Below are 44048 nucleotides of genomic sequence, written 5' to 3'. Positions count from 1 at the left end.
TGGACGGTCGGCATCCCGCAGCCGCGCCGTATCGAGGACGCCGAGGTGGCGGAACTGTCGCGGGAGATCACCGAAGAACTGCGTGGGGAGATCCGCCGTCATGGCCAGCACTGAGACGACCGCCGCCAAGGACGGCAAGGACGGCAACGATCTCGCCGGGCTCGAAGCGGGTCTGGACGCCCTGGACACGGTCCAGACGGGCCATACGCCGTTCCGGAAGACCCTGACCCAGAAGGTGCTGCCGCCGGTCGTCGCCGTCGCGCTGGTGCTGGCGGTCTGGCAGGTCCTGGTGTGGGCCGAGGTCGCGCCCGAGTACAAGCTGCCCTCACCGTCCGACGTGTGGGGCGAGGTACGCGAGTCCTGGCTCCAGGGCACGCTCTTCGACTACATCTGGACGTCCGTCTCGCGCGGTCTGATGGGCTTCCTGCTGGCACTGGCGATCGGTACGCCGCTGGGTCTGCTGGTGGCGCGCGTCAGGTTCGTACGGGCGGCGATCGGGCCGATCCTGTCCGGTCTTCAGTCGCTGCCGTCGGTGGCGTGGGTGCCGCCGGCCGTGATCTGGCTGGGTCTGAACGACTCGATGATGTACGCCGTGATCCTGCTCGGCGCGGTGCCCTCCATCGCCAACGGTCTGGTGTCGGGCGTCGACCAGGTGCCGCCGCTGTTCCTGCGGGCGGGCCGCACGCTGGGCGCGACAGGTCTGAAGGGCACCTGGCACATCGTGATGCCGGCCGCGCTGCCCGGCTATCTGGCGGGTCTGAAGCAGGGCTGGGCCTTCTCCTGGCGCTCGCTGATGGCCGCCGAGATCATCGCCACGTCGCCCGATCTCGGCGTCGGGCTTGGCCAGCTGCTGGAGCACGGCCGCACCAACAGCAGCATGTCCCAGGTGTTCCTCGCCATCTTCCTGATCCTCGTCGTCGGTATCGCGATCGACCTGTTGATCTTCAGCCCGCTGGAGCGGTCGGTGCTGCGCAGTCGCGGCCTGCTGGCAAGGAGCTGAGTCCTGTGTTCAAGAAGCCGGTCCTTCTCGTCATCGCCCACGGCAGCCGCGACCCGCGGCATGCCGCGACCGTGCATGCCCTGGTGCGCCGGGTGCGCTCGCTGCGTCCGGACGTACGGGTGGAGACCGGCTTCCTCGACTTCAACATCCCGTCCGTGCAGGGTGTGCTGGAGTCGCTGGCCGCCGAGGGCGTGCGTGATGTCGTGGCCCTTCCGCTGCTGCTGACGCGCGCCTTCCATGCGAAGGCGGACATCCCGGCGGTCCTGCGGGACGCGCCGCCGCAGCTCCGCATCCGCCAGGCGGAGGTGTTGGGCCCGTCCCCGCTGCTCCTCACCGCGCTGGAACGGCGTCTGTACGAGGCGGGGCTGCCCCCCGCCGACAAGTCCTCGACCGGGGTCGTGCTGGCCTCGGCGGGGTCCTCCGACCCGGAGGCGAACGCAGTGATCGCAGCAATCGCGCGGGAGTGGCGGCACACCGGTTGGTGCGCCGTGCGACCTGCGTTCGCCTCCGCATCCCTTCCCCGCACCGAGGACGCGGTGCGGGAGCTGCGGGAGCTCGGCTGCGAGCGCGTGGCCGTGGCGCCGTATGTGCTGGCCCCGGGTTTCCTTCCGGACCGCATCGCGCGGGGTGCGGCCGAGGCGGATGTCCTGGGGGGCGTACTGGGGGCGACGCCTGAGGTGGCGCGGGTGTTGGTGGAGCGGTACGAGGCGGCTCGGGTGCCGGTGCTGGCGGCGGTCGGGGCGTGAGCCTCCGGCGGTCGGGCGGGGGTGCCTGCGGCGGCCCGTCGCTGTGCGGTGGGGGTTCGCGTAGCGCCTGCGGGTGTGGTGTGGGTCGGGGCCGTGCCGGGGGGTGTTCTTCCTAGGACGTCCGGCGCCTGTGCTTGGAGCGCCACGCTTCCCCGGCGCTGAACGGCGTGCCTTGGTGGAAGTAGATCTGCCACCCGTCGGGCGTCCGGCGCCACAGTGAGCTGCGGTGGGCGTGCCGGCCGCCGTACTCCGTGTCGAAGGTGAGGTGGACGAGGTCGGGGGCGAGCCGGACGCCGCGGATCCCGGAGGTGACGACGTAACGGTCGGATGGCCCGGTCTCGGCGGGCAGGCGGGCCAGGGCCGACGCCCGGTCCCAGCGTCGGCCCGATGAACCGAACTCGTGGAACTCGGGGTGCAGCAGCGACCCGAGCAGTTCGGCCGAGCGGCGGACTTCGGGGTCCAGCAGCCTCAGCTCGCCTTCGATGGCCGCCTGTACGGCGGGATCGCGTTCAGTCACCTGTCATCTCCACGAGCTTCACGACGGTGTTCCAGTTGCGGCTGGTGGCGATCAAACCCTTGGTGAGCCGGGGCCGCGACAGGATTTCGGAGAGCCTGGAGCGGCCCAGGCCGTTCGGGGCGTAGAGGTACAGCGCGCGGTCGCCGAGGCGGAACTCCTCCGGGAGACAGGCGGGCTGGTCGATCTCCGCGAAACGGTCGGCGTCGACCGGGGCGGAGAAGTAGGTGACATGGAGCTGCTTGGGCTCCAACTCGGCTGCGGGAAAGGGGCAGTTGTCGGCGATGGCCCGAAGGTAGGCGTGGTCGCGCACGATCACGTCCACGGCGAAGCCGAACTGCTTCTCGATCGCCGACGTGAGCTCGGCGGCCAGGGAATCCTCGTCGCCGTGGTCGGCGGTGAACACCGCCTGGCCGCTCTGGAGGTAGGTGCGTACGCCGCCGTGGCCGAGGCCGGTCAGCAGGGTGCGCAGCTCGGCCATCGGGACTCTCCTGCTGCCGCCCACGTTGATCCCGCGCAGCAGCGCCGCATACGTCGTCGTCATGCGGTCACCTTAAGGCGGTCCACTGACAGGGGCGGGGCTGTCGTGGCCGTCGTGCCCCGTGGGGGGTGGGCACGACGACCCGGAGCCGTAAGTTACTCATCGGTCAGTACAGAGCACAACCTCATCGCCCCGATAGGTGTAAGGGGCTCTCGTCCTCCCCAGTGGGGAGACGGCGGTGGCCGAGCGGATGAGTTCCGGCCGCCGTACTTCACCGGGAAGCACGACGAGATGGCCTTATCCGGCCCATACCTTCGAAACGAAAGGAGGCGGCAGGGGGCCGCCACCGCAATCAAGGGGGCAAGCCCGTCATGGGGAACGGAGACACACGCGTGCGGGGACTCGCCGCCCGCGCCGGCGGCTGGAGCGCTCGCCATCGATGGGCTGCCGTCGGCATCTGGGTGCTGTTCGTGGTCCTGGCGATGGGGCTCGGTTCGGCGGCGGGCCGGGTCGACGTCAAGGACAGCGACCAGCTGAAGGGCGAGACACACACCGCGGCCAAGATCGTCGAGGACGCGGGGATCGAGGAGCCGGCCGGTGAGACCGTCCTGATCCAGTCCAAGGACGGTTCGCTCAAGGCCACCGACAGCGAGTTCCGGGCGGCCGTCACCGCGGTCGTGAAGGCGGTCGAGGGCACCGGCGAGGTCGCGGACGTGACGTCGCCGTACGACACACAGACGATCTCGAAGGACGGCCGCAGCGCGTTGGTGCAGTTCGACATGCGCGGCGAGTCGGACACCGCGGGTGAGCGTGTGGAGCCCGTGCTGAAGGCCGTCGAGGACGTCCGGAAGGACCATGAGTCGCTGCGGATCGAGGAGATCGGCGGCGCGAGCATGATGAAGACGTTCGACGACGCGTTCGGGGACGACTTCCAGAAGGCCGAATACTCCGCGGTGCCGGTGGCCCTCGGCATTCTGCTCATCGCCTTCGGCGCGGTGGTGGCGGCGCTGTTGCCGGTGCTGCTGTCGATCACCGCGATCATGGCGACGATGGGCCTGATGGGCATCGTCAGTCACGCCATGCCGATGACCGACGCCGCCAGCTCCGTGATGCTGCTGGTCGGCCTGGCCGTCGGTGTCGACTACTGCCTGTTCTATCTGCGCCGTGAGCGTGAGGAGCGCGAGGCCGGCCGGGACGCGCAGACGGCCCTGAGGGTCGCCGCCGCCACCAGTGGCCGCGCCATCATCGTCTCCGGGGTCACGGTGTGCGTGGCGATGGCGGGCATGCTGTTCACCGGGCTCGCCGAGTTCGAGGCGATGGGCCTGGCCTCGCTGATGGTCGTGGCGGTCGCCATGGTCGGGTCGGTGACCGTGCTGCCTGCGCTGCTGTCGCTGCTCGGCGAGCGGGTCGAGAAGGGCAAGATCCCCTTCCTGCACCCGCAGAGCAAGCTCCGTCGCAACCGGGGGCGCGGCAACCGCGAGAGCCGGTTCTGGACAGCCGTACTGAAGGGCGTCCTCGCCCGGCCGGTGATCTCGGTCGTCGTCGCGGCGGGTGCGCTGCTCGCCATCGCGGCTCCCGCGGTCGGCATGAAGACCCAGAACCTCACGCTGGACCAGGAGTTCGGCGACTCGCTGCCGATCGTGCAGACGTACAACCGGCTCAACGAGGCCTTCCCGGGCGGCTCCGAGCCGGCCGAGGTGGTCGTCAAGGCGGGCGACATCAACGCTCCCGAGGTGAAGTCCGCGCTTGCGCAGTTCAGGGAGCGGGCGATCAGTTCGGGTGCCTCGCGCGGGCCGGTGGAGATCAAGCTGCATGACGAGCAGAACATCGCCTTCGTGTACGTCCCGCTGGTCGGCGGCTCCGACCTCGACAAGGCGGGAGTGAGCCTGGACAAGCTGCGAGACGAGGTGCGGCCGGCCACGCTCGGCAAGGTGGAGGGTGTCGAAGCGCCGATCACGGGGCAGGTCGCCGGTTCGAAGGACTTCAACGACCAGCTGGCCGGAGCCGTCATCCCGGTGTTCGCGTTCGTCGTGGTCTTCGCCTTCGGGCTGATGCTGCTGTCGTTCCGCTCACTGACGGTCGCCGTCACGTCGATCGCGCTGAACCTGCTGTCGGTGGGCGCCGCGTACGGCATCCTCGTCGCCGTCTTCCAGCACGGCTGGGGGGCGTCCCTGGTGGGCGCGGAAGGTGTCGGCGCCATCATCACCTGGCTGCCGCTGTTCCTGTTCGTGATCCTGTTCGGCCTGTCGATGGACTACCACGTGTTCGTGGTCTCGCGGATCCGCGAGGCGCGGCTGCGGGGCCGTACGACGAAGGACGCGATCCAGCACGGCGTGGTCACCACGGCCGGGGTCGTCACCAGCGCCGCGGTCATCATGGTCGCCGTGTTCGCGATCTTCGGCACGCTGTCCATGCAGTCGATGAAGCAGATGGGCGTCGGCCTCGCGGCGGCCGTGCTGATCGACGCCACGATCATCCGGGGTGTGCTGCTCCCGGCGGTGATGGCGCTGCTGGGCGAGCGCAACTGGTATCTGCCGAAGTGGCTGCACCGGCTGCCGGACCTGACGCACGACGAGGCGCCTGAGGCCGTCACGCGGAAGGCGGCTCGGGATGACGAGGGCGAGCGGGTGCCCGTCTGAGCCCTTCTGCCCGACGAGCGGGGCCCGTCGACTCCCCCGGAGCCGACGGGCCCCGCCGTGCGTGTCACGGTGGCCGCACACGACGTGCCAACCTGCGGCCCCAGCTCTGGCCCGGCACTTCGATGTATCGGTGGGTCAGCACGCACAGCGGCAACAGCGCGATGAGGAACGCCACTTCGAGGACGAGATCGTCCTGCCGCCGGCGGCCGAGCGTGCTGTCGATCACCGCCAGCAGCAGCGGATGCGTCAGATAGACCGAGTAGCTGATGGCGCCCAGTCCGGTCAGCGGCCGCGGTATGCGGCGGTGGCGCGACGCCAGTCCCGCGCCGAAGGTCAGTACGGCCAGCAGGAAGGCGACGATCCAGCCGCGCCGGGTGAAGTGGCCGCCGTCGCCGTACCGGTAGGCGCACCCCACGGCACAGGCGACCACCACGACGGCCGTGCCCGCCGCACACCGCCAGGTGCTCTGACCGTTCCCGGCACGGTGGACAGCGGTGCCGAGGAACATCACGGCGAGGATCACCAGGCTCTCCCAGAGCGGGACCGTGCCGTTGAACGCGACCAGGACGAGCGCCGGCACACCGCCCAACACGCCCCCGAACAGCCGGAGTACGGGTGAGGTGGCGCTCGCACAGCACAGGGCGACCGCCATGGCGATCGAGGCGAACGCGATCAGCGGGCCGGTGCCGACCAGTCCGGACAGGGCAGAGGCGGGCAGCACGACACCCGCCGCCACGCTCGCGGCGGCGAGCACGGCCAGGAGGAGGGCGGTCGCCGCGGACCGGCGGTGCAGGCGGACCGTGAACAGCGCGACGACCAGCAGGTAGAAGCACATCTCGTACGAGAGCGTCCACAGGACGAGCAGCAGACTGGGTGTGCCCAACAGCTCCTGGAGCATGGTGGCGTGGGCGACCGCCACCATGACGGCGTTCTGCCGACCGAAGTCGCGCACCTCCGCGATGCCCAGGAGATTGGCGGCAAGGAGTGCGGTGACGACGGCCGCCCACAGCGGGTACACCCGGAAGAGCCGTCCGATCCAGAACGTCCGGACGCAGCCCCGGCGCTCCAGAGAGGCGGGCACGATGTAGCCGCTCACCAGGAAGAACACCATGATGCCGTAGCGGCTGGTGCTGAACTGCGGCATCAGCTCCCGTCGGAAGTCCGCCATGAAGGTGTACGACGAGTGGTCGAACACCACGACGAGTGCGGCGATGCCGCGCAGCGCGTCCAGCCAGCCCAGGCGGGCGGCGGGAACGGGGGGTGGGGATTGCAGGCGCAGGCGGAGTCCTCTTCGGTGCGGGGGCGTCGGGTCGGGTTTGTCGTGGGACATCGCCGAGTTCAGCGGCCGGCGCATTGTTCGGCAGTACCGTTCTGGCGGCCGAACAATGGCGGGTGGGTGCAGGGACGGCTGGAGGGGGTGCGGGGGTGGCGGGTCGTCGTGAGGCGCCGGTGGATCCGGCGGCGGGGCCGGTGCAGCGGTTCGCGTTCGAGCTGCGTGAGCTGCGGGCTCAGGCGGGCGGGATCACCTACCGGGCGCTGGCCCGGCGGGCGGGCTACTCGGTGACGACGCTGTCGCAGGCCGCGGCGGGCGAGCGGTTGCCGACGCTGCCGGTGGCCCTGGCCTACGCGCAGGCGTGCGGGGCGGACCCGGCGCGGTGGGAGGCGCGGTGGCAGGAGGCGGTGGCGGAGTCCGCCGACGACGGCTCCGGGGACTCCGGGGACGGCGGACCAGTCGCGCCGTACCGTGGGCTGGCCCGGTTCGAGACCGGTGACAGCGCCTTGTTCTTCGGCCGGGAAGAGCTCACCGCGGACCTGGTCGGCCTGCTGCGCCGACGGCGGTTCGCGGCGGTGTTCGGCCCCTCCGGAAGCGGCAAGTCCTCCCTGCTGCGGGCCGGACTGATCCCCCTCCTGCGGCAGGCCCGGGAGCCGGACCTGCGTCCGGCCGCGATCCGGATCCTGACGCCGGGCGAGCATCCCGCCCGCACCCATGCGTCCCTCTTCACCTCCGCGGTTCCCGGCGAGGGCGGCGCCGGGGCGGACACGTTCGTGATCGTCGACCAGTTCGAGGAGGTCTTCACCCTCTGCCACGATCCCGCCGAACGGGCCCGCTTCATCGATCTGCTGCTGTCCGCCCGACGGCCGGAGAGCCGCTTACGGGTGCTGGTGGCGGTGCGCGGCGACTTCTACGGCCGCTGCGCCGAGCACCGCGAGCTGGCCGACGCACTGCGCGATGCCAACCTCCTGACCGTTGCGATGACCCCCGCCGAACTGCGCGACGCCGTCGTCAAGCCGGCCACGGCCGCCGGGCTCATCGTGGAACGCGCCCTCACCGCCCGGCTGGTCAAGGAGGTCACCGACGCCCCGGGCGGGCTGCCGCTGCTGTCCCACGCGCTGCTGGAGACCTGGCGCCGCCGCCGTGGCAAGACCCTGACCCTGGCGGGCTACGAGGCGGCCGGCTGCCTGGACGACGCGATCTCGAAGACCGCCGAGGAGGTCTACGGCCGCTTCACCGAAGGCCAGGCGGCTGCCGCCCGCCGGGTGTTGCTGCGCCTGGTCGTCCCCGGTGACGGCACCCCCGACACCCGCCGCCCCGTCGAGCGCGCGGAACTGTCCGGCATCGGCCGGGAGGACACCGCCGAGGTGCTGGAGGCGTTCGCCGCGGCGCGGCTGCTCATCCTGGACGGCGACACCGTCGAGATGGGACACGAGGCCCTGATCACGGCCTGGCCCCGGCTGCGCGGGTGGATCGAGGACGACCGCGAACGCCTGCGTACGCACCGGAGCCTGACGGAAGCGGCCCACGCCTGGCAGGAACTGGGCCGTGAGAAGGGCGCGTTGTACCGGGGCAGCCGGCTGGTCGTCGCCCGCGAACACTTCGGCGGGGCATCCCGCGACGATCTGACCGACTTGGAGCGCGCCTTCCTCGACGCCGGCCGCGACCACGAGCTGCGGGGCCGTCGCCGGTACCGGCTGATGCTCACCGCGGTCACGACGGCCCTGTGTCTCGCCCTCGTCGCCGCGGGCCTCGCCGTGCGGCAGTGGCAGAGCGCGGTCACCGCCCAGGAGCTGGCCCGGTCCCGGCAACTGGCCGCCCAGTCCGGCGCACTGCTGGAGGCAGATCCCGACCGCGCCGCACTGCTCGCTGTCCAGGCCTACCGCACCAGCCCGACCCGCGAGGCCACCACCGCCCTGTACGCCGCCGCGGCCCTCCCGCTGCGGGGGCGCCTGGTCAGCGGCACCGAACCCGTGCACTCCATCGCCCTCAGCCCGGACGGACGCACGCTCGCCGCGCACAGCGGAGACGGCACAGTGCGGATCTGGGACCTGCCCGCAGGCCGGCTCCGGCAGACGTTCACCGGCCACGACGTCATCGAGGTCATGGGGTTCAGCCCCGACGGACGGGCCCTCGCTGTCACCCGCGCCGTCGGCGCCGCCGCGACGCTGGACCTGTGGGATCCGGTCGCCGGCAGGAAGACCGGCACCTTCACCGTCCCCGACGGTTCGGTACGGGGGGTGGACTTCAGCCCTGACGGTCGTACGGTGGCCGTCTCTTCCCTTGCGGCCGTGCGGGTGTGGGACGTGGCCACCGGTCGCCTGCGGCACAGCTTCACCGGGCTCTGGGACCTTGAGGCCGTGGCCTTCGGCCCCGACGGACGTACCGTCGCGGCGGTGGGCTTCGACGGACGGGTACGGGTGTGGGACCTGGTCACCGGCCGCATCCGGAGCACCCACGACGGCCGAGCCGAGGGTGAGGGGGTGGTCTTCAGCCCGGACGGCCGGACGTACGCGGCTGTCCGCGGCGACGGCTCGGTGCAACTGCGGGACGTGGCCGACGGCATGGTCCGGCGCACCATCAGGGACGCCGCCGGTGGGCGCGGCCAAGTGGTCTTCGCCCCGGACGGCCGGACCCTCGCCGTCGCGAGCCGTCAGGACACGGTGCGCGTGTGGGACACCGCCTCGGGTGCCGCCGCGCGGGCCGCGGTGACCGCCGGTCACCGGGGACGCGGGGTCATGACGGTGGCCCTCGGCCCGGACGGCCGCACCCTGGTCACCAGCAGCAACCTGGACCCCGACGTCCGCGTGCACCGCATGCCCGCCGATCGGCCGCAGACGACTCTGCGCGGCGCTGCCGGAACCTCCGTCACCGAAGTCGCCTTCAGCCCGGACGGACACTCGGTGGCCACGGTGGGCCATGGTCTGCCCGGCCGTGCGTCGGTGGAGCTCTGGGCGGCCGGAACCGGCGGTCGCGAAGCCGCACTGGCGCTCGACACCGACGTGATGCTCCAGGGAAAGGGGCTGCCCGTTTCTGTTTCCCGCCCCGGGGATGTGGGGTTCGGCCCGGACGGGCGTGCCCTGGCCGCCAGGTCCCGCGGGAAGGGAGTGATCGAGGTCCGGGACGTCGCCACGGGCCGTCTTCGCCTGAGCCGTGCGTGGGGCGCCGTCGACGAGGTGGCCTTCAGTCCCGACGGCACGCGGCTCGCCGTCGTCGGCAGCGAGGGGTGGGTGCGGATCTGGCACCTGGCAACCGGCGCGGTCCACACCGTCCGTACCGGCGACGGAGAGCCCGTGAGGGCAGTGGCGTTCGCCCCTGACGGCCGCACACTCGCCGTCGTGAGCATCGAGGGCGGCGACGAACCGGTCGCTCTCCTCGACGCCGCGACCGGCCGCACACGGCACACCATCCGGCCGGGCGCCCGAGGCCCGCTGTCCCTTGCGTTCAGCCCGGACGGAACCACCCTGGCCACCACGAGCGGCAGATCCGTCAGAACATGGGATGCGCAAACCGGAGAGCTCCTGGGCAGCTTCAGCGCCGGAACCGAGGTGGCGTCAGCGGCTCTCAGCTCCGACGGGCGCACCTTGGCCACGGCCGGCGCGGGAGGTGTCCGCCTCTGGGACCTCTCCACCGGTCGGACCAGGATCACCCTGCCGACCCGCTCACCCGAGGCCGTGGCGTTCAGCCCGGACGGACGGACCCTGGCCGTCGGCACGGGCGACTCGGTCGAATTGTGGAAGGTCGAGCTGCCCGATCAGGCCGGCGCGATCCACGACATCGAGGAGGCCATCGGCACGGCTCACTCAGCTCCCTCCGGCACCGGAGGGTGAAACGGGGGCCCATGCCGCGCCAGCCGTTCCTCACTGCGCCGGCCGTCCCCGCTGCGGCTACCGCTCCTCGTCCCGTACGGCGGCCAGTTCGGCCTCGATCAGGTCGGCGGCTCGCCCGGTACCTCCCTCGTGGACCATCTCCGCCTGGATGTCCTTCAGGCGTGCGGCGACCTCGGGGTCGGCCACCAGGGCGAGGGCCGTCTCGCGCAGGGTCTCGGCGGTGGCCTCGTCCGTCGGGATGTGCCGGGCGACGCCGAGCGCCTGGAGCACATCGGCGTTGCCGAACTGGTCCGCGGCCTGCGGTACGGCGATCATCGGGGTGGCCGTGGCCAGGCCCTCCTGGCTGCCGCCGGCGCCGGCGTGGGTGACGAACAGGTCGGCCTGCTTCAGGATCGCCAACTGCGGTACCCAGGAGCGCACTTCGACGCCCGGGGGTACGTCGCCCAGGTCCGCGGGGTCGACGTGCCTGCCGATCTGGAGCACCAGGTGCCAGCCGGGCAGATCACCGAAGGCGCGCAGGCACTCGCGGTAGAAGGCGGGCTGCTTGGTGAACGCCGACCCGAGGGAGACGAGCACGACCTTCTCGGCGTCCGCCGGACGCCGCCAGTCGCCCTCGGCCGTGCGATCGGCCTGGCAGGCGCCCACGAACGAGTGGACGGACTGGTCCACCCGGTTGGCGTTCCACTGGAGCGCCTTCGGGATCAGGACGAGGGAACGGTCGGGGCGTCCGGTGAACGGGTCGGGGTGCTGGGTGATGCCGTTCTCCTCCAGCCACGCCTGGAAGCGCTCGTAGTAGGCCCGGCCGCGATCCGTCTTCTTCGGCTCCTCCCACATCGGTTCGGCGACCTCCTGCTCGTACCCCTCCCAGGCGACCATGCAGGGCGAGAGCGAGATCGCGGGGACGCCCCAGCGGTGGGCGAGGACGCGTGCCGGGTACGAGGCGATGTCGTGCAGGACGAGGTCCGGTTCGTCTCCCTCGTACGCCTCGGTCAGCTGTGGCAGAGCCTGGATGGCGTCGGTGAGGAACGGCTCGACGTTGTCCAGCAGGGTGCTCCCCCACGCTTCCGGGTCCGCGTCGGGACCGGGCAGCGTGGAGTTCCAGAGTTTCGGCTCGGCGCCGGATTCGGCGACCTTGTCGGCGAGGGCCGGCGGAATCGCGTACGTGACGCGGTGCCCACGCGCCACGAGCTCGCGGATCACTTCGAGGCTGGGGTTCACGTGGCCGTGAGCGGCGATGGAGAACATGGCGATGTGAGCGGTGGTGGTCATGGGACCGACCTTAAACGAGACGAGACGTCTCGTGCAAGCTGAATTCTGCAAATTGAATTCTGCAAGCTGAACTCACGGCGCCAGCACCTCGTGGAGCCTCAGCCACGCCCCCGGCGGCACCTCACCGACCAGGACCCGCGCGTCGAGGCGCGCGGCGCGGAACGCCGCGTCGACCCGTCGCCTCGGGTGGGCCCGGCGCAGCGACGCGTGCAGGGAGCCGCCCACGCCCGAGAACCCCAGCTCCACCAGCTCCCGCCAGCTCGTGCAGGCGGCGGTGTCGAGCAGTGGGGTGCTGCGCCGCTCGATCCGTACGATCCCCGCGTCCACGCGCGGCACGGGCCGGAAACTGTGCCGCCCGACGCGGCCGAGCATCCGCCACTCGTAGCGGGGCCAGGTCAGGACGGTCAGCTGGGTCCAACTGCCGTAGTCACCCGTGCGTTTACGGGCGTACTCAAGTTGAGTGAGGAGGGTGGCGTCGGTGAGGGCGGGCGCCCGCAGACACCAGTCGACGATGGCGGCGGTGCGGGAGAAGGGGACGTTCCCGGCGACGGAGAACGGGGTGCGCGGCGGGCGTGCGGTGAGGAAGTCCTCGCCGATTACCCGGACTTGAGGGGTGCGCGAGAAGCGTGAGCGCAGGGCGGGGAGGAGCCGGGGGTCGATCTCGTAGGCGAGGAGGCGTTGACAGCGCGGGGCGAGGAGCTCGGTCAACGCGCCTTTCCCGGCGCCGACTTCGAGCAGCAAGGGTGCCTGGCGTCCCTGCGGTACGGCGAGCCGGGCGAGCTGTCCGGCGGCGACGCGGTCGGCGAGGAAGTTCTGCGAGAGCGCGCGGGATACGCGGGTGGGGCGGGCCATGGCCTGCGGTCCTTGTCTTCCGTGGAGAGGGAAAAGGGCAGACGAAGGCCCTGACCGGAAGACAGGAGAAAGAGCGGGGAGCAGTGGCTCCGCGTGGCATCAGCGGGCGTGGTTCCCCGGGCCGGTCAGGGCTCCGGGGCCACGGCGCATCCTTACGGAGTGCGCGTAGCCCCGGCCGTGACCGGTGACGTAGATCGAGTTGTTCGCTGCCACGGAGGGAACGTTAGGCGGGAGGCGGGGGCGTGGACAACCGAATTGCGTCGGTCCTGGTGGCGGGCTGTGGCGGGGTGAACGGCCGGCGACACGGCACCCGGCCCACCTCACCGCTGATATCGCGCCAGCACCAGGTTCCCGTCCTCCTCCAGCCGCTCCCGCAGCTCGCCGAGCCCGATCGCTCCGCTGTAGTACTCCTGGAACGCGGGTGTGGCGACCTTGTCCTTCCATTCCGGATAGCCGCGTACCGACTGGGCGGGTGCCGAGCGCAGGTGGGCGGCGAGGGCGGTGCCGGTGGCCCAGTCGTCCTTGGAGGTGTGCAGGGCCGGGTCCTTCAGGGCCTGGGTGCCGGTGGGCAGCATCCAGTCGCCCAGCGCCAGCCGGACCATGTTCTCGGGCCGGAGCAGGAAGTCGATGAACTCGGCAGCCTCCCGCCGGTGCGGACTGTCCTCGGCGATGGACAGGGTCTGCGGGCTGACGCCCTGGGTGATGCCGTCGGCGCCTGCCGGGGCGGGCAGCACCTGCCAGTCGAAGCCCTTCGGCGCCTGTTGCACGATCTGCTGTCGGTAGGAGAAGCCGAGCGGGACCATCGCGTAGCGGCCGCCGAAGAAGCCGGGCAGGGTGTCCGAGCCGCCGCTGCCCAGGGTCGTGGGCGACGCGCTGTGGTCGGCGTTGACCTGGTCGTGGACGGTGCGCGGCATCACCTCGTCGGCCGCCTCGAAGCGGACGGTGACCTTGCCGTCGGCGCCGCGGTGGAAGAGCTGTCCGCCGGCCGACAGGGACAGGTTGAGGGAGGCGGAGACGGGTTCCTTGAGCGGCCAGGCGACGCCGTATTTCCCGTCTCCGCTCAGCCGGTCGGTGATCTCCCGGAACTCCGCCCAGCTCCACGGCCGTTCGGGGGTCGGGATGCGTACGCCCGCCTCCTTCAGCCACTTCGCGTTGGCGATGAGCACCCGCGGCTCCTGGAGGAACGGCACGCCGTAGATCCGGCCGTCAAAGGTCGCCGTGTCCCAACTGTGCTGTGGAATACCGGACTTGAGCCGATGCGGCAGCAGGTCGGTCAGGTCGGCGAGGTAGCCGCCGTAGGCGAAGTCCGCGAGGTCGTCCGAGGCGTCGTGGATGATGTCCGGGGCCTCACCGCCCTCGAAGGAGGTGAGCAACTGGTCATGGACACTGTCCCAACTACCCTGGACGTACTCGACCTTGACGTCGGGATGGGTCGCGTTCCACTCCTCCACCAGCTCCTTGTTGACCTCGACGGACTCCTCCTGCCAGGCCAGGGACTGGAAGCGCAGGGTGACGGGTCCGCCGGAACGGCTGTCGTCGTCGCCGCCGCATCCGGCGAGCAGCAGAGCGAAGACGGCGACCAGGGTCGACAGCACCCGCGTACCCATCAGTCCCGTAGGCATGAGTCCCGTAGACATCGGTCCCGTACGCATCAGCTCTTCACCGCCCCGGCGAGCATGCCGCCCGTGATCCGCCGCTGGATGACCGCGAACACCACCAGCGAGGGCAGCGTCGCGAGGAACGCGGCGGCGGCCAGCGGGCCGAGATCCGCCACGCCCTCCGCGCCGATGAAGTGGGTGAGGACGACCGGCAGGGTCTGTTTCTCGGGGGTCTTCAGCAGAACGAGCGCGAAGAAGAACTCGTTCCAGGCCGTGACGAACGCGAACAGCGCCGTCGCCACGATCCCCGGCGCGAGCAGCGGCGCCGTCACCGACACCAGCGTCCGCACCCGCCCGGCCCCGTCGACCGCCGCCGCCTCCTCCAGCTCGGGCGGCACCGCGCGGACGTACCCGACGAGCATCCACAGCGCGAACGGCAGCGCCCACACGACGTACACCATGACCAGCCCGGGCACCGAGTTGATCAGCCGCAGGTTCTTCAGGACCAGGAACAGCGGGATGATCACCAGGACGAGCGGGAACGCCTGGCTGACGACCACCCAGCCGGTCGCCGCGCGCGCGAGCCGGGTGCGGTGGCGGGCCATGACGTACGCCAGCGGGGTCGCTAGGAGCACGGCGATCAGGGCGGCGCCGAGTGCGGCGATCAGGGAGTTGACGGCGGCGTGCAGCAGGGGCTGTTCGTCGAAGGCCTGGCGGAAGTTGGCGAGGGTGGGGTCCTTCGGAATCCAGGTGGGGTGCAGGCTGCCCAGCTCGCGGGGCGGTTTGAAGGCGGTGGAGATCAGCCAGAGAAAGGGGAAGGCGAGGAAGAGGAGGTAGGCGAGCAGGGCGGCGTACTGACCGATCCGGCCCGTGGTGCTGGTCCTCACGACTCGTCACCTCCCCTGAGGCGGCCCGCCAGGAAGACGGCGAGCAGGATCGAGATCACCGCGACCATCACGCATCCCATCGCCGCCGCGTAGCCGAACTGCCCGTAACGGAAGGCCTCTTCGTAGGCGAAGAGCATGGGCAGCCGGGTGCGGCCGCCGGGGCCGCCGCTGGTGAGCACGTAGACCAGGGCGAAGGAGTTGAAGTTCCAGATGAGGTTGAGTGCCGTGATGGACAGGGCGACGGGCCTCAGGGCGGGCCAGGTGACCGTGCGGAAGCGGCGCCAGGCGCCGGCGCCGTCCACGGCCGCGGCCTCGTGCAGTTCGCGCGGGGTGTTCTGGAGGCCGGCGAGCAGGGCGACCGTGGTCGTCGGCATACCGGCCCAGATGCCCACGACGATGACGGCGGGCAGGGCGGTGCCGAGCCCGCTGAGCCAGTCGCGGCCGTCGCCGAGGCCGAGGTCGCGGAGTGTCTCGTTGAGGATGCCCGCGTCGGGGTTGTAGACCAGCCGCCACATGACGCCGACGACGACTTCGGGCATGGCCCAGGGGACGATCGCGAGGGCGCGGGCCAGCCAGCGCAGCCGCAGATCCTGGTTGAGGAGGAGGGCGAGGCCGAGCGCCAGCAGGAACTGCGGCACGGTGACGCCGACGGCCCAGACCAGGCCGATCCGGAACGACTCCCAGAACAGCGTGTCGTGCAGCAGGTCCCGGAAGTTGAGACCACCGATCCACTGGGTGGGCCGGGTCCGTCCGGACTGGGCGTCGGTGAAGGCCAGCAGGATGCCGTAGAGCAGCGGTCCCACGCTCAGGATCAGGATGGGGATCAGCGCGGGGAGGACGAGGAACCAGGCGCCGTGATCCGTGACGCGCCGCTGTTTCCTGTCGCCCGGCGTGCGTCTCACCGACCTCTCCGCCTCGGTCACCGATGTCACGGAATCAGCCCCTTTGCGCGGCTCGGGTGGGCCCCGTCATGGTCGTGAAGGCGCCGTACCCCGTCAAGGCCGCGCGCACGCGGTCCGACCTGTGGAAATGCGAGACTGACCGGCGGGTGGCGAGAACTCGACGCCATCGGTACGGATCGACGACACCGGCAATGAGGACCAGTCCGTATCGATCGATACGGGACAGGCCGGGCGGGACACGGAGGCGGACGATGGACGAGGCACGGGCGCGGGACGTACTGACCGCCGCGGGAGTACTGTCCGGCCCGGCGCGGGACGCGCGCCTGCTCGCCCTGGGCGAGAACGCGGTGTTCGCCGCCGGTGACCTGGTCGTCAAGGTGGGCCGCGACGCCGAACTCCTGGGGCGGGCCCGGCGCGAACTGGACATCGCGGTGTGGCTGGAGGAGGCGGACGTGCCGGCGGTGCGGGCCGCCGAATCGAAGCCGCTGCTGGTGGAAGGGCACCCGGTGACCGTGTGGCACCGGCTGCCCGAGCCGGTACGACCCACCGAGCCCCGGGATTTGGCCGAACTGCTACGGGTCGTGCACGCCCTGCCCGCGCCCTCCTTCGCGCTGCCACCCCGTGAGTTGCTGGGGGGCGTGGAGCGCTGGCTGCGGCTGGCGGGGGACGCGATCGATGCGGCGGACGCGGCGTATCTGCGGGAGCGGCGGGACGGCTTCGCGGCGGCCGCGGCCGGCCTGGCTCCTCATCTGCCGCCGGGTCCGATCCATGGGGACGCGCTGCCGCGCAATGTGCATGTCGGGCCGGACGGGCCGGTGCTGGTGGATCTGGAGACCTTCTCGGCCGATCTGCGCGAGCACGACCTGGTGGTCATGGCGCTCTCCCGCGACCGGTACGGCTTGCCCGCGGCTGCCTACCGGTCGTTCGTCGAGGCGTACGGCTGGGATGTGCGGGAGTGGGAGGGGTGTTCCGTGTTGCGGGGGGCGCGCGAGACCGCGAGCTGCGCCTGGGTGGCGCAGCACGCGCCCAGCAATCCGAAGGCGTTGGCCGAGTTCGAGCGGCGGGTGGCGTCGCTGCGGGAGGGGGACGAGACGGTGCGGTGGTATGCGTTCTGAGCGCCAACCGTGCAGTGCCTAGGTGTCGTTCTTCCGGCGCACCATCTCCGCGATCCAGACGGGGGCGAACGGTGAGGTGCAGCCCGGGGACGTCGGGTAGTCCTTGAGCACCTCCAGGCGCTCACCGATGGCGAGGGCCCGAGCGCGGTACTCGGCGTGCTCGATCCCGATCTGCGCCAGGCAGTGGTTCATCGCCCACTGGAGCCGGTCCGGGGCGTCCTTCATCTCGGCCTCGATGGTGTCGAGCAGTCCGGGGAGGTCCAGGCCCGCGGGCTTCTTCGCCACGCGCTCGGTGGTCAGTGCCCAGCCGGCACTGGCGACGACGGGATCGGGATCGGCGAACCAGGCCACGCGCAGCTCTTCGGAGTGCGGGCTCTTCTTCACCACGTAGTTCACGAGCCAGTCGTGCACCTTGGGGGTGCGTGCCGCGCGCACCATCGTGTCCAGCTCGTCGCGCTCGAACGCCTTCGGGCGGCAGATCAGCAGCGCCAGCAGCCGGGCAGCGGTGTCCTCGGTCGCCCAGAGCGAGCGCGCGAGTTCCTGCTGTGTCTTCAGCCGCTTCGCGAGCGCGCGCAGCTTGCTGAGGTTCACGCCGTGATCGTCGCCGTGCTTCTCGTTCACCGCGCGGATCTTCGGGTCGTCGAGCCCGGCCAGTTCGGCCAGCACCTCGGCCACCGTCGTCTCGGTCAGCGCCGTCTCGGCCACCTCGGTCTCCTGTCCCTCATGTGCGGGACTCAGCCTACGGCGGAAAGCGGCCGTCTCCTCGCGCGGTCCTCAAGGCCCTGCGTTCCGGATGGTGCGCGCGGCGTGACGCAGCTCGGTGAGGACGGTGCGGACCGCAGTACGGGCCGTGCGTTCGGGACGGTAGAGCGCGTCGATGTGGCGCCTGGCCTGGACTCCGCTCAGTGGCTTGAGGACCAGCTCCGGATGCGGGCGCATCGTCCAGCGCGGGATCAGGGCGATACCGCCCCCGGCCGCCACTGCCTCGGCCACCACCGCGAACTCGTTGATGCGGTGGGCGAGGTGAGGGCGGCGACCGGCCGCGGCGGCGATGGCTTCGATGACGGCGAGCACCGGGAAGCCGTCGTGCACGGTGATCCATGGTTCGTCGGCGACGTCACGCGGGGTGACGCGGCGCCTGCCGGCCAGCGGATGGTCCGCGGGCAGGGCCACGTCGAGCGGCTCGCGCAGCAGCGTCGCCGTGGCCACCGTGTCCGGCCAGGGCGGGGCGTGATCCAGGCGGTGGGCGAGAACGACGTCGTACTCCCTGGTGAGGCGCGGGAAGTCCTCCTGCGGCACGTCCTCGTCGGCGAGCCTCGGCACCGGCCGACCCGGCCCGGCGAGCGCGCGGAGCAGCAGCGGGAAGAACGCGGAGCCCGCGCTGTGGAACGCCGCCACCGACACCTCCGCGTCCGGCCGCCCGAGGAACTCCTCGACGGTGTGCCGCGCCCGCGCGAGCGCCGTCTCCACCTCCACGGCCGCCCCGGCCAGCGCCTGTCCGGCGTCGGTGAGCACCAGCCGACGGCCCTGCCGCTCGGTGAGCGGCACCGGGATCGCCCGCTGGAGCAGCCGTAGCTGCTGGGAGATCGCCGACGGCGTCACCAGCAGCGCCTCGGCGACCGCCGTGACACTGCCCAGTTCGCCGAGCTCCCGCAGGATCCGCAGCTGTCGTTCGTCCATGGCCTCAGTGTAGGGACGATGTAGTGCCGCTAAATGATCGTTTTAGAAAGTGGTACTGGGCTTCATGGATGTTTCCGGTGCACCGTAGGCGGGTGTCCGATATCCGCCGTACCGATGCGGCACTCCTCCTTGTAGCGCTCGTCTGGGGATCCAGCTATCTGTCCGCCCAGACGGCGACGGCCGCGCTGCCCGTCCTGCTGGTGCTGTTCGCCCGCTACGCCCTCTCCGCGCTCGCCTGTCTCGGTCTGGTCGCCTCCCGGCGGGGCGGCGCTCGCCGGTGGACGCGTGACGAGCTGCGGGCCGGTGTGCCCCTGGGGCTGACCCAGGCGGCGGTCCTGGTCGTGGAGACGTACGGCGTCGCCCACACCAGCGCTGCCAACGCCGGTCTCATCATCAGCCTGACCATCGTCCTCACCCCGCTCCTCGACCGCGGCGGACGCCGCGGCTCGCTGCCCGCTTCGTTCTTCGCCGCGACGGGCGTGTGCGTCCTGGCCGTCGCACTGCTGATGTCCGGCAACGGCTTCCACGCGCCGCGCCTCGGCGATCTGCTGATGCTCGGCGCCGCGGTGGTCCGGGCCGGGCATGTCGCACTGGTCGGCCGCTTCACCACCGGCCGGGCGATCCGCCCGCTCCAACTGACCACGGTGCAGACCCTCGTCGGCACGGCCCTGTTCCTGCCGGTCGCCGCCCTCGACCTGCCGACGCTGGTCCGCACGGACCCGGCGACCTGGGCGCAATTGGTCTATCTCGCCCTGTTTTGCAGTGTGTTTGCCTTCCTGGCCCAGACCTGGGCGGTGCAGCGCACCTCCGCCAGCCGGGCCAGTCTGCTGCTGGGTACCGAGCCGGTGTGGGCCGTCGCGGTCGGTGTGGCCCTCGGCGGTGACCACCTCACCCCGCTGACCGGCCTCGGGGCGGCTCTGATGGTCGCCGGCACGTACTGGGGACAGGCCGTGGAACGCGCGCACCGCGCCGCGCCCGACCCCCGACCACCCTCGCCGTCCCTCTCACCGCACACCTCGTCCCGCACCTCGCCCCACCCCCTCGACAAGGACTCCGCATGCCCGACCAGCCCGACGACGGCACCACCCACCACGACACTTACGAACTCCTGATCTCCCTGCTCGACTCCTCCTGCGTCGACCACCGTCTCATCGACCACGAGCCCGAAGGCTCCACCGAGGCCGTCTGCGCACTGCGCGGGCACCCGGCCTCCGAGGCCGCGAAGTGCATCGTGCTGCGGGTCAAGGTGGACCGACGCACGACACGTCACGTCCTCGCGGTCGTCCCCGGGGACCGGCGAGTGGACCTGGACGCCGTCCGGGCGCTGTTCGCCGCCCGCTACGTCGGCTTCAGCGACGCGGAGACCGCCGAGAGGCTGGCCCGCGCCGTCCCCGGCACCGTCCTGCCGTTCAGCTTCGACCCCGACCTCGAACTGGTCGCCGACCCGGATGTCGTGGCCCAGCCGAAGCTGTACTTCAACGCCGCCCGGCTCGACCGCTCGCTGCTCATCTCGGGTGCCGACTACGAGCGGCTGGCCAAGCCCCGTATCGAGCGCATCGCGACACCGGCGTCGGTGTGACGGACCGACGGAAAGGCCTGGACCTGCCGGCCTGTCGCTCCTCAGACCGACTCGCCCGCCACCGTCTCTTCCGCCGGCTCCCTCAGCGGCCACGTGCCGTCGACCACCGCGGTCGTGTCGCCCTTGCGGCGCAGGAAGTTCTGGAAGTCCGCCGCCCACTCGGCGTACCACTCGATCTGGCGAAGGTGCAGCTCCGCCGGGCCGAGGGCCGCGATCTTGGGGTGGCGGTCGCCTATCGCACAGGCCAGCCGGGCCGCGGCGAGGGCGTCGGCGCAGGCGTCGTGGGCGGCGTCGAGGGCGATGCCGTACTCCCGGCAGACCGCTTCGAGGTTGCGCTTGCCACGGCGGTAGCGGTCGGCCCAGCGGTCGATGGTGTACGGGTCGATGACCGGGGCGGGGTCCAGGCCGCCCAGCCGGTCGCGCAGGGACGGCAGTCCGTACCGCCGCAGTTCGGCGGAGAGCAGGCTCAGGTCGAAGGCCGCGTTGTAGGCGACGACCGGCACGCCCGTCTTCCAGTAGGTCACGAGGACGTCCGCGACGGCGTCCGCCACCTGGTCGGCGGGGCGGCCCTCGGCGGCCGCGCGCTCGTTGCTGATGCCGTGGACCGCGACCGCGTCCGCCGGGATCTCCACGCCCGGATCGGCCAGCCACTCCTTGCGTCCTATGGGCTGCCCGCCCCTGACCTCGATCACGGCGGCGGTGACGATGCGCGCCTCGCGCGGATCGGTCCCGGTCGTCTCCAGGTCGAAGCCGATCAGCAGCTCACGGTGCCAGCCCATGGGCGGTCCCCCTTCTTGGTGGTGCGTTCCCCCAGTGGTCTCCACCTTCCCATGGGCCACTGACAATCAGAGGACCGCGTTCCGTTTGTGCGGCGGAACGGGTGCGGGACGGTTCAGGACACCGGCCGCGAATCCGCCCACATGAGCTCGAACTCCTCGCGGTACGTAGGGAAAAGACCGCCTTCGTCCATCTCGTCCGACTTGACCACCCGGCTGCCGTTGCGCAGCACCAGGACCGGCGCCTCCAGCCCGCGCATCCGGCGCAGATAGGTCTGCACGACCGCGATGCCGTCGGAGCCGTCGCCGTCCACGAGGTAGGCGGTGAAGCGGGGCGTCTCGTCGAAGACCTGGATCTCGAACGCGCCCGGGTCCCGCAGCCGGGACCGGACCCGGCGCATGTGGAGGATGTTCATCTCGACGGCGCGGCTCAGCTCGCCGCGCTTGATGCCGAGTTCGCGTTCGCGCCGCTTGACCGCGCTGGAGGCCGGGTTCAGGAACAGCAGCCGCACCCGGCAGCCGGACTCGGCGAGCCGCACCAGACGGCGGCCGGAGAAGTTCTGCACGAGCAGGTTGAGCCCGATACCGATGGCGTCGAGCCTGCGCGCGCCGCCGAAGATGTCCTCGGCCGGGAACTGGCGCAGCAGCCGTACCCGGTCGGAGTGCACGGCGACCACGTCGGCGTACCGGTCGCCGACCAGGTCCTCGACGGCGTCGATGGGCAGCCGGCGCGCAGACGGCACGTCGCCGCCCGTGCCGAGGACCTCCAGCAGACGCGCCGAGGCCCGTTCGGCCTGGTTGAGGACCGCCTCGGACAGGGCGCGGTTGCGGGAGACGACGTTCCGGGTCACTTCGAGCTCGTCCAGGGCGAGTTCGACGTCCCGGCGGTCGTCGACGTACGGCTCGAAACACGGCCAGTGCTGCACCATCAGCTCGCGCAGCTGCGGCAGCGTGAGGAAACTGAGGACGTTGTCGTCGGCCGGGTCCAGCAAGTAGCCCTTGCGGCGGCTGACTTCGCGCACGGCGACCGCGCGCTGCACCCACTCCTGGCCGGCCGGTCCGGCCGCGGCCACCACCCAGTCGTCGCCGTGGACGGGTTCGTAGATGGGGCGCACGACAGCGGCCACGACCGCGCGCAGCCGCTGTTCGACGAGGTTCAGCCAGATGTAGGCCCGGCCGGCTCGCTGGGCGCGGGTGCGCACCTCGAGCCAGGCCTCGGTGTCCCAGTCCAGCTCCGGCCCGATGGAGCTGGTCTCCATCGGCCGGGCCAGGGACACCGTGCCGGGCGGGACGTCTGCGGAGTTCCCCTCGTGACCCTCGTCACCAGGGGGCAACTCCAGCCCTCCCGAGCCCACCCGCGCACCGCCTTCCGCTCCCCCGAGCATCCCCGTCCCAACGATCAAGGAAGGGTACTCCGGGAGCGGCGGGCGGTGCAGCCGGATGGACAGGGTCGTTTCTCAACTGTCCCGGCCGACGTGCCCGTTGATGCCCTTGAGGTCCGCCGGAGTGAGCGGATTCATAGCGGTCACGTCACGCGGGGCGATCGAGAAGCCCTGCCAGTGGACCGGCATCGGCTGCTGGTCCTCGTCGCGCACGATGTGGTGGAAGCCCACGTTCATCCAGACCACGGGGTGAGTGAGGGACTGCCCGTTGACCCACTTGTCGACGTCCTTGGGGTGTCCGGCACCGCAGGCGCCCAGGTTGCCACTCGCGTACTGCTCGCACTTGTTGTACTCGGTGAAGTACACGTCGTGGTTGGTGAAGGGGCGGCCCGGATACTTGGTCTGGGCGCCCGGGACGAGCTCGTACGAGCGCGCGTGCCCGTCCTTGTTCTTGCCGGTCGCGCTGACCACCCGCCACCAGCGCATGTTCTTGGCGTCGCCGGCGAGTTCCTTGGTGACCTTCGTGAGCGTCGTCTTGTTGGTCGGACCCCGGTCGCCCGCGGCCGGGGTGACCTTCGAGTCGTACTGCTCCACTCGGGTCTTGGAGGAGCCGTCGAGGCCGAAGTCGAGCCGCCAGAAGACGTTGTGGCTGTGGCTGTCCGCGTAGTCCTTGGCGCCCTTGCCGATGGGCCAGCCGCGCCCGTCACCGGCGTCGTAGTCCTCCGGCGCGAGGCTGCCGGTCGCGCCGACGTTCATGGTCATGGTGCCGTCGTCCTGGAACCGCCACTCGGTGATGTACTCGTACCAGCTCACCTTGTTGACGGTGTAGAGCAGCAGGTCCTTGCCCTGGGCCTGGTAGGTCTTGCCGATGTTCCCGTTCGGCGGCTCGGTCTGCAAGTGGTAGGCGTGGCCGCGGGACCGGGTCGTGGCGCACAGACCCTTGACGTCCTGGGAGTTGGAGTACATGGGCTCGCGGACCTTGACGGTCTTGATGGTGCCGCCCGGGCATTCCGCGGGCTTCATGTTCAGCAGACCGTTGCCGAAGTTGTAGTCCGTCACGTCGTTGAACTCGGAGCCGCCGTCGTCGTACGGCACATGGATCTGGGCCAGCTTGGCGCTGTTGAGGACCTTGATCGGCTTGGCCTCGCCGGGCGGCTGGTAGGAGATGTCCTCCAGGACGACACCGGACGTGCTGTTGAAGCGCCAGCACATCCGCCAGGTGGTTCCGGTGGAGAGCTTCTGCTCGATGCGGTAGGCCGCGCTGCAATTGGGGGCCGGAGCGGCGGCGGCCTTGGGCTGGGCGGCGGCCGGTCCCGCTCCGGTCGTCGCGCCGGCGGCCAGCGCGGCCAGGGACAGACCGAGGGCCGCCCGCCTGCGGGCACGGCTGATTCTGTTGACGCGCATGAAGAGGTGACTCCCTTACAGGAGGTACAGAGTTGGAAAAGTGAACGGACGGTCGCCTCAGCCGAGGCGGATCACCTTGCGGGCGCTCAGGTCGATGACGAACGCCCGGGTGTCGATCCACGACCCGTTCTTGACCTTCGGGAACAGCCGGGTGCAGCGGTGTTCGCCGCACTTCTCGACCGACGCCGACCCGCCCGGAGCGGCCCGGTACACCATGCTGCTCAGCTGGAGCTGCTCCGGGGAGGTGAGCTCCTTGCCGGTGGCGTCCTTGTAGTCCGCCTTCAGACCGGCGCCCAGCGGGTCGGCGATCAGCAGCTTGGCGGCCTCGGTCTGCTCGGCGAGGCTCAGCGGCGGCTGGACGCCGCGCTGGGTGGCGGTCCGCTCGACCTTGCCCGTGTCGAGGTTGACGGTCCTGGTGACGAGGGTGTCGTCCTGGTAGTCGTAGACCGTCACGTCGGCGCGCCGGGGCGCGCTCGCGTCGTCGACCTCGTCGGCGTCCGGCTCGGCCAGCTGGACGTCGATGCGCTGCGGGCCACGCGCGCCCCTGACGTTCTCGCTGCGGTCGATCAGCTGCCGGTTCACCGCGAGCTTCTCCACCCGCGCGATCTCGTCGTCGGTCAGGGGATCGTTGCCCTTGCCACGATCGCCCTCGGCCGGCGCTTCTTCGACCACACCGGGCTGTACGGCGGCGGCGCCGTTCTGCCCCTGAGCCGACTGCTGGGTGGACTGGCCCCCGCTGTCGGTCCCCCCCGTTGTGTCAGCCCCCGCCGTGCCCGGCAGGGTGATTCCGATCATCACGGCGGTTCCGGCCACCGCGATGGCCGCACCGGCCACCACCTTGCCCAGATGGCGGTGCACTATCTCGCGCACATCTTCCCCCTACTCCCCCAAATCCCCGGGAGTACGTGTTTGCCCCACTGGTTCGGCATACCGCGTATGCACTGGTCGACCGGTAAGAGGGACGTAAGTCATAGGTGGTTCCATCACTTTCGGGGAGACTCGACGTCAAGGCGCCCCCGACGGCGCGCTCCAGCTGAAAGAGTCGTGTCCATGCAGGTCTGGCCTGGAGAGGCATATCCACTCGGTGCCACCTACGACGGCGCCGGCACCAACTTCGCGGTCTTCACGGAGGCCGCGGACCGAGTAGAGCTGTGTCTGCTGCACGACGACGGCTCGGAGACGGCGGTGGAACTGCGGGAGAGCGACGCCTTCGTGCGGCACGCGTACGTGCCGGGCGTCATGCCGGGGCAGCGCTACGGCTTCCGGGTGCACGGCCCCTACGCCCCGGAGCGCGGTCTGCGCTGCAATTCCGCGAAGCTGCTGCTGGACCCGTACGCCAAGGCGATCAGCGGCGCGATCCACTGGGGCGAGGAGGTGTACGGCTACCACTTCGACGCACCCGACCGGCGCAACGACCTGGATTCGGCGCCGCACATGATGTCGTCGGTCGTGGTGAACCCGTACTTCGACTGGGGCGACGACCGGCGGCCGCGCACCGAGTACCACCACACGGTGATCTACGAGGCCCATGTGAAGGGCCTGACGATGCAGCACCCGGGGCTGCCCGAGGAGCTGCGCGGCACCTACGCCGCCCTCGCGCACCCGGCGCTCATCGAGCACCTCACCGCGCTGGGCGTGACGGCATTGGAGCTGATGCCGGTCCACCAGTTCGTCAACGACCACCGGCTGGTCGACATGGGCCTGAACAACTACTGGGGCTACAACACCATCGGTTTCTTCGCCCCGCACAACGCGTACGCCTCCTGGGGCGACCGCGGCCAGCAGGTCCTGGAGTTCAAGTCGGCGGTGCGGGCGCTGCACGAGGCCGGTATCGAGGTCATCCTCGACGTGGTCTACAACCACACCGCCGAGGGCAACCATCTGGGCCCCACGCTGTCCTTCCGGGGCCTGGACAATCCGCAGTACTACCGGCTCACCGACGACCCGCGCTACTACATGGACACCACCGGGACCGGGAACTCCCTGCTCATGCGGTCCCCGCACGTCCTCCAGCTGATCATGGACTCCCTGCGGTACTGGGTCACCGAGATGCACGTCGACGGCTTCCGCTTCGACCTCGCGGCCACCCTGGCCCGGCAGTTCCACGAGGTGGACCGGCTGTCGTCGTTCTTCGACCTGGTGCAGCAGGACCCGGTGGTCTCCCAGGTGAAGCTGATCGCCGAGCCGTGGGACGTGGGCGAGGGCGGTTACCAGGTGGGCAACTTCCCGCCGATGTGGACCGAGTGGAACGGCAAGTACCGCGACACCGTACGGGACCTGTGGCGCGGCGAACCACGCGCCCTGGCGGAGTTCGCGTCCCGGCTGACGGGTTCGTCCGACCTGTACCAGGACGACGGGCGGCGCCCGCTGGCCTCCATCAACTTCGTGACCTGCCACGACGGCTTCACCCTGCACGATCTCGTCTCGTACAACGACAAGCACAACCATGCCAACGGCGAGGACAACCGGGACGGTGAGAGCCACAACCGGTCCTGGAACTGCGGGGCGGAGGGCGAGACCGACGACCCGGCCGTCCTGGAGCTGCGCGCCCGCCAGATGCGCAACTTCATCGCCACGCTGATGCTGTCCCAGGGCGTACCGATGCTGAGCCACGGCGACGAGTTCGCGCGCACGCAGCGCGGCAACAACAACGCCTACTGCCAGGACAGCGAGCTGGCCTGGGTCAGGTGGCTCGGCTCGGAGGACGGCGCCGAGGAGGGCGACAGCGGGCTGCTCGCCTTCACGCGCGCGATGGTGTGGCTGCGGCGGGACCATCCGGTCTTCCGCAGGCGGCGCTTCTTCCACGGGCGCCCCGTGGAGGGCACGCACGACGACCTGTCGGACATCGCCTGGTTCACCCCGCAGGGCAAGGAGATGGCCCAGCGGGACTGGGACCGGGCGCAGGCGTCGACGCTGACCGTGTTCCTCAACGGCAACGCGATCTCGGAGCCGGGCCCGCGCGGGGAACGCATCAGCGACGACTCGTTCCTGCTGATGTTCAACGCCTCCCCGAAGACCCTCGGCTTCGTCGTGCCGGTCAACCACGGCCGTCAGTGGCAGGTGGTCGTCGACACCGCCCGGGCGGACGGTGTACCGCCGGGGACCGGCCCCAAGGTGCAGGCCGGGGAGCGGTTGACGCTGGTGGACCGGAGCATGACGGTGTTGCAGCGGCCGGTCTAGGCCGGCTCACCCTGCCGAGAGCCGGGTGAGCCGGGCCGAGAGCCGGGTTCGCGCGTGGGCCCACCTGGAGGGGACGATGACACGAAGGGCGGCAGGGCGGGTACGTAGGTCTCCATGACACCTGAGCGACCTGACCCGATGGTGCCGACCGCCACCTACCGGCTGCAATTGCAGCCCGCGTTCCCGTTCGAGGCCGCGGCGGCGGCCGTGCCGTACCTGGCCTCGCTCGGCGTCTCGCATCTGCATCTGTCCCCGGTCCTGGAGGCGGTACCGGGGTCGGGGCACGGCTATGACGTCGTGGACCACGCGCGCGTGCGCGAGGAACTGGGCGGTGAGGAGGGGCTGCGCGCGCTGGCGCGCACCGCGCGTGAACACGGTCTGGGCCTGGTGGTGGACATCGTGCCGAACCACATGGCGATGGCACCGCGCCACAACCGAGCCCTGTGGGAGGTACTGCGCGAGGGCCCCGAGTCGCCGTACGCGCGATGGTTCGACATCGACTGGGAGGCGCAGGGCGGCCGGGTGCTGCTGCCGGTACTGGGGAGTCCACTGGGCGAGGAGTTCGCCCACCTGGAGGTGGACGGAGACGTCCTGCGCTACTACGACCATGTCTTCCCGTTGCGCGAGGGCACCGAGGAACTGCCGCTGCCGCAGCTCCTGGACGCGCAGTGGTACCGCCTGGCGTGGTGGCGGCTGGCCCGTACGGAGCTCAACTACCGGCGGTTCTTCAGCATCTCGGAGCTGATCGGGGTGCGGGTCGAGGACCCGGAGGTGTTCGACGCCACGCATGCCAAGATCCTCCAGCTCCTCCACGAGGGCGTGATCGACGGGCTGCGCATCGACCATCCCGACGGCCTCGCCGACCCCGGCGGATATCTTCAGCGCCTTCACGAGGCGACCGGCGGGCGCTGGACGGTCGTGGAGAAGATCCTGTCGGACGGGGAGCATCTGCCGGCCTCCTGGCCCGTCGCGGGCACCACCGGCTACGACGCCCTGCGGTACGTGGACGGCCTCTTCACCGACCCGGCCGGGTTCGGGGAACTCCTCGGCCAGTACCGGCGGTTCGCGGCCCCGCAGACGGACCGGGGCGGCGACTGGGAGGCGACGGTGCGGCGGGCGGCGTACAAGGTGCTCACGCACGAGCTGGCCACGGAGGTCGACCGCCTGACGCGGGTGGCCGGCCGCCTCTGCGCCACGTCCCCGGAACCCGCGCTGCGCGACCGGGCGCCTTGGGCGCTGCGTACCGCCCTTCAGGAACTCCTCGTCCGGCTGGAGGTCTACCGGCCGTACGCCTGCGGTGACGCGGCCCGCGTGGTCACCGAGGAGGCCGCGGCCGAGGCCCGGCTCGCGTTCGTGGTGCCCGAGGAGGCCGGCGCGGTCGACGTCGTGCGCGACCTGGTGCTCGGGCGGGCCGGTGACGGGCCGGAGCACGTGGAGTTCCGGACGCGGTTCGCGCAGACGGCGTCGGCGCTGCGGGCCAAGTCCGTCGAGGACACGGCGTTCTACCGCCATGTGCCGCTGCTGTCGGCGACCGAGGTGGGCGGGAACCCGGGGAGCCCCGCGGTCTCGCCGGACGAGTTCCACGCGTACTGCGCGCGCGTGCAGCGCGACTGGCCCGGCACCGGGACGGTCGTGTCGACGCACGACACCAAGCGCAGTGCCGACGTACGGGCCGCTCTGGCCGTGCTCACGCAGTGCCCGGAGCGCTGGGCGGACGTGCTGACCGAGGTGACCCGCGACGGCGAGGGAGTCCCCGACGCGCAGTTGGCGTGGGCTGCCTGGCAGACGGTGTTCGGGCTGGGCGAGGCGGACGTCGACCGCGTTCAGGGGGCGCTGTTGAAGCATGTGCGCGAGGCCGGGTTGCTCACCAGCTGGACGGAGCAGGAGCCGCCGTACGAGGAGGCGGTGGCGGCGTTCGTCGCCGCGGGGCCGTGCGGTGCGCCCGGCGAGCGCGTGGCCGCCTTCCGGGGGCACCTCACGCCGCACGTCCGGGCGAACGTGCTGGGCATGGCCCTGGCCCAGTTGACGATGCCAGGTGTGCCGGACGTCTATCAGGGCACGGAGGGCGAGTACCGGGCTCTCGTCGACCCGGACAACCGCCGGGTCGCGCGGTTCCCGCACGAGGACCCCGGCGAGAAGGGCGCGGTGACGACGGCCGCGCTCCAGCTGCGCAGGCGGCGTCCGGAGGTGTTCGGCGACTCGGCCTCGTACGCGCCCTTGACCGCCGAGGGCCCGTCGGCCGCCCACTGTGTGGCCTTCGCGCGCTCCGCGGAGGTGGTCACGGCCGTGACACGGCTGTCGCTGCGGCTGGCCCGGTCGGGTGGCTGGCGCGACACGGTGCTGCCGTTGCCGCCGGGGCGGTGGGCCGATGTGCTCGCTCCGGAGCGGGAGTTCACCGGGCACGCGCGCGTGGCGGAGTTGTTCGCGCACCTGCCGGTGGCGTTGCTCGAAAGGGTCGCTGGGGAAGCAGAGGTGTGAGCCGAGGGCGCCTACGGGGCGTACGGTCGCGTGGCGCGCCGTGGCTTCGTGCCCGCGACCGGCTCGGGCCCGCGTGCGCTCCCGGGGCTCGGGTACGGCGGCCGGCGCGTGGTGACGAGCGCCGCGGCCCTCCGCACGCCCGGCTTCCCCGACACGTATCAGTGCAGGAGAAGGGTGCCCGACGGCCCGGCAGGGCGGACCCGGCCCTCCCGCTGACGCCGGCCGCCCGTACCTCTCGGCGGTCAATGCAACTGGGCGCCCCGGGGAGCCTCCCCCGTGAACTCCTTGACAGGTAAACCAGACCGTGGGGTACTGCGGATGCGAGCCGGGCGGACGTAACGGGGGTGAGTCTCCTGCCGGAGCTGCGCTACCCCACCCTGACCGAACTAGTCCTGTCCGCCCGCGCACTGGCCGCTCACCGTCCGGGCCTGTGCACCCTGAGACAGGTGGGGGCCTCCCGGGCGGGCAGACCCCTCCACCTGCTGTCCATCGGTCACGCCCGACACGCCGTCCTGGTGGTCGCCGGCGCGCATTCCAACGAGCCCACGGGCGGCCCCACACTCCTCGCGGTCGCCGAACGGGTACTGCACGAGTGGGAGTTGCGGGCCGACACCTCCTGGCACTTCCTGCTGTGCGCGGATCCCGACGGGGCGAGCCTGCATGTCACGCCGGCGCCCCGCACCCTGTTCGACTACCACCGCGGCTTCTTCCGGCCCGCGGCCCCGGAGCAGCCGGAGTGGGCGCCGGCCGCGCTGCCGCCCGACCGGCTGCCGCCCGAGACGCGCGCGCTGACCCGGGTGATCGACGAACTGCGCCCCTACCTCCAGGTGACGCTGCACGGGACCGATCTGGGCGGCAGCTGGGTGCAGTTGACGAAGGACGTTCCCGGACTCGCCGAGCCGTTCGCGAAGTCGGCGGCGCAGCTGCACATCCCGGTGGAGACCGGCGCCTCGGACGCGGCGGGCTGGCCTGCGTCCGGACCCGGCGTGCACGTCATGCCGGCGCCGGGTGCGGGGGCGGCGTATCCGAGCATGCCGGACGACGCGCGGAGCAGCACCTGGTACCACGTGCACCGGTACGGCGGGCTGACCGCGGTCGTGGAGGTGCCGATGTGGGCGAGCGACCTGGTGGACGATCCGGCGCCGCATCCGGCGCCGGCCAGGGCGATGCGACGGCTGGCGGCCCGGCTGCTGCGGGACACGCTGGAGGTGGAGCGGGTGCTCGCCGAGGCACTCCCCCGTCTGGAGGGGGCCGACGGGCCCTTGCTGCGGGCGTCGAAGTGGGCGCTGGAGCTGGTGCCAGGTCTTGCCGCCGACTGGACGCACACGCCGCCCGCCGACAACACCATGGCGTACGTCGGGAGCGTGGACGCCTTCGGGCGCCGGCTGCCGCTGCGGGCGGCGGCCATGCTGCTGCGCGTCCTCGAGGAGGCCGACGACCGTGGGGCGCAGCGCCTCGAACACCTCGTGGCGAGTTGGAGCGACGCCTTCGCCGAACGCTTCCGCGCCCGCTGGGTGCCGCTGGAGCACCAGGTCGAGCACCAGTCCCGCACGGTCGTCGCGGCAGCCATGCACGCGCGCGACCGGGCGGCGTGAGCCGCGCGCCGCCCTCTGTGCCCGGTCGGCGCGAGCCGTGCCGCCGTCCGCGCGCGTGCGTCCGTGTGGCCTACGGCGTCAGCCCTCCAGGGCGAACACCGACCCCGTCCGCGCGCCCATCGCGCACCCGTTGGCGAAGGTCTCGCGGTAGTCGACCGGCCGTCCGTTCCACTCCCCGCGCGCGTGGACGGTCACCGGCGCGTAGATCATCGGGCAGAACGAGTCCACCGTGCGGAGCCGGCTGATGTCACCGCCCACCCGCTCCAGGTCCGCGCAGGCCTCGGCCGCCTTCCTGTGGCCCTGCGGCGGGTCGCACAGCAACAGCGTGCCGTGCGGGTCGCCGTGGCGGGCGTCGCCTCGGGTGACCGTCAGGTAGAGCCAGCTTCCCGGCTCCGGTTCCTGGACCATCGCCCGTGCGGGAGTCGCACCGAGGACGAGCATGGCGGCCGCCGCCAGCAGGCCGCCCCGTACCGCTTTCGCCGTGAGTGAATGCGTCATTCCCGATGCATCGGCACGGCGGCCCCGGCATTCCACCCCGACTCACCCGAACGGGAGCACGCGGGCGCGTGCCGCCCGGCGAGCTCGAACGCGGCGAGCACGACCCGCGCCTGGTACTCCACCTGGCGGGCGACCGGTATCCAGCGCGCCCCGCAGCCGTCGCGGTAGTCCTCGCACCACTCCTCGATGAGCCGGTCCAGCTCCGGCAGCGCGCCGGCCGGATCGCGCCCGGCGCCCGTGACGAGCTGGTGCAGCAGCCCGGCGGTCCGCAGCGCGAGCCGCCGCCCGGCGATGCGCAGGGCGGCCAGGTGGGCGGTGCTGAGCGGGGGAAGGGGGTGTACGCCGACCGGGTCCCCGACGTCGGGGTCCCAGGTGTCGGCGAGTCCGGGACAGACCAGTAAATAGTCGTCGACCGGGGCGAGCAGCCGGGCCGTCTCGGGTCCGGCGGGGAGGTGGGGCCGCAGACGCTCCAGCAGCCCGTTCAGGACGCGGGTGTCGTGGCGCAGTGTGTGGCTCACCCTGCGCAGGACCGTTTCCTCATCTGGGTGCGGGGCGCCGTCCTCCACGCCGGCCACACCCCACATGGGGGCCTCGACGACCGCCGTGACCGTGCCGTGCCGGTACGGGTGGAACCACGTCGACTCGACGGCCGCCTCGGTGATGGCGGCGGCCAGGTCGCCTCGGCGTGGCCTCGGGATCCGGTAGACGGCGGGCCCCAGTTCCGGCCAGTACAGCGTGTCGTAGGGGCCGAGCTCGCGCGGGATGCCGAGGCGGGCGGCGGCGTGGGCGACGCGCTGGGCGAGGCCGGGCAGGTCGTGGGTCAGCTCGACGAAGCCGCCGCCGACGTCGACGCCGTGCAGGGAGCAATGCAGGAAGGGCCGCAGTTCGTCCTGGAGTCCGAGCAGCGCGCGGGTCTCGGGCAGCGTGGCGCGGTCCGCGCCGTCCGGCAGCCATTCGGGCTGTTCCAGGAAGCCGGGCCGGAAGAAGTGCCGGAAGTAGCCGGAGAGGGCGTACGGGCCGTGCAGCCAGCCCTCGTTGCGGCGCAGGCCGTCGGGGTCGAGGCACAGCAGCAGGTTCCAGGTGGCGTCGGCACCCTCGTGCAGCCGGGGGTCGGCGAGCACCCGTTCGGCCAGCCGGAGCACGGTGGCACCACCGACCGGCTCGTTGGCGTGCGGACCGGCCACGACGAGGGCCTGACGGCTGCCGTGGCCGACGGACAACAGCCACAGGGGCGTGCCCGCGCGAGACGTCCCGACGCGGCGCAGACGCGCGTCTCGGGGCCGGCGGGCGACGAGTGCGGCCGCCCGGGCGCCCAGCTCGTCGACGCTCGGGTAGCGGAGGAGTGGCGGCAGGGCACACCTCCACAATGTGGTGCCGTCGGTTCACCTGATGTGCATGGTGTACGCACAGTCAGTCACGAGTTGACGACTACGTCAACACCGCAGAGGGCAAAGGGGCTTGAGTCAACACTTCAACCAAGGTGCAGGCCAGAGCCGGGGCAGGGCTCAGTTCGCGGCGAGCCGGAACGACATCCGGCCGAAGCCGACCTGGTCTCCCTCGCGGACCACGACGGCACCGATGACGCGTCGGCCGTTCACCGTGGTGCCGTTGGTGGAGCCGAGGTCGCGCAACACCCACAGGCCCCCCTGATGACTCAGTTCGGCGTGTACCCGGGACACCGTCTCGTGGGTCAGCCGCAGCCCGTTGAGGGGGTCGCGGCCGATGCGCAGCGGGTGGCCGGCCGACGGGTGGGGCAGCAGCAGCTTGGGCAGCCGCTCGGCCTGCCATGCCCTGCGCAGCCGTACGGTGAAGCCGGACACCGCCTCGACGGTGCCGAACACCAGACGCGACAGACGGCTCTCGGAGGGCAGGTCGGCGGTGAGTGCCGCGAGCTCGTCCGCGCGGCGGGCGGAAAGAGCGAGTTCCATGCGCCGCACGAACGTGTCGTGTGACAGCCGACCCATGGCGACGCCGTCACGGAGCACCTTCAGCGCCTTGTCGCGCTCCACGTCGGACAGCCGCGCGGGGTACGTGTTGAACTCGAAAGACGACGTCACGTCGCTGATTGTCGGTCAGCGAACCCGCGCTGTCCAGAAAACGGGGAAACGGCCCGCACGCGCGCGTGATCGGCAGGACCGGTCACGACACCTGCCGCAAAAGGGAAGATTCAAAAGCGGATTGATCTCGTTTGAAGCACCATGGACGGGCTACATCACGGTGAGCAGACGAAGGGGAACCGTCCGTGCAGTTCGAGGTGTGGGCACCGCAGGCCGGAAGTGTGACGCTCCATTGCGAAGGCGTCACGCGCGCGTTGGAGCGCGATCCCGATCGCGCGGGATGGTGGCGGGGGGAGGCGGAAGCACGGGACGGGACGCGGTACGGCTTCGCGCTCGACGACGGCCCCGTGCTGCCCGATCCGCGCTCGCGCCGGCAGCCGGACGGCCCGGACGGGCTGAGCGCGGTCGTCGACCACGGGCGGTTCGAGTGGCGTACCGAGTGGGCGGGGCAGCCGTTGCCCGGCGCGGTGCTGTACGAGCTGCATGTGGGCACGTACACGCGCGAGGGCACCCTGGACGCGGCCGCCGAGCGGCTCGGGCATCTCGTCGAACTGGGCGTGACCCATGTCGAGTTGATGCCGCTGTGCCCCTTCCCCGGACGGCACGGCTGGGGGTACGAGGGCGTCTCGCTGTGGGCCGTGCACGAGCCGTACGGCGGTCCCGAGGCGCTGAAGCGCTTCGTCGACCGGGCGCATGAGCTGGGCCTGGGCGTGGTCCTGGACGTCGTGCACAACCACTTCGGCCCGTCCGGGAACTATCTGCCCGCCTTCGGCCCCTACCTCACGGACAAGCACCACACTCCCTGGGGTTCCGCCGTCAATCTGGACGCGCCCGGCTCCGACGAGGTGCGCGCGTACCTCCTGGAGAGCTCGCTGGCCTGGCTGCGGGACTACCGGCTCGACGGGCTGCGCCTGGACGCCGTGCACGCGCTGAAGGACACGCGTGCGTGCCACTTCCTGGAGGAACTGTCGACGTCCGTCGACGCCCTCTCCGCCGACCTCGGCCGGCCGCTGTCCCTGATCGCCGAGTCGGACCTGAACGACCCCCGGCTGATCGCCGCGCGCGAGGAGGGCGGGCTCGGGCTGCACGCGCAGTGGAACGACGACTTCCACCACACCCTGCACACCGCGCTGACCGGCGAGTCCCAGGGCTACTACGCCGACTTCGCGCGCGCTCCCATGGCGGGCCTCGCCAAGACCCTCACCGGCGGCTACTTCCACGACGGCACCTACTCGAGCTTCCGGGGCCGCCGCCACGGACGCCCCCTGGACCGCGCGCGCGTGGCGGCGCACCGCCTCCTCGGCTACGGCCAGACCCACGACCAGGTCGGCAACCGGGCCCAGGGCGACCGGCTCGCGGCCCTGCTCTCCCCCGGCCTGCTGGCCTGTGCGGCCGCGCTGACGCTGACCGCGCCGTTCACGCCGATGCTGTTCATGGGCGAGGAGTGGGCCGCGGGCACGCCCTGGCAGTTCTTCACCGACCACACCGATCCGGAGCTCGCTCAGGCCGTACGGCGCGGCAGACGGCGGGAGTTCGCCGAGCACGGCTGGGCCGAGGAGGATGTGCCCGACCCACAGGACCCGGCGACCCGGGACCGCTCCTGCCTCGACTGGTCCGAGCTCGACAGCGAGCCTCACGCGCGCGTGCTGGACTGGTACCGCCGTCTCATCGCCCTGCGCCACGAGCAGCCCGACCTCACCGATCCCGACCTCGCCGACACCAAGGTGGCCTACGACGAGCGGGAGCGCTGGCTCGCCTTCCGCCGCGGTGACGTCCGCGTGGCCGTCAACCTCGCCAAGGAGGCGGCGGCCATCCCCCTGGGGCCGCGCCGGGCCACCGTACTGGCCGCGTGGGAGCCGGTGGAGTCGCCGGGCGCGGACGGGGTGCTCCATGTGCCCGGGGAGTCGAGCGTGGTGCTGTTGCAGGACTGAGCGGGGAAAGCGCTGCCGGCCGGGGCGGGCGGGAATGTGACGACACACCCCCTAGAGTTCGTCGGCCCCGTCCTCGTCCTCCCTGAGCTCGGTCACCCGCTCCAGCAGGATCGCCTCCCACGCGTGCCGAAGCTGCACCCTCAGCAACGGGAGCGGCGTCTCGCCCTTGCCGTCGAGGCGGTCCGCGAGACGCACGAGCGCGTCGCAGCGGGCGAGCCAGAGGCCGCGCAGACAGGGGCGGGCGCCGTAGCCGGCGAGGGTGGCGGCACGGACGGCGGCCGGGGAGCCGACGGCGAGGGCGAGGCCCGCGATGTCCTCGGCGGGGTCGCCCAGGACGGTGTCGGCCCAGCCGAGGACGCCGCGCACCCGGCCGTCGGCGCTGACGACGAGGTGATCGCCGGTGAGGGCGTGGTGGACGAGGACGGCGGTGCCGGGCTGGGCGGCGAGCTGGACGGCGGCCTGCTGGGTGAGCTGGCGCAGCCGGGCGGCGTCGAACTCGTCGGCGTCGGCGAGGCGTTCGGCGGGGCCTTCGGCGGCGCGGCGCAGGGCCTCCAGGGAGCGCGGTGCGGCGCGCGGCACACCGAGCGTCTCGGCCTGCCGTGCCGGTACCTCGCGCAGCCCGGTCAGCAGCCCGGCCAGGTCGGCCTCGCCCAGGGCGGACACGTCGTGCTCCCCACCGGCCCCGCCGGGCACCTTCCTGTCCAGGGTGTAGGGCAGCCCGGGCGCCCACTCCCCGTGCGCGACGCTCGTCGGCACCGTGACCGGGACATGCGGGCGGACGAGGTCACGCAGCCGCAGTTCTCGGCGCTGCCGTACGGCGGCGCTCCGGTCGGGGGCGAGGCGCAGCACATGCCGGGTGCCGACCAGCCAGGTGGCGGGGTCGGCGCCCGGGGCGGCAGGCCGGACCTCGGGTCCGGCCGAGTCGTCCACGCCGTCCTTGAGCAGGGAACGGACCAGTCGGCGGACGGTGTCCGCGGTGGGTGTCGGTGCCTGGGTCATGGTCGCGCCGTCGTCGCTCGGGGGTCTACGGGGTCTCCTCGCTCCGGTGCCGGTCACCGGGTCAGTCCACTATGACCATGTCGCGGGTGGTGTCGTTGAGGCGCCGGCCGCCGTCCTCGGTGACGGTGACGATGTCCTCGATGCGCACTCCGAAGCGGCCGGGCAGATAGACGCCGGGTTCCACGGAGAAGCACATGCCGGGCACGAGAGGCTGCTCCTCGCCCTCGATCATGTACGGCGGCTCGTGCGTGGTGACGCCGATGCCGTGCCCGGTGCGGTGGATGAAGTACTCGCCGTACCCGGCGTCGGCGATGACCGCGCGGGCGGCCCGGTCGACCTCCTGGCAGGCGACGCCGGGCCGTACCGCCCGGAAGCCGGCCTCCTGGGCCTCGCGTACGAGGTCGTGGACCCGGCGTTCCTCGTCGGTGGGTTCACCGACGTGGACCGTGCGGGAGGTGTCGGAACCGTAGCCGTCCTTCAGGCCGCCGAAGTCGAGGACGACCATGTCGCCGCGTTCGATCACGCGGTCGCCCACCTCGTGGTGCGGGTTGGCGCCGTTCGGACCGGAGGCGACGATGGTGAAGTCGACCTGGGAGTGACCGAAGCGGCGCAGCAGGTCGGCGAGGTCAGCGGCGACGTCGGACTCGTGTCGTCCGCCGAAGGGAACCTTCCGGATCTCCTCGAACGTTGCGTCAGCGGCCGCCCCCGCGGCCGCCAACAGCTCCAGCTCGGCCGCGTCCTTGACGGCCCGCAGCATCGGCAGGGCGTCGGTGAGGGAGGCGTAGGTGGTGGCGGGCAGTGCCCGCTGGAGAGCGAGCAGATGCATCGCCCATGCGTTGTCGCTGATGCCGAACCGGCCGGTCGCGTCAAGCAGGGCGGCGGTGGCGGCGTAGGGGTCCTTGCCGTCGGTCCAGTCGCGCAGGGTCAGACCGGGCGCGCCGGCGGCCTTCGCCGCGTCCGGGGCCTCCAGAGCGGGGACGACGAGGACGGGGTCCTGGCCGGGGGCGAGGACCAGCAGGGTGAGCCGCTCGGTCTCCGCGGGGGGCGCGTAGCCGGTGAGCCACACCAGATCCGGGCCAGGTGCCACCAGCAGCCCGGCCAGGCCTGCGTCGGCGGCCGCCCGCGCGGCACGTTCCATACGCGCCCCGTAGTCGTCGGCGGTGAAGGGCGCGGGTGCGGTGCCGGTCATCCGGGCCTCCCTGGGCACGTGAAGGGCTACGGGCAGCATCCTGCCCGGACGGAGGGGGCGGCGCGAGCCGGTCGACGGGCCTTGTCGTCGGGACTTTGGCACACCGCCCCGGTCAGGGTGTCAGGTATCCAGTGGCATACGGACGCCGAGCAGCGGCAGTACGCCGCCGGAGGCCTGTTCCCGGCGCCGGCGCACACCCGTGCGGGACAGCACGGTCTTCAGCCGGCCGACGAACCACACGCCCGTCTGCTCCGTTCCCTCCGTGCCCTTCGTGGGGCGCGCCTGCCGCAGGGTCTGGACGCCGAAGACGCCGGTCTCGTCGCCGAGCACGGTCAGGAATCCGGAGCGCCTGCTGTGCAGCGACTGCTTGATGATCAGCACCGTGCCGGGCCCCGGCGAGGCGGCGACAGGAGCGCAGGCTCCCAGGAAGGCGACGAGGGTGGTCGGCATGGGGCTCATCGTGGCCCGCTCGGCCGGACGTGACCAGTGGTTTTCGCGTGTTCCTCCGAGGGATGCCCGGTGGTCAGGTGACGACTCCTGGGATCACCGTCAGCTGTTGAAAGCCGCCGCCGCGGTGGCGCACCGTCAGGGTGGCCTCGTCGCCCGGGCGGGCTTCGGCGACGGCACGCGCGAGGTCGGCGGCCGAGTCGATGCGGGTCTTGTCGAACGCGATGATCGCGTCGCTCCTGACCAGGCCGGCAGAGTACCCGGGTCCGGGGACGTGGACGCCGACCACCAAGGCGCCCGGCCTCCTGGCGTCCACGGCCTCCACGCCCAGGGTGGCGACGGCCGCGGCGGGAGCCGGCGAGGAGGCCGGCGTCGGGGACGCCGGGGCGGAGGAGCCGGGGTGTCCCGGCTCGGCCGGGCTTCCCGGGGTACCGGCCCGCTGGCCCGCCTGCCGCTGGAACTCGGCGAGCTTGCTCATGCCGATCACCGTGGCACCCAGCGTGCCGAGTCCGACCCCGGACAGGACCAGGACCGTCCCGGCCAGCAGGGCGCACAGCACGGTCGTGAGCCGTCGGCCGCGCGGGTGAGGCACGGCGTGCGGGCGCCGTGCGCCGGGGGCCGGGTTGGTGCCGTCGCCGGGGCTCTGACCTGGCAGGGGCTTGGGTCGCAACGCAGTCTGTTCCATCGGATCGCCTCCGGCTGGTGACTACCCTGCGCACCGGCGCACAACGAGCCACGATCGAGTGAGACTGACCAGGGGTCAAGAACGGGAAGCCATCCGCGTCCAGGCGGCGAACGCCCCGTGATCAGGCCCGTTCGAGCAACGCCTGCGCGACGGCCGCCGCCGCTCCCCGGGGCATACCCGCCCCCGCGCACACCAGTTCCGTCCGGTGGACGACACGCGGTCGCGTGACCGGGACGGCGACCGTGTGCGGCACCCCGGCGGCCGCGGAGCGCGGGAGCAGGGTCAGGCCGTGGCCGGCCGCGGCCAGGGTGGTGAGGGCGCGGACGTCGGTGCCCTCGTAGCGCAGGGCGCCGCGGAAACCGTGGCCGCCGTTGGCACCCCGCAGATGCGCGAGCGGCAGGCCCGCGTCGGGGGCGTCGAGCCAGCGCGCGTCGGCCAGGTCGCCGAGCCGCAGGCCGGCGCGCCCGGCGAGCGGGTGGGTGTCGGGCAGGAGGACGCAGACCGGCTCCTCGCCCACGCCGTACGTGGTCAGCGGTGCCACATCGGGCAGTCGCAGCGGGTCGCTGGGGGCGGCGAGGCCGTCGACGAGCCCGAGGTCCGCAGTGCCGGTGGCGACAGCCGCGGGGACCTCGTCACGGGGCAGCACGCGCAGTGTCACGCCGGCGGCTGGGAGCGCGGCGAGGACGCGGGGGCCGAGGGCGGTCGACGCGGTCGCCAGCGTCAGATCGCGGTCGGGCGCGGCCGCCACCCGAACGACGTCCGCGCGGGCCGCCTCCAGCCGCAGCAACAGCGGGCCCGCGTGTTCGAGAAGCCGCTCGCCGGCCGCCGTGGGCGCGACGGGGCGACGGGCGAGCAGCGGTGCGCCGAGGTCCTGTTCGAGCGCGGCGATGTGCTGGGACACCGCCGACTGGGTGTAGCCCAGTTCGCGGGCAGCCTCGGAGAACGAGGCGAGGCGGGCGACGGTGACATAGGTACGCAGCAGGTGCGGGTCCATGCGGCACAGGATGCCGCACGCCATCAGCTCTGCTTATCGGAGGTCCAGTAATCATCGTTGGACGTGAAGTGCGGGCCGCGCCCAGGATGAGGCCATGACGAACACCGCTGCTCGGACGGCAAGGCTCGCCCTGGTCGGGGACCACTCCCCCAATGTCGCCTCCCACACCCGCCTGCCCCTGCTGCTGGACGCCCTCGCCGAACGCGACCGGCTCGTCCTCGACGCCTACTGGATCCCTTCGCAGGACGCGGTCGCCGACGGCGCGGTGCGCGGCTTCGACGCCGTATGGGTGCTGCCGGGCAGCCCGTACCGCAGCGAGGCGGGTGTGCTGTCCGCGATCCGCACCGCGCGCGAGGAGGGCATCCCCTTCCTCGGCACCTGCGGCGGCTTCCAGCACGCGCTCCTGGAGTACGCCCGCCATGTGTGCGGACTGGCCCACGTCGCGCACGCCGAGAACGACCCCGGCGCCGACGACTTCCTCATCGAACCCCTGGCCTGCTCGCTGGTCGGCCATGAGGCGGTGGTCCGGATCGAGCCGGACACGCTCGCCCAGTCGGTCATCGGCTCGGAGCGCACCGTCGAACGGTACTTCTGCGCGTACGGCCCCTCCCGCCACCTCGACACCCTGCGTGCGCACGGGCTGCGCTTCTCCGGGCACGACGAGGACGGTCACGTCCGGATCGCCGAACTGCCCGACCACCCCTTCTTCCTGGCCATGCTCTTCCAGCCGGAGCTGTCCGGTGACGGCTCGCGCCCGCACCCGGTCGTCCGGGCACTGGCGCGAGCCGCGGTCGAGCACGCGGCCCGGAAGATGCCCACGCGCGCGTGACGCCACGCGTCGGTGACACGCCACACGCGCGTACGCGCGTACGTCAGCCCGTGTGCCCCTTCCCATGGCCACCGTGCCCGCCGTGCCCGGCACCGTGGTCGAACTTCAAGGCCTCCGCGGGCATGACGACGAAGGGCCGCATCATGCCCATGTCCTCGTGCTCCAGCAGGTGGCAGTGGTACATGAACCGGCCGTACGCGCCGTCGAACTTGCCCATGACGCGGAGCATCTGGTTCCCCGGCACCCGGAAGACGTCCTTGTAGCCGAGCTCGTTCGGGGCCAGCGGGATGGCGGTGCCCGCGTCGTACCGGATCGGGCTCCGGGTGCCGCCGACCGCCGGGTCGAAGCCCGAGACGTCGTAGGCGTCCCGGCCCAGCAGCTGGAAGTCGGCCAGGTGGATGTGCATGGGGTGGACGATCGGCGCGAGGTTGAGGAAGCTCCACTGTTCGTGGCTGCCCTCGGCGATGGTGAAGCCCAGGCCGTCGTTGAAGGTCCGGGCCGTGCGCCGGTAGGTCTTCGTCCTCCCGTCCGGTCCGGTCACCTGGATGACGCCCTCGGTGGGGACCTGGATGTCGCCCGGGTCCTGGACCTCCGCCATCTCCCAGATCTCCGGGTGTCCGCCGCCTCCCTTGGTGGCGGGCGGGGTGAGGACGATCAGCCGGTGGCCGTGCTCGATGTCGTGGGTGAGCCGGCGGAAGGAGCCGGAGAGCACCTCGGGCAGTTCGAAGGTGTCCGTCTCGCAGCCTTCGCCCACCCGGAACTCCATGACCGCCGGATGGCGCACGTCCCCCGCCGGGTCGGGCACACCGGGCGGCTGGTTGCGGCCCTTGTTGACCAGGCGGAGCTTCCGGCCCGCGAGGCCGCGGAAGTCGACGAGCAGGTCGAAGCGCTCGGCCGGCGCCGCGGTCAGCGTGGGCAGCGCGCCGTCGAAGTCGATCGGCACCGGGCGCGGCAGCAGTCCGCCGTCGCTGCCGATCTGGTGGAGGATGCCCGGGACGGGGTTGTCGTCCTCGTCGACCAGGACGAGGTTGTAGACGCGCGCGTTGGACGCGTTGACCAGCCGGAAGCGGTACCAGCCGTCGTCCACCTCGGCATACGGCCAGATCCGGCCGTTGACGGTGGTGTACGGGCCGCTGAACGGGATGGAGACCGGCTTGCCCGTCTCCGGGTTCTTCTCCTGGACGATCACGGTCTTGTGCAGCAGCCGTCCGTTGAGCCGGCCGTCCTCGTCGGTGTCGAGGTTGCGGTCGGCGAGCAGCAGCGGGATCTCCCGCTCCCCGCGGGGCAGGCGCAGGGCGTCCTCCTCGTCGTCCCGGACGAGGTACGCGCCGTACAGGCCCGTCATCACGTTCCACCGCGTGATGTTCATCGCGTGGTCGTGGTACCACCACTGCACCGCCTGGTGGTCGTTCGGGTACTCGGACAGCTGGGCGTCGCCGAAGCCGACCGCGTTGTCCGCCCAGCCGTCGTTGCCGCCGCCCGTCTGGGCGCCGTGCAGATGGGTCACCGACCAGGCGGGCAGGGCCGCTACGTCCTTGTTGGGCTCGACGCCCTCGCGACCGGGCTCGGTGGTGGCGGGCGGACGGCCGTCCGTGCGCAGCGGCACCTCCACCGAGGTGACCGGGTACTCGCTGTCCTTGGGGATGCGGTTGGTCCAGGCGATGCGGACGCGCTGTCCGCGCCGCACCTCGATGGTCGGGCCCGGTACCTGCCCGTCGTACCCCCACATCAGCGTCGGCGGCAACTGTGGGTGCAGGCGCACCCAGGTCGGGCGCAGGGCGATCTCGGTCTCGCGTAACACGTCCTCGGAAGCGGGCCGCAGGACGGTGGGGACGGGCAGCGGGGCCAGATACGGCGTGAGCTCGCCGGTCTCGGCCCTGCTGTCGCTGTCGCTGTCGCTGTCCGTGAGCCTCTCGATGATGTCGGTCAAGGTCGAACACCCCCGTGTGTTCTCGTTGTCTGTTCCCCTCATCCCAGAAGACTCCCGGCGCACCGCCCAAGTTCCCTGAATATCCCGTTCCGCACGAAAAGTTTCGGAAACCGCATCCGGAGTACGGAAGTCCGTTGTCAGTGGCCGCTGTTACGTTCTGTGACATGACCGATCAAGCTTTGCGGCTGCTCCGAGAGAGCGCCCGCCTGGCCGAACTGGCCGCGTTCCCCTTCAACTTCGACATCGGCCGTGCGGCCCACGGCAATGTCGAAGAGGTCCGCACGGCCTCGGGCGACCCGCTCGGCATAGTGGCGGGCGACGACACCGGCGGTAGGTACTTCGTGTGCGCGGACGGCTCGATGCTGTACGCCGACTCGGAGGGCTCGGCCGGGAACACCGCCTTGCAGGAGAAGGCGGGGGGCCGGGTCTCGGCCCGTCTCGACCAGGCCCGCCCGGAGCGTGAGGACGCGCAACTGGCGCAGGCGATACGGAGTCTGGAAGCTCTGCGAGGCGTCCTGGCGGCTCCCGGAGACGACTCCCTGTGCCACTGGCAGGGTGTGAATCTCGGTCGCTTCATCGCCGAGGAGCACTACAGCCTCACCCGCGCCCTGGCCGACGCGCGTCACCCCGAGGAAGCCCGCGCGCTCCTCAAGGCCGCCGACGCGATACTCGGCGAGCTCTCGGAGAACGCCGCGAACGGCGCACGAGAGCTCGCCGAGGGGACGGCGGCGCGGGTGCGGGAGATCAGCTGAGGACGGGCACGGCCGGTGCGCGGTCCGGCACGAAGCCGTGCGCGCGGCGGGCCAGGTACTCGGCCTTGTAGCGGTCGACCTTGCTGTGCCAGTTCAGGATGCCCGCCATCCAGTTCTGGAGGTCGACCACATAGTTCCGCATGATCTCGCGGGCCTCGTCCGAGAGCCCGAAGTCGTCGTACATGATGGGCAGTTCGTGTGCGGCCACGTGCTCGAACTGCTGCATGCGCTGGGTCATCAGGTCGTGCACGACCGAGAGCGCGGCCGGGTAGTCGATGCCGAAGAAGTTCTGCACGACGAGGATCGCGTTGTGGATCTCGCCCTCGTACTCGATCTCCTTCTGGTAGGAGAAGACGTCGTTGAGGAGGCAGGCATAGTCGATGGCGGCGTTCTCCAGCGAGCGGACGGGCCCGCTGCGGTACACCTCCGGCGGTACGGCGGGTCCGTGGCCCATCCGGCACATGCTGAGGGTGAGGTCGGAGCCGAAGGTGGCGCGGCGCATCTCCAGGTAGTCGACCGGGTCGGGGATGCGGTTCTGGAGCTGGTTGGACAGCTCC

The 44048-nt window shown here is 71.6% G+C and carries 36 protein-coding genes and 2 pseudogenes (1 of these 38 cut by a window edge); 14 read left to right on the top strand and 24 right to left on the bottom strand.

All coding sequences use genetic code 11. From position 1 onward, the window contains the following. The 3 genes and pseudogenes from KUM44_RS32805 to KUM44_RS32795 form a co-directional block, all read left to right on the top strand. Nucleotides 1–114, top strand: a pseudogene (locus tag KUM44_RS32805) (ABC transporter ATP-binding protein); the annotation flags it as partial. Next, nucleotides 101–1000, top strand: a complete 900-nt coding sequence (locus KUM44_RS32800) for an ABC transporter permease (protein ID WP_217213386.1) — start codon at nucleotides 101–103, stop codon at nucleotides 998–1000. The pseudogene KUM44_RS32805 and the gene KUM44_RS32800, both read left to right, overlap by 14 nt. 5 nt (nucleotides 1001–1005) lie before the next feature. Beyond that, complete coding sequence (locus KUM44_RS32795; protein ID WP_217213385.1) at nucleotides 1006–1746, top strand: sirohydrochlorin chelatase; 741 nt, start codon at nucleotides 1006–1008, stop codon at nucleotides 1744–1746. Between the two features lie 112 nt (nucleotides 1747–1858). On the opposite strand, the gene KUM44_RS32790 is transcribed toward KUM44_RS32795, so the two are convergent. Then, nucleotides 1859–2263, bottom strand: coding sequence for a DUF4440 domain-containing protein (locus tag KUM44_RS32790; RefSeq protein WP_217213384.1), 405 nt, complete (start codon nucleotides 2261–2263; stop codon nucleotides 1859–1861). Next, the gene (locus KUM44_RS32785) at nucleotides 2256–2804 is read right to left on the bottom strand and encodes a DUF1697 domain-containing protein (RefSeq protein WP_217213383.1); all 549 of its coding nucleotides are present in this window, start codon (nucleotides 2802–2804) and stop codon (nucleotides 2256–2258) included. Before KUM44_RS32785 ends, KUM44_RS32790 begins: the two co-directional genes overlap by 8 nt. A 308-nt stretch (nucleotides 2805–3112) precedes the next feature. On the opposite strand from KUM44_RS32785, the gene KUM44_RS32780 reads away from it, so the two are divergent. Continuing rightward, the gene (locus KUM44_RS32780; protein WP_217213382.1) at nucleotides 3113–5380 is read left to right on the top strand and encodes an MMPL family transporter; all 2268 of its coding nucleotides are present in this window, start codon (nucleotides 3113–3115) and stop codon (nucleotides 5378–5380) included. A 64-nt stretch (nucleotides 5381–5444) separates the two neighbouring features. On the opposite strand, the gene KUM44_RS32775 is transcribed toward KUM44_RS32780, so the two are convergent. Continuing rightward, complete coding sequence (locus tag KUM44_RS32775) at nucleotides 5445–6734, bottom strand: acyltransferase (RefSeq protein WP_302186087.1); 1290 nt, start codon at nucleotides 6732–6734, stop codon at nucleotides 5445–5447. A 71-nt stretch (nucleotides 6735–6805) separates the two neighbouring features. On the opposite strand from KUM44_RS32775, the gene KUM44_RS32770 reads away from it, so the two are divergent. Beyond that, nucleotides 6806–10483, top strand: a complete 3678-nt coding sequence (locus tag KUM44_RS32770) for a helix-turn-helix domain-containing protein (RefSeq protein ID WP_217213381.1) — start codon at nucleotides 6806–6808, stop codon at nucleotides 10481–10483. A gap of 57 nt (nucleotides 10484–10540) precedes the next feature. On the opposite strand, the pseudogene mgt reads toward KUM44_RS32770, so the two are convergent. The 5 genes and pseudogenes from mgt to KUM44_RS32745 all read right to left on the bottom strand — a co-directional run bounded on the left by mgt (nucleotide 10541) and on the right by KUM44_RS32745 (nucleotide 16021). After that, a pseudogene (gene mgt, locus KUM44_RS32765) lies at nucleotides 10541–11789 on the bottom strand (macrolide-inactivating glycosyltransferase). Between the two features lie 35 nt (nucleotides 11790–11824). Further along, on the bottom strand, nucleotides 11825–12604 hold the full coding sequence (erm, locus tag KUM44_RS32760) for an ErmE/ErmH/ErmO/ErmR family 23S rRNA (adenine(2058)-N(6))-methyltransferase (RefSeq protein ID WP_217213379.1): 780 nt from the start codon (nucleotides 12602–12604) through the stop codon (nucleotides 11825–11827). 320 nt (nucleotides 12605–12924) lie between these two features. Further along, nucleotides 12925–14226 (bottom strand): ABC transporter substrate-binding protein, encoded by a 1302-nt coding sequence (locus KUM44_RS32755; RefSeq protein ID WP_374202095.1) that lies wholly within the window; start codon nucleotides 14224–14226, stop codon nucleotides 12925–12927. Nucleotides 14227–14255: 29 nt separating this feature from the next. Then, nucleotides 14256–15089 carry a carbohydrate ABC transporter permease gene (locus KUM44_RS32750; RefSeq protein ID WP_217213378.1) on the bottom strand — a complete coding sequence of 278 codons (834 nt, stop codon included), beginning with the start codon at nucleotides 15087–15089 and terminating at the stop codon, nucleotides 14256–14258. Continuing rightward, nucleotides 15086–16021 carry a carbohydrate ABC transporter permease gene (locus tag KUM44_RS32745; RefSeq protein ID WP_217213377.1) on the bottom strand — a complete coding sequence of 312 codons (936 nt, stop codon included), beginning with the start codon at nucleotides 16019–16021 and terminating at the stop codon, nucleotides 15086–15088. The genes KUM44_RS32750 and KUM44_RS32745 overlap by 4 nt, the downstream gene beginning before the upstream one ends. A 221-nt stretch (nucleotides 16022–16242) precedes the next feature. Here KUM44_RS32745 and KUM44_RS32740 point away from each other — a divergent pair, with 221 nt between their 5' ends. Beyond that, complete coding sequence (locus tag KUM44_RS32740) at nucleotides 16243–17106, top strand: phosphotransferase enzyme family protein (protein ID WP_217213376.1); 864 nt, start codon at nucleotides 16243–16245, stop codon at nucleotides 17104–17106. Between the two features lie 18 nt (nucleotides 17107–17124). Here the strand turns inward: KUM44_RS32740 and KUM44_RS32735 are convergent, their stop codons facing one another. Together KUM44_RS32735 and KUM44_RS32730 are read right to left on the bottom strand one after the other, a co-directional pair. Then, nucleotides 17125–17811 (bottom strand): DNA alkylation repair protein, encoded by a 687-nt coding sequence (locus tag KUM44_RS32735; RefSeq protein WP_217213375.1) that lies wholly within the window; start codon nucleotides 17809–17811, stop codon nucleotides 17125–17127. Between the two features lie 69 nt (nucleotides 17812–17880). Continuing rightward, complete coding sequence (locus KUM44_RS32730; RefSeq protein WP_217213374.1) at nucleotides 17881–18786, bottom strand: LysR family transcriptional regulator; 906 nt, start codon at nucleotides 18784–18786, stop codon at nucleotides 17881–17883. Nucleotides 18787–18878: 92 nt separating this feature from the next. Between KUM44_RS32730 and KUM44_RS32725 the strand changes: the two genes are divergently transcribed. Then, the gene (locus KUM44_RS32725) at nucleotides 18879–19898 is read left to right on the top strand and encodes a DMT family transporter (RefSeq protein WP_217213373.1); all 1020 of its coding nucleotides are present in this window, start codon (nucleotides 18879–18881) and stop codon (nucleotides 19896–19898) included. Continuing rightward, complete coding sequence (locus KUM44_RS32720; protein WP_217213372.1) at nucleotides 19844–20365, top strand: YbaK/EbsC family protein; 522 nt, start codon at nucleotides 19844–19846, stop codon at nucleotides 20363–20365. The genes KUM44_RS32725 and KUM44_RS32720 overlap by 55 nt, the downstream gene beginning before the upstream one ends. A 41-nt stretch (nucleotides 20366–20406) precedes the next feature. Here the strand turns inward: KUM44_RS32720 and KUM44_RS32715 are convergent, their stop codons facing one another. The 4 genes from KUM44_RS32715 to KUM44_RS32700 all read right to left on the bottom strand — a co-directional run bounded on the left by KUM44_RS32715 (nucleotide 20407) and on the right by KUM44_RS32700 (nucleotide 24797). Then, the gene (locus KUM44_RS32715) at nucleotides 20407–21144 is read right to left on the bottom strand and encodes a 3'-5' exonuclease (RefSeq protein WP_217213371.1); all 738 of its coding nucleotides are present in this window, start codon (nucleotides 21142–21144) and stop codon (nucleotides 20407–20409) included. A gap of 113 nt (nucleotides 21145–21257) precedes the next feature. After that, nucleotides 21258–22526, bottom strand: a complete 1269-nt coding sequence (locus KUM44_RS32710) for an SAV2148 family HEPN domain-containing protein (RefSeq protein ID WP_217213435.1) — start codon at nucleotides 22524–22526, stop codon at nucleotides 21258–21260. A 72-nt stretch (nucleotides 22527–22598) separates the two neighbouring features. After that, entirely contained in the window at nucleotides 22599–23927 is a 1329-nt protein-coding gene (locus tag KUM44_RS32705) for a copper amine oxidase (protein WP_217213370.1), read from the bottom strand. Between the two features lie 57 nt (nucleotides 23928–23984). Next, a complete protein-coding gene (locus KUM44_RS32700) occupies nucleotides 23985–24797 on the bottom strand; it encodes a Tat pathway signal sequence domain protein (RefSeq protein ID WP_217213369.1) in 813 nt (270 codons plus the stop codon). A gap of 180 nt (nucleotides 24798–24977) precedes the next feature. On the opposite strand from KUM44_RS32700, the gene glgX reads away from it, so the two are divergent. The 3 genes from glgX to KUM44_RS32685 all read left to right on the top strand — a co-directional run bounded on the left by glgX (nucleotide 24978) and on the right by KUM44_RS32685 (nucleotide 31180). Continuing rightward, complete coding sequence (gene glgX / locus KUM44_RS32695; protein ID WP_217213368.1) at nucleotides 24978–27107, top strand: glycogen debranching protein GlgX; 2130 nt, start codon at nucleotides 24978–24980, stop codon at nucleotides 27105–27107. Between the two features lie 114 nt (nucleotides 27108–27221). After that, nucleotides 27222–29585 (top strand): malto-oligosyltrehalose synthase, encoded by a 2364-nt coding sequence (gene treY / locus KUM44_RS32690; protein WP_217213367.1) that lies wholly within the window; start codon nucleotides 27222–27224, stop codon nucleotides 29583–29585. 344 nt (nucleotides 29586–29929) lie between these two features. After that, complete coding sequence (locus tag KUM44_RS32685; protein ID WP_217213366.1) at nucleotides 29930–31180, top strand: M14 family zinc carboxypeptidase; 1251 nt, start codon at nucleotides 29930–29932, stop codon at nucleotides 31178–31180. A gap of 78 nt (nucleotides 31181–31258) precedes the next feature. On the opposite strand, the gene KUM44_RS32680 is transcribed toward KUM44_RS32685, so the two are convergent. The 3 genes from KUM44_RS32680 to KUM44_RS32670 all read right to left on the bottom strand — a co-directional run bounded on the left by KUM44_RS32680 (nucleotide 31259) and on the right by KUM44_RS32670 (nucleotide 33735). Next, complete coding sequence (locus KUM44_RS32680) at nucleotides 31259–31678, bottom strand: SSI family serine proteinase inhibitor (protein ID WP_217213365.1); 420 nt, start codon at nucleotides 31676–31678, stop codon at nucleotides 31259–31261. Next, nucleotides 31675–33045 (bottom strand): M14 family zinc carboxypeptidase, encoded by a 1371-nt coding sequence (locus tag KUM44_RS32675; protein WP_217213364.1) that lies wholly within the window; start codon nucleotides 33043–33045, stop codon nucleotides 31675–31677. The genes KUM44_RS32680 and KUM44_RS32675 overlap by 4 nt, the downstream gene beginning before the upstream one ends. A gap of 138 nt (nucleotides 33046–33183) precedes the next feature. Beyond that, nucleotides 33184–33735: a DUF1707 and FHA domain-containing protein gene (locus KUM44_RS32670; protein ID WP_217213363.1), complete on the bottom strand. Its 552-nt coding sequence runs from the start codon at nucleotides 33733–33735 to the stop codon at nucleotides 33184–33186. A 185-nt stretch (nucleotides 33736–33920) separates the two neighbouring features. Between KUM44_RS32670 and treZ the strand changes: the two genes are divergently transcribed. Beyond that, the gene (gene treZ / locus KUM44_RS32665; protein WP_217213362.1) at nucleotides 33921–35666 is read left to right on the top strand and encodes a malto-oligosyltrehalose trehalohydrolase; all 1746 of its coding nucleotides are present in this window, start codon (nucleotides 33921–33923) and stop codon (nucleotides 35664–35666) included. A gap of 51 nt (nucleotides 35667–35717) precedes the next feature. Here treZ and KUM44_RS32660 read toward each other — a convergent pair whose 3' ends face one another. The 5 genes from KUM44_RS32660 to KUM44_RS32640 all read right to left on the bottom strand — a co-directional run bounded on the left by KUM44_RS32660 (nucleotide 35718) and on the right by KUM44_RS32640 (nucleotide 39980). Next, nucleotides 35718–36665, bottom strand: a complete 948-nt coding sequence (locus KUM44_RS32660; protein ID WP_217213361.1) for an aminoglycoside phosphotransferase family protein — start codon at nucleotides 36663–36665, stop codon at nucleotides 35718–35720. Nucleotides 36666–36726: 61 nt separating this feature from the next. After that, nucleotides 36727–37854, bottom strand: coding sequence for an aminopeptidase P family protein (locus tag KUM44_RS32655; RefSeq protein ID WP_217213360.1), 1128 nt, complete (start codon nucleotides 37852–37854; stop codon nucleotides 36727–36729). A 120-nt stretch (nucleotides 37855–37974) separates the two neighbouring features. Next, complete coding sequence (locus KUM44_RS32650) at nucleotides 37975–38304, bottom strand: hypothetical protein (protein WP_217213359.1); 330 nt, start codon at nucleotides 38302–38304, stop codon at nucleotides 37975–37977. Between the two features lie 73 nt (nucleotides 38305–38377). Then, the gene (locus KUM44_RS32645) at nucleotides 38378–38986 is read right to left on the bottom strand and encodes a PDZ domain-containing protein (RefSeq protein ID WP_217213358.1); all 609 of its coding nucleotides are present in this window, start codon (nucleotides 38984–38986) and stop codon (nucleotides 38378–38380) included. Nucleotides 38987–39107: 121 nt separating this feature from the next. Then, a complete protein-coding gene (locus KUM44_RS32640; RefSeq protein ID WP_217213357.1) occupies nucleotides 39108–39980 on the bottom strand; it encodes a LysR family transcriptional regulator in 873 nt (290 codons plus the stop codon). Between the two features lie 94 nt (nucleotides 39981–40074). On the opposite strand from KUM44_RS32640, the gene KUM44_RS32635 reads away from it, so the two are divergent. Continuing rightward, entirely contained in the window at nucleotides 40075–40809 is a 735-nt protein-coding gene (locus tag KUM44_RS32635; protein ID WP_217213356.1) for a hypothetical protein, read from the top strand. A gap of 43 nt (nucleotides 40810–40852) precedes the next feature. Here KUM44_RS32635 and phsA read toward each other — a convergent pair whose 3' ends face one another. Then, nucleotides 40853–42739 (bottom strand): O-aminophenol oxidase PhsA, encoded by a 1887-nt coding sequence (phsA, locus tag KUM44_RS32630; RefSeq protein WP_217213355.1) that lies wholly within the window; start codon nucleotides 42737–42739, stop codon nucleotides 40853–40855. A 164-nt stretch (nucleotides 42740–42903) separates the two neighbouring features. Between phsA and KUM44_RS32625 the strand changes: the two genes are divergently transcribed. After that, nucleotides 42904–43491, top strand: a complete 588-nt coding sequence (locus tag KUM44_RS32625; RefSeq protein WP_217213354.1) for a hypothetical protein — start codon at nucleotides 42904–42906, stop codon at nucleotides 43489–43491. Here KUM44_RS32625 and cyc2 read toward each other — a convergent pair. Beyond that, a protein-coding gene (gene cyc2, locus KUM44_RS32620; RefSeq protein WP_217213353.1) for a germacradienol/geosmin synthase Cyc2 crosses the window boundary here: on the bottom strand, nucleotides 43484–44048 show its end. Its footprint extends 1595 nt past the window's final position; the window shows 565 of its 2160 coding nt (coding positions 1596–2160); its start codon lies beyond the right edge, outside the window; it ends in the stop codon at nucleotides 43484–43486. The two genes, KUM44_RS32625 and cyc2, sit on opposite strands and share 8 nt — an antisense overlap.

Source organism: Streptomyces sp. AC550_RSS872 (assembly GCF_019049285.1).
GTDB lineage: Bacteria > Actinomycetota > Actinomycetes > Streptomycetales > Streptomycetaceae > Streptomyces.
Note: the sequence above shows the minus strand (reverse complement) of the source record. Positions and strands in the feature narration are given on the sequence as shown.

Coding starts and splice junctions, on each gene's coding strand:
- KUM44_RS32785 (WP_217213383.1), bottom strand. CDS start 2,804: ATGACGACGACGTATGCGGCGCTGCTGCGCGGGATCAACGTGGGCGGC.
- KUM44_RS32655 (WP_217213360.1), bottom strand. CDS start 37,854: ATGACCGGCACCGCACCCGCGCCCTTCACCGCCGACGACTACGGGGCG.
- KUM44_RS32660 (WP_217213361.1), bottom strand. CDS start 36,665: ATGACCCAGGCACCGACACCCACCGCGGACACCGTCCGCCGACTGGTC.
- KUM44_RS32780 (WP_217213382.1), top strand. CDS start 3,113: ATGGGGAACGGAGACACACGCGTGCGGGGACTCGCCGCCCGCGCCGGC.
- KUM44_RS32730 (WP_217213374.1), bottom strand. CDS start 18,786: ATGGACGAACGACAGCTGCGGATCCTGCGGGAGCTCGGCGAACTGGGC.
- KUM44_RS32635 (WP_217213356.1), top strand. CDS start 40,075: ATGACGAACACCGCTGCTCGGACGGCAAGGCTCGCCCTGGTCGGGGAC.
- KUM44_RS32775 (WP_302186087.1), bottom strand. CDS start 6,734: ATGCGCCGGCCGCTGAACTCGGCGATGTCCCACGACAAACCCGACCCG.
- KUM44_RS32710 (WP_217213435.1), bottom strand. CDS start 22,526: ATGCTCGGGGGAGCGGAAGGCGGTGCGCGGGTGGGCTCGGGAGGGCTG.
- KUM44_RS32800 (WP_217213386.1), top strand. CDS start 101: ATGGCCAGCACTGAGACGACCGCCGCCAAGGACGGCAAGGACGGCAAC.
- KUM44_RS32715 (WP_217213371.1), bottom strand. CDS start 21,144: ATGGGCTGGCACCGTGAGCTGCTGATCGGCTTCGACCTGGAGACGACC.
- erm (WP_217213379.1), bottom strand. CDS start 12,604: ATGGCCCGCCCCACCCGCGTATCCCGCGCGCTCTCGCAGAACTTCCTC.
- glgX (WP_217213368.1), top strand. CDS start 24,978: ATGCAGGTCTGGCCTGGAGAGGCATATCCACTCGGTGCCACCTACGAC.
- KUM44_RS32645 (WP_217213358.1), bottom strand. CDS start 38,986: ATGGAACAGACTGCGTTGCGACCCAAGCCCCTGCCAGGTCAGAGCCCC.
- KUM44_RS32650 (WP_217213359.1), bottom strand. CDS start 38,304: ATGCCGACCACCCTCGTCGCCTTCCTGGGAGCCTGCGCTCCTGTCGCC.
- KUM44_RS32640 (WP_217213357.1), bottom strand. CDS start 39,980: ATGGACCCGCACCTGCTGCGTACCTATGTCACCGTCGCCCGCCTCGCC.
- KUM44_RS32680 (WP_217213365.1), bottom strand. CDS start 31,678: ATGACGCATTCACTCACGGCGAAAGCGGTACGGGGCGGCCTGCTGGCG.
- KUM44_RS32720 (WP_217213372.1), top strand. CDS start 19,844: ATGCCCGACCAGCCCGACGACGGCACCACCCACCACGACACTTACGAA.
- KUM44_RS32755 (WP_374202095.1), bottom strand. CDS start 14,226: ATGCCTACGGGACTGATGGGTACGCGGGTGCTGTCGACCCTGGTCGCC.
- KUM44_RS32625 (WP_217213354.1), top strand. CDS start 42,904: ATGACCGATCAAGCTTTGCGGCTGCTCCGAGAGAGCGCCCGCCTGGCC.
- KUM44_RS32740 (WP_217213376.1), top strand. CDS start 16,243: ATGGACGAGGCACGGGCGCGGGACGTACTGACCGCCGCGGGAGTACTG.
- treY (WP_217213367.1), top strand. CDS start 27,222: ATGACACCTGAGCGACCTGACCCGATGGTGCCGACCGCCACCTACCGG.
- KUM44_RS32705 (WP_217213370.1), bottom strand. CDS start 23,927: ATGCGCGTCAACAGAATCAGCCGTGCCCGCAGGCGGGCGGCCCTCGGT.